The 55,791-nt window shown below is 73.5% G+C and carries 48 protein-coding genes, 4 tRNA genes and 1 pseudogene (1 of these 53 running past the window's edge); 27 read left to right on the forward strand and 26 right to left on the reverse strand.

What is annotated here, in order from left to right; translation table 11 throughout:
• The first annotated feature begins 4 nt into the window (after window positions 1-4).
• The 5 genes from ACIQGZ_RS15235 to ACIQGZ_RS15255 all read left to right on the forward strand — a co-directional run bounded on the left by ACIQGZ_RS15235 (window position 5) and on the right by ACIQGZ_RS15255 (window position 6,779).
• Window positions 5-367, forward strand: a complete 363-nt coding sequence (locus ACIQGZ_RS15235; RefSeq protein WP_402602071.1) for a hypothetical protein — start codon at window positions 5-7, stop codon at window positions 365-367.
• A gap of 80 nt (window positions 368-447) precedes the next feature.
• Window positions 448-1,764, forward strand: a complete 1,317-nt coding sequence (locus ACIQGZ_RS15240; RefSeq protein WP_402602073.1) for a deoxyguanosinetriphosphate triphosphohydrolase — start codon at window positions 448-450, stop codon at window positions 1,762-1,764.
• Window positions 1,765-1,935: 171 nt separating this feature from the next.
• Complete coding sequence (locus tag ACIQGZ_RS15245) at window positions 1,936-3,201, forward strand: NAD(P)/FAD-dependent oxidoreductase (protein WP_402602373.1); 1,266 nt, start codon at window positions 1,936-1,938, stop codon at window positions 3,199-3,201.
• 159 nt (window positions 3,202-3,360) lie between these two features.
• Entirely contained in the window at window positions 3,361-5,277 is a 1,917-nt protein-coding gene (gene dnaG / locus ACIQGZ_RS15250) for a DNA primase (protein ID WP_402602075.1), read from the forward strand.
• 275 nt (window positions 5,278-5,552) lie between these two features.
• Window positions 5,553-6,779 carry an RNA polymerase sigma factor gene (locus ACIQGZ_RS15255; RefSeq protein WP_402602077.1) on the forward strand — a complete coding sequence of 409 codons (1,227 nt, stop codon included), beginning with the start codon at window positions 5,553-5,555 and terminating at the stop codon, window positions 6,777-6,779.
• 19 nt (window positions 6,780-6,798) lie between these two features.
• Here the strand turns inward: ACIQGZ_RS15255 and ACIQGZ_RS15260 are convergent, their stop codons facing one another.
• Complete coding sequence (locus tag ACIQGZ_RS15260; protein ID WP_402602079.1) at window positions 6,799-8,235, reverse strand: FGGY family carbohydrate kinase; 1,437 nt, start codon at window positions 8,233-8,235, stop codon at window positions 6,799-6,801.
• 152 nt (window positions 8,236-8,387) lie between these two features.
• Entirely contained in the window at window positions 8,388-8,681 is a 294-nt protein-coding gene (locus ACIQGZ_RS15265) for a hypothetical protein (protein ID WP_402602080.1), read from the reverse strand.
• Window positions 8,682-9,088: 407 nt separating this feature from the next.
• On the opposite strand from ACIQGZ_RS15265, the gene ACIQGZ_RS15270 reads away from it, so the two are divergent.
• From ACIQGZ_RS15270 to ACIQGZ_RS15285, 4 genes are all read left to right on the forward strand, one after another.
• Window positions 9,089-9,161: transfer RNA gene (locus ACIQGZ_RS15270), tRNA-Asn, on the forward strand.
• A 41-nt stretch (window positions 9,162-9,202) separates the two neighbouring features.
• Window positions 9,203-9,275: transfer RNA gene (locus ACIQGZ_RS15275), tRNA-Asn, on the forward strand.
• 143 nt (window positions 9,276-9,418) lie between these two features.
• A tRNA-Ile gene (locus ACIQGZ_RS15280) sits at window positions 9,419-9,492 on the forward strand.
• A 426-nt stretch (window positions 9,493-9,918) separates the two neighbouring features.
• A complete protein-coding gene (locus ACIQGZ_RS15285; protein WP_402602081.1) occupies window positions 9,919-10,341 on the forward strand; it encodes a CBS domain-containing protein in 423 nt (140 codons plus the stop codon).
• Between the two features lie 126 nt (window positions 10,342-10,467).
• Here ACIQGZ_RS15285 and ACIQGZ_RS15290 read toward each other — a convergent pair whose 3' ends face one another.
• On the reverse strand, window positions 10,468-10,899 hold the full coding sequence (locus ACIQGZ_RS15290; RefSeq protein ID WP_402602083.1) for a MarR family winged helix-turn-helix transcriptional regulator: 432 nt from the start codon (window positions 10,897-10,899) through the stop codon (window positions 10,468-10,470).
• 117 nt (window positions 10,900-11,016) lie between these two features.
• Here ACIQGZ_RS15290 and ACIQGZ_RS15295 point away from each other — a divergent pair, with 117 nt between their 5' ends.
• A complete protein-coding gene (locus ACIQGZ_RS15295) occupies window positions 11,017-12,042 on the forward strand; it encodes an NADP-dependent oxidoreductase (protein ID WP_402602085.1) in 1,026 nt (341 codons plus the stop codon).
• A gap of 404 nt (window positions 12,043-12,446) precedes the next feature.
• Window positions 12,447-12,941, forward strand: coding sequence for a DUF3145 domain-containing protein (locus ACIQGZ_RS15300; RefSeq protein WP_402602087.1), 495 nt, complete (start codon window positions 12,447-12,449; stop codon window positions 12,939-12,941).
• Window positions 12,942-13,048: 107 nt separating this feature from the next.
• On the opposite strand, the gene ACIQGZ_RS15305 is transcribed toward ACIQGZ_RS15300, so the two are convergent.
• From ACIQGZ_RS15305 to ACIQGZ_RS15335, 7 genes are all read right to left on the reverse strand, one after another.
• Window positions 13,049-13,744, reverse strand: coding sequence for a class F sortase (locus ACIQGZ_RS15305; RefSeq protein ID WP_402602089.1), 696 nt, complete (start codon window positions 13,742-13,744; stop codon window positions 13,049-13,051).
• 91 nt (window positions 13,745-13,835) lie between these two features.
• Window positions 13,836-14,468 carry a hypothetical protein gene (locus ACIQGZ_RS15310; protein WP_402602091.1) on the reverse strand — a complete coding sequence of 211 codons (633 nt, stop codon included), beginning with the start codon at window positions 14,466-14,468 and terminating at the stop codon, window positions 13,836-13,838.
• 266 nt (window positions 14,469-14,734) lie between these two features.
• Window positions 14,735-16,003, reverse strand: coding sequence for a beta-ketoacyl-ACP synthase II (gene fabF, locus ACIQGZ_RS15315; RefSeq protein ID WP_402602093.1), 1,269 nt, complete (start codon window positions 16,001-16,003; stop codon window positions 14,735-14,737).
• A gap of 139 nt (window positions 16,004-16,142) precedes the next feature.
• Window positions 16,143-16,385, reverse strand: coding sequence for an acyl carrier protein (locus tag ACIQGZ_RS15320; RefSeq protein WP_402602095.1), 243 nt, complete (start codon window positions 16,383-16,385; stop codon window positions 16,143-16,145).
• A 110-nt stretch (window positions 16,386-16,495) separates the two neighbouring features.
• Window positions 16,496-17,521, reverse strand: coding sequence for a beta-ketoacyl-ACP synthase III (locus ACIQGZ_RS15325; protein ID WP_402602375.1), 1,026 nt, complete (start codon window positions 17,519-17,521; stop codon window positions 16,496-16,498).
• A gap of 17 nt (window positions 17,522-17,538) precedes the next feature.
• Window positions 17,539-18,510 carry an ACP S-malonyltransferase gene (locus ACIQGZ_RS15330; RefSeq protein WP_402602097.1) on the reverse strand — a complete coding sequence of 324 codons (972 nt, stop codon included), beginning with the start codon at window positions 18,508-18,510 and terminating at the stop codon, window positions 17,539-17,541.
• 91 nt (window positions 18,511-18,601) lie between these two features.
• Window positions 18,602-19,741, reverse strand: coding sequence for a PucR family transcriptional regulator (locus ACIQGZ_RS15335; RefSeq protein WP_402602377.1), 1,140 nt, complete (start codon window positions 19,739-19,741; stop codon window positions 18,602-18,604).
• Window positions 19,742-20,118: 377 nt separating this feature from the next.
• Between ACIQGZ_RS15335 and ACIQGZ_RS15340 the strand changes: the two genes are divergently transcribed.
• Window positions 20,119-20,892, forward strand: coding sequence for a pirin family protein (locus ACIQGZ_RS15340; protein WP_402602098.1), 774 nt, complete (start codon window positions 20,119-20,121; stop codon window positions 20,890-20,892).
• A gap of 66 nt (window positions 20,893-20,958) precedes the next feature.
• On the opposite strand, the gene ACIQGZ_RS15345 is transcribed toward ACIQGZ_RS15340, so the two are convergent.
• Window positions 20,959-21,792, reverse strand: coding sequence for a serine hydrolase domain-containing protein (locus ACIQGZ_RS15345; RefSeq protein WP_402602100.1), 834 nt, complete (start codon window positions 21,790-21,792; stop codon window positions 20,959-20,961).
• Window positions 21,793-21,937: 145 nt separating this feature from the next.
• Here ACIQGZ_RS15345 and ACIQGZ_RS15350 point away from each other — a divergent pair, with 145 nt between their 5' ends.
• Together ACIQGZ_RS15350 and ACIQGZ_RS15355 are read left to right on the forward strand one after the other, a co-directional pair.
• Window positions 21,938-22,423, forward strand: a complete 486-nt coding sequence (locus tag ACIQGZ_RS15350; protein WP_402602101.1) for a MerR family transcriptional regulator — start codon at window positions 21,938-21,940, stop codon at window positions 22,421-22,423.
• Window positions 22,420-23,430 carry an aldo/keto reductase gene (locus ACIQGZ_RS15355; RefSeq protein ID WP_402602102.1) on the forward strand — a complete coding sequence of 337 codons (1,011 nt, stop codon included), beginning with the start codon at window positions 22,420-22,422 and terminating at the stop codon, window positions 23,428-23,430. The genes ACIQGZ_RS15350 and ACIQGZ_RS15355 overlap by 4 nt, the downstream gene beginning before the upstream one ends.
• Window positions 23,431-23,456: 26 nt before the next feature.
• On the opposite strand, the gene ACIQGZ_RS15360 is transcribed toward ACIQGZ_RS15355, so the two are convergent.
• From ACIQGZ_RS15360 to ACIQGZ_RS15385, 6 genes are all read right to left on the reverse strand, one after another.
• Window positions 23,457-23,807 carry an MmcQ/YjbR family DNA-binding protein gene (locus ACIQGZ_RS15360; protein ID WP_402602103.1) on the reverse strand — a complete coding sequence of 117 codons (351 nt, stop codon included), beginning with the start codon at window positions 23,805-23,807 and terminating at the stop codon, window positions 23,457-23,459.
• A gap of 82 nt (window positions 23,808-23,889) precedes the next feature.
• A complete protein-coding gene (locus ACIQGZ_RS15365; RefSeq protein ID WP_402602105.1) occupies window positions 23,890-25,116 on the reverse strand; it encodes an acyltransferase in 1,227 nt (408 codons plus the stop codon).
• The gene (locus ACIQGZ_RS15370) at window positions 25,103-26,296 is read right to left on the reverse strand and encodes an alpha/beta hydrolase (protein WP_402602106.1); all 1,194 of its coding nucleotides are present in this window, start codon (window positions 26,294-26,296) and stop codon (window positions 25,103-25,105) included. Before ACIQGZ_RS15370 ends, ACIQGZ_RS15365 begins: the two co-directional genes overlap by 14 nt.
• Window positions 26,297-26,566: 270 nt before the next feature.
• Window positions 26,567-27,244, reverse strand: coding sequence for a response regulator (locus ACIQGZ_RS15375; RefSeq protein ID WP_402602107.1), 678 nt, complete (start codon window positions 27,242-27,244; stop codon window positions 26,567-26,569).
• A gap of 74 nt (window positions 27,245-27,318) precedes the next feature.
• Window positions 27,319-28,836, reverse strand: coding sequence for a sensor histidine kinase (locus ACIQGZ_RS15380; RefSeq protein WP_402602108.1), 1,518 nt, complete (start codon window positions 28,834-28,836; stop codon window positions 27,319-27,321).
• Window positions 28,837-28,927: 91 nt separating this feature from the next.
• A complete protein-coding gene (locus ACIQGZ_RS15385; RefSeq protein ID WP_402602110.1) occupies window positions 28,928-29,644 on the reverse strand; it encodes a TetR/AcrR family transcriptional regulator in 717 nt (238 codons plus the stop codon).
• A 220-nt stretch (window positions 29,645-29,864) separates the two neighbouring features.
• Here ACIQGZ_RS15385 and ACIQGZ_RS15390 point away from each other — a divergent pair, with 220 nt between their 5' ends.
• Entirely contained in the window at window positions 29,865-31,460 is a 1,596-nt protein-coding gene (locus tag ACIQGZ_RS15390) for an MFS transporter (protein ID WP_402602111.1), read from the forward strand.
• A 382-nt stretch (window positions 31,461-31,842) separates the two neighbouring features.
• Here the strand turns inward: ACIQGZ_RS15390 and ACIQGZ_RS15395 are convergent, their stop codons facing one another.
• Both ACIQGZ_RS15395 and aceE read right to left on the reverse strand, forming a co-directional pair.
• Window positions 31,843-33,216 carry a cryptochrome/photolyase family protein gene (locus tag ACIQGZ_RS15395; RefSeq protein ID WP_402602113.1) on the reverse strand — a complete coding sequence of 458 codons (1,374 nt, stop codon included), beginning with the start codon at window positions 33,214-33,216 and terminating at the stop codon, window positions 31,843-31,845.
• A 120-nt stretch (window positions 33,217-33,336) separates the two neighbouring features.
• A complete protein-coding gene (gene aceE, locus ACIQGZ_RS15400) occupies window positions 33,337-36,087 on the reverse strand; it encodes a pyruvate dehydrogenase (acetyl-transferring), homodimeric type (protein WP_402602114.1) in 2,751 nt (916 codons plus the stop codon).
• Window positions 36,088-36,711: 624 nt separating this feature from the next.
• Here aceE and ACIQGZ_RS15405 point away from each other — a divergent pair.
• From ACIQGZ_RS15405 to ACIQGZ_RS15415, 3 genes are all read left to right on the forward strand, one after another.
• Complete coding sequence (locus ACIQGZ_RS15405; protein ID WP_402602115.1) at window positions 36,712-37,152, forward strand: DUF3052 domain-containing protein; 441 nt, start codon at window positions 36,712-36,714, stop codon at window positions 37,150-37,152.
• A 233-nt stretch (window positions 37,153-37,385) separates the two neighbouring features.
• Window positions 37,386-37,844: a peroxiredoxin gene (locus ACIQGZ_RS15410; RefSeq protein ID WP_402602116.1), complete on the forward strand. Its 459-nt coding sequence runs from the start codon at window positions 37,386-37,388 to the stop codon at window positions 37,842-37,844.
• A 181-nt stretch (window positions 37,845-38,025) separates the two neighbouring features.
• Entirely contained in the window at window positions 38,026-38,601 is a 576-nt protein-coding gene (locus ACIQGZ_RS15415) for a TerD family protein (protein ID WP_402602117.1), read from the forward strand.
• 177 nt (window positions 38,602-38,778) lie between these two features.
• Here the strand turns inward: ACIQGZ_RS15415 and ACIQGZ_RS15420 are convergent, their stop codons facing one another.
• A complete protein-coding gene (locus ACIQGZ_RS15420; protein ID WP_402602118.1) occupies window positions 38,779-38,919 on the reverse strand; it encodes a hypothetical protein in 141 nt (46 codons plus the stop codon).
• On the opposite strand from ACIQGZ_RS15420, the gene ACIQGZ_RS15425 reads away from it, so the two are divergent.
• Both ACIQGZ_RS15425 and ACIQGZ_RS15430 read left to right on the forward strand, forming a co-directional pair.
• Window positions 38,918-39,493 (forward strand): TerD family protein, encoded by a 576-nt coding sequence (locus ACIQGZ_RS15425; protein ID WP_402602120.1) that lies wholly within the window; start codon window positions 38,918-38,920, stop codon window positions 39,491-39,493. The genes ACIQGZ_RS15420 and ACIQGZ_RS15425 overlap by 2 nt on opposite strands.
• A gap of 99 nt (window positions 39,494-39,592) precedes the next feature.
• The gene (locus tag ACIQGZ_RS15430) at window positions 39,593-40,741 is read left to right on the forward strand and encodes a DUF475 domain-containing protein (protein ID WP_402602122.1); all 1,149 of its coding nucleotides are present in this window, start codon (window positions 39,593-39,595) and stop codon (window positions 40,739-40,741) included.
• 72 nt (window positions 40,742-40,813) lie between these two features.
• On the opposite strand, the gene ACIQGZ_RS15435 is transcribed toward ACIQGZ_RS15430, so the two are convergent.
• Both ACIQGZ_RS15435 and ACIQGZ_RS15440 read right to left on the reverse strand, forming a co-directional pair.
• Window positions 40,814-41,989 (reverse strand): ROK family transcriptional regulator, encoded by a 1,176-nt coding sequence (locus tag ACIQGZ_RS15435; RefSeq protein WP_402602124.1) that lies wholly within the window; start codon window positions 41,987-41,989, stop codon window positions 40,814-40,816.
• A 118-nt stretch (window positions 41,990-42,107) separates the two neighbouring features.
• A complete protein-coding gene (locus ACIQGZ_RS15440) occupies window positions 42,108-43,175 on the reverse strand; it encodes a DUF2637 domain-containing protein (protein WP_402602125.1) in 1,068 nt (355 codons plus the stop codon).
• Between the two features lie 293 nt (window positions 43,176-43,468).
• Between ACIQGZ_RS15440 and ACIQGZ_RS15445 the strand changes: the two genes are divergently transcribed.
• A complete protein-coding gene (locus tag ACIQGZ_RS15445) occupies window positions 43,469-44,200 on the forward strand; it encodes a Tellurium resistance (protein ID WP_402602379.1) in 732 nt (243 codons plus the stop codon).
• A gap of 43 nt (window positions 44,201-44,243) precedes the next feature.
• On the opposite strand, the gene ACIQGZ_RS15450 is transcribed toward ACIQGZ_RS15445, so the two are convergent.
• The gene (locus tag ACIQGZ_RS15450; protein ID WP_402602126.1) at window positions 44,244-45,128 is read right to left on the reverse strand and encodes a TerD family protein; all 885 of its coding nucleotides are present in this window, start codon (window positions 45,126-45,128) and stop codon (window positions 44,244-44,246) included.
• Between the two features lie 389 nt (window positions 45,129-45,517).
• On the opposite strand from ACIQGZ_RS15450, the gene ACIQGZ_RS15455 reads away from it, so the two are divergent.
• From ACIQGZ_RS15455 to ACIQGZ_RS15465, 3 genes and pseudogenes are all read left to right on the forward strand, one after another.
• Window positions 45,518-46,696, forward strand: a complete 1,179-nt coding sequence (locus ACIQGZ_RS15455) for an HpcH/HpaI aldolase/citrate lyase family protein (protein WP_402602127.1) — start codon at window positions 45,518-45,520, stop codon at window positions 46,694-46,696.
• A 213-nt stretch (window positions 46,697-46,909) separates the two neighbouring features.
• Window positions 46,910-49,611, forward strand: a pseudogene (locus tag ACIQGZ_RS15460) (phosphoribosyltransferase domain-containing protein).
• A 100-nt stretch (window positions 49,612-49,711) separates the two neighbouring features.
• A complete protein-coding gene (locus ACIQGZ_RS15465) occupies window positions 49,712-50,569 on the forward strand; it encodes an HAD family hydrolase (RefSeq protein WP_402602129.1) in 858 nt (285 codons plus the stop codon).
• A gap of 333 nt (window positions 50,570-50,902) precedes the next feature.
• Here ACIQGZ_RS15465 and ACIQGZ_RS15470 read toward each other — a convergent pair whose 3' ends face one another.
• Both ACIQGZ_RS15470 and ACIQGZ_RS15475 read right to left on the reverse strand, forming a co-directional pair.
• Window positions 50,903-51,124: a zinc ribbon domain-containing protein gene (locus tag ACIQGZ_RS15470; protein ID WP_402602131.1), complete on the reverse strand. Its 222-nt coding sequence runs from the start codon at window positions 51,122-51,124 to the stop codon at window positions 50,903-50,905.
• Between the two features lie 95 nt (window positions 51,125-51,219).
• Window positions 51,220-52,674, reverse strand: coding sequence for a hypothetical protein (locus ACIQGZ_RS15475; RefSeq protein ID WP_402602132.1), 1,455 nt, complete (start codon window positions 52,672-52,674; stop codon window positions 51,220-51,222).
• 113 nt (window positions 52,675-52,787) lie between these two features.
• Here ACIQGZ_RS15475 and ACIQGZ_RS15480 point away from each other — a divergent pair.
• Window positions 52,788-52,859, forward strand: a tRNA-Val gene (locus tag ACIQGZ_RS15480).
• A gap of 131 nt (window positions 52,860-52,990) precedes the next feature.
• Here ACIQGZ_RS15480 and ACIQGZ_RS15485 read toward each other — a convergent pair.
• Entirely contained in the window at window positions 52,991-54,271 is a 1,281-nt protein-coding gene (locus tag ACIQGZ_RS15485) for an MFS transporter (RefSeq protein WP_402602134.1), read from the reverse strand.
• A gap of 176 nt (window positions 54,272-54,447) precedes the next feature.
• Between ACIQGZ_RS15485 and ACIQGZ_RS15490 the strand changes: the two genes are divergently transcribed.
• Window positions 54,448-54,717: a hypothetical protein gene (locus tag ACIQGZ_RS15490; RefSeq protein ID WP_402602135.1), complete on the forward strand. Its 270-nt coding sequence runs from the start codon at window positions 54,448-54,450 to the stop codon at window positions 54,715-54,717.
• 373 nt (window positions 54,718-55,090) lie between these two features.
• On the forward strand, window positions 55,091-55,791 hold the 5' portion of the coding sequence (locus tag ACIQGZ_RS15495; RefSeq protein WP_402602136.1) for a dihydroxyacetone kinase subunit DhaK. It continues 298 nt past the right edge of the window; only the first 701 of its 999 coding nucleotides appear in the window; it begins with the start codon at window positions 55,091-55,093; its stop codon lies off the right edge, out of view.

Consider the following 55,791-nt stretch of genomic DNA (forward strand, 5'->3'; position numbering starts at 1 on the left):
GGCGGTGATCGTGGTGAGTGGCGGCGTCCTGGTGCGTGGTCGCGGAGTCCGGGAGGACGGCGGGAGCGCGGCGCCCGTGGTGGAGCAGCCGTGGTGGGAGGTGCCGCAGGCCGCGCCCCGGCCGGCGTCGGGCGGGGGCGTCGAGCAGTTGCTGACCGGGCTGCTGGCCAGTGAGGCCCACACCCGGGTCTGGTCCGAGATGTGCCGCCCGGTACTGTCCGAGGAGGAGATCGAGCAGCGGGTGACCGCCCGGCTGCTGCGAGAGCAGCGGCTGCCCGAGCGGGCGCCGCTGCTGCTGGCGGCCTGGACGGCACCGGCGGCCGACGCCACGGCGGACCACGGCTGCCCCGGCAGGCGCCGCCGCTGAGCCGGCCCGGCCCCGGGTGGGCGTCGAAGCGCGCGGCGCGGCGGCGGTGTGTCGGCGGCCGGGCGTACCGTTGCCGGGATATGGACGACACCGATCAGGCCCCCGACCGACCCGTCGTCAGCGGCCCCGCCGGGTATGAGCCCGCCGCCGAGGCCCGCTGGGTGCCGGAGCCGGACAAGCGCCCCGGCCGGACCGCCTTCCAGCGCGACCGGGCCCGGGTGCTGCACTCCGCCGCGCTGCGACGCCTCGCCGGGACGACGCAGGTGGTGGCGCCGATGCTCAGCGACTTCCCGCGCACCCGGCTCACCCACTCGCTGGAGTGCGCCCAGGTCGGCCGGGAGCTGGGCGCGGCACTGGGCTGCGACCCCGACCTGGTGGAGGCCGCCTGCCTGGCCCATGACCTCGGCCACCCGCCGTTCGGCCACACCGGGGAGGCGGCGCTCGACCGGGCCGCGGCGGCCTGCGGCGGCTTCGAGGGCAATGCCCAGTCGCTGCGCATCCTCACCCGGCTGGAGCCCAAGCGGTTCGCCCCGCCGGAGGAGGCCCCGGTCAGGCTCGCCCCCCGGCCGGGCCGCAGCGTGGGGCTCAACCTCACCCGGGCCGCGCTGGACGCCGCCACCAAGTACCCCTGGGCGCGCGGTGAGCACCCCACCGAGCCGCAGTCGGCCAAGTACGGCGTCTACGCGGAGGACCTGGCCGTCTTCCGCTGGCTGCGGGCCGCGGCGCCGCCCGGCCGCCGCTGCTTCGAGGCCACCGTGATGGACTGGTCCGACGACGTCGCGTACTCGGTCCATGACGTCGAGGACGGCCTGCACGCCGGCCATGTCGCCCCCGCCGCGCTGACCAGCCCCGCCGAGCGGGCCGAGCTGTTCCACGTCGCGGCCCACTACGCACCGGGCACGGCGGCCGAGGAGTTCGCCGAGGCGCTGGACCGGCTCCAGGCCGAGGAGTGGTGGCCCCGGACGTACGACGGGTCGGCCCGCGACCGGGCCCGGCTCAAGGACACCACCAGCCAGCTGATCGGCCGCTTCTGCCTGGCCGCCGAGCGGGCCACCCGCGAGCGCCACGGCCCGGGTCGGCTCACCCGCTACGGCGCCGAGCTGGTGGTCCCGCGCGCCACCCGGCTGGAGTGCGCGGTGCTCAAGGCCGTCGCCGTCCGCTATGTGATGCAGCGCGCCGAGCAGGCCGAGCTGCGCGCCCGGCAGCGGATCGTCATCGCGGAGCTGGCCGAGGCGCTGGTCCGTGACGCGCCGCACGGCCTCGACCCGGTCTTCCGGGCCGTGTTCGAGGAGGCCGAGGACGACCGCGCCCGGCTGCGCGCGGTGGTGGACCAGATCGCCTCGCTCACCGACACCTCCGCACTGGCCCTGCACCGCAGGCTGGTGGCGGAGCGGTGAGGAGCGCGGCCCCACCGGTACGGCGCTCTTCACTTGCACGGGCACATGCGGGACGCTCGACCGCATCGGAGGGCCCCGTCGGGCCGGACTGCCACCCCGCGCGGGACGTAGTCTGGCACTCACGGTGGGTGACCGCACTCCGCCGGCACGGTGGAACAGGAGAGAGCCAACGTGGTGGACAGCGACGAGATCCATGTCATCGTGGGCGCCGGACTCGCCGGGGCCAAGGCCGCCGAGACACTGCGCGCCGAGGGCTTCACCGGGCGGGTGATACTGCTCGGCGACGAGCGCGAGAAGCCGTATGAGCGACCGGGTCTGTCCAAGGGCTTCCTGACCGGAGCCGAGGAGCGGGACGGGCTGCTGGTCCATGACGCCGCCTGGTACGCCGCGCACGAGGTCGAGCTGCACCTCGGCCAGCCGGTGACCGCGCTGGACCGGGCCGCCAAGCAGGTGCGCCTGGGCGACGGCAGCACCCTCCGGTACGAGAAGCTGCTGCTCGCCACCGGCGCCTCGCCGCGCCCGCTCCAGGTGCCCGGCGCCGACCTCGCCGGGGTGCACTACCTGCGCCGACTGCCGCACGCCGAGCGGCTGCGCGCCGTACTGAAGACCCTCGGCCGGGAGAACGGCCGACTGCTGATCGTCGGCGCCGGCTGGACCGGCCTGGAGGTCGCGTCGGCCGCTCGCGGCTACGGCGCCGAGGTGACCGTCGTGGAGCCGCAGCCCACCCCGCTGCACGCGGCGCTCGGCCCCGAGCTGGGCGGCTTCTTCGCCGACCTGCACCGCAGCCACGGCGTGGACCTCCAGCTGGGCACCTCGGTCACCGAAGTGATCGGCCAGGACGGCATGGTGCTGGCCGCGCTCACCGACAGCGGCGAGGAGCTGCCCGCGCACGCCGTGCTGGTCGGCATCGGCGCCGCCCCCGAGATCGCCCTCGCCCGGTCCGCCGGGCTGGCCATCGCACCCCCCGAGGAGGGCGGCGGCATCGCCGTCGACGCCTCGCTGCGCACCTCCGACCCCGATGTCTTCGCCGCCGGTGACGTCGCCTCCGCCGAGCACCCCCTGCTGGGCCGTCGGCTGCGGGTCGAGCACTGGGCCAATGCGCTCAACGGGGGCCCGGCCGCCGCCCGCGCGATGCTGGGCCGACCGGTCAGCTACGACCGGGTGCCGTACTTCTTCAGCGACCAGTACGACCTGGGCATGGAGTACTCCGGCGTGGCCGCGCCGGGGGAGTACAGCCAGGTGGTGATCCGGGGCGACGCGGGCAAGCGGGAGTTCATCGCCTTCTGGCTGGACGAGCGGAGCCGGGTGTTGGCGGGGATGAACGTCAACGTCTGGGACGTCACCGACCCGATCCAGCAGCTGGTGCGCTCCCGCCGACCGGTCGACGTCGAACGGCTGTCCGACCCCACCGTCCCGCTGGAGTCGCTGCTCGGCTGACCGCCCCCACACCGGCCGAGCCCCCCGTCGGCCGAACAGCTACGCCGGCTGGCCGGCTACGGCAGTCAGGCAGCTACGGCAGTCGGGCAGCTACGGCAGTCGGGCAGCCACGGCGGCCGGGCGGCGGGGCGGTCCGGCCGGCGGCCGTAGACTTCCAGCGTGGCAGGCAGGATCAAGGACGAGGACGTGCAGGCGGTGCGCAGCGCGCTGCCCATCGACGCGGTCGTCTCCGACTACGTCCAGCTGGTCAACGGCGGCGGCGCGCAGCTCAAGGGCGTCTGCCCGTTCCACGACGAGAAGTCGGCGTCCTTCTACGTCAACCCCAGCAAGGGCGTGTACCACTGCTTCGGCTGCGGGGTGGGCGGGGACACCCTGGACTTCGTGATGAAGGTCGAGCACCTCACCTTCACCGAGGCCGTCGAGCGGCTCGCCTCCCAGGCCGGGATCACCCTGCGGTACGAGGAGGGCGGCTACACCCCCGGTCGGCAGAAGGGCGAGCGCACCCGGCTGGTCGAGGCGCACAAGGTGGCGGCGGCCTGGTTCAGCGAGCAGCTGGCGAGCCCGGAGGCCGAGATCGGCCGCCGCTTCCTGGCCGAGCGGGGCTTCGACGCGGCCGCCGCCAAGCACTTCGGGGTGGGCTACGCCCCGGCGGGCTGGGAGCACCTGGTGCGCTACCTGCGCGGAAAGGGCTTCGCGGACCGGGAGATCCTCTCCGGCGGCCTGGCCTCGCAGGGGCAGCGCGGCGGCCTGATCGACCGCTTCCGGGGCCGGCTGGTCTGGCCGATCCGGGACATCACCGGCGAGGTCGTCGGCTTCGGCGCCCGGCGGCTGCGCGAGGACGACAACGGCCCCAAGTACCTCAACACCCCCGAGACCGCGATCTACAAGAAGTCGCACGTCCTCTACGGCATCGACCTGGCCAAGAAGGACATCGCCAAGTCCGGCCGCGCCGTGGTGGTCGAGGGCTACACCGATGTGATGGCCTGCCACCTCGCCGGGGTGACCACGGCCGTCGCCACCTGCGGCACCGCCTTCGCCGAGGACCACATCAAGATCATCCGGCGGCTGCTGATGGACACCTCCGCCTACCGGGGCGAGACCGTCTTCACCTTCGACGGCGACGCGGCCGGGCAGAAGGCGGCGCTGCGCGCCTTCGAGGACGACCAGAAGTTCGCCGCCCGTACCTCGATCGCGGTCAGCCCCGGCGGGATGGACCCCTGTGAGCTGCGGTTGGCCGAGGGTGACGCGGCCGTCCGGGCGCTGGTGGACAACCCGGTGCCGCTGTTCGAGTTCGCCATCCGCAGCACCGTGGCCCGGCACCGGGTGGAGACCGCCGAGGGCCGGGCGGCGGCGCTGGAGGAGGCCGCGCCGATCGTCGCCCGGATCAAGGACCGCTCCATCCAGCACCAGTACGCGGTGCAGCTCGGCGGGATGCTGGGCATCCTGGACGAGCAGTTCGTGGTCCGCCGGATCGGCCAGATCGCCCGCTGGCAGCGCGAACACGAGCAGGACCGGGGCGCGGGCGGACCGGCCGCACGCCGTGGCGAGCAGAGCGCTCCGGCGCCCGCGCCGGCCCGCCCGGTCGCGCCCCGGCTCAACCCGCGCGACCCGGCGCAGTTCGTGGAGCGCGAGCTGCTGAAGCTCGCCCTGCAGCACCCGGCGCTGGTCAGCCCGGCCTTCGACAACTTCGGCGAGGACGAGTTCCCCACCGCGCCGTACACCGCCGTCCGCCGCGCCATCACCAAGGCCGGCGGGGCCGCGTACGGCGCCGAGCTGCCCGACTTCGCCGCCCTGGTGCGCGAGGCCGCCCCGGACGACGGCGTCCGCAGCCTGATCACCGAGCTGACGGTGGAGCCCATTCGCACCCGCCGCGCCCCCGACGCGCTCTACGCCGGGGAGTTCCTGGTGAAGCTGCGGCTGCGGGCCGTCGACGCCCGGGTGGGCGAGGTGCGCGCCCACCTCCAGCGGCTGGGGAACCGGGCGGACCCGGCGGAGCTGGGCGCCGTCCAGCAGGAGCTGTGGGCGCTGGAGCAGTACCGCAACAGCCTGAAGACCAGGGGCGCGGCCGCGTTGTGACGCGCCGGGGTGCGCACCGGCCCGGCAAAAAAGCTCCGCACGAGTATCGGTCAAGGCCAGCGGCATACCTCACACTGGAAGCGGTGCCTCATTCATCGCAGCGCGGGACGGCTGCGGACGCCGGCGTCCCGCTCACGGCCTCCCGGGCGGCGGGCGGCGCCGTACCCGCCGCATCGGACCAGCGCGCCCAGATCCCCGGCCATGGGGCACCCGGCCGGGGGACGCCCGGACCCTCAGCGCCCCACGGGCCGCCCTCCGCGCAGGAAGGGAACGATGTGGACCTCGCCGCCCCGACCCGCTCCGGCCACCCGGCCACGCCCGGGGACGACCCCTCGGACGACCCGGCGGGCCCCAGCGAGGACGAGCTGGCCGCTGCCGCCGCGCAGGAGCCGGAGCCGCTGGAGGTACTGGAGGAGCCCCCCGAACCGGCCGACCCGCCCGATGAGCCGGACCAGCCTGATGAGCCGGACCCGCCCGATGAGCCGGACGAACCCGGCGAGCCCGATGAACCCGACGAGCCCGACGAGCCCGACGACGAAGCCGACGAGCCCGGCCCGCGCGCCCGCCCCGGCGAGGACACCGCAGGCCCCTCCGCCGACCTGTTCCGCCAGTACCTGCGGGAGATCGGCCGCATCCCGCTGCTCACCGCCGCCGAGGAGGTCGAGCTGGCCCGCCAGGTCGAAGCCGGCCTCTTCGCCGAGCAGTACCTCGACCACCGCCTGGCCGGCGGCGCCGACGACCGCTACGCCGACGACCTGGACCATCTGGTGGTCCTCGGCCGGATCGCCAAGCGCCGCCTGATCGAGGCCAACCTGCGGCTGGTCGTCTCGGTCGCCAAGCGGTACGTCGGCCGCGGCCTGACCATGCTGGACCTGGTCCAGGAGGGCAATCTCGGCCTGATCCGCGCGGTGGAGAAGTTCGACTACGCCCGTGGCTACAAGTTCTCCACCTACGCCACCTGGTGGATCCGGCAGGCGATGAGCCGCGCCCTGGCCGACCAGGCGCGCACCATCCGGGTCCCGGTGCACATGGTGGAGCTGATCAACCGCGTGGTCCGGGTGCAGCGCGGGCTGCTCCAGCAGCGCGGCGAGGAGCCCAGCGTGGCCGATGTCGCCCGGGTGCTGGAGCTGCCCGAGGAGCGGGTCACCGAGGTGCTGCGGCTCGCCCAGGAACCGGTCTCGCTGCACACCCCGGTCGGCGGCGAGGACGAGGTGGCCCTGGGCGACCTGATCGAGGACGCCGACGCTGCCTCCCCGGTCGAGTCGGCCGCGTTCATCCTGCTGCGCGAGCATCTGGACGCGGTGCTCTCCACCCTGGGCGAGCGCGAACGCAAGGTCGTACAGCTGCGCTACGGCCTGGCGGACGGCCGCCCGCGCACCCTGGAGGAGATCGGCCGGATGTTCGGGGTGACCCGGGAGCGCATCCGGCAGATCGAGTCCAAGACCCTCCGCAAGCTCCGCGAGCACGCCCTTGCCGACCAGCTGCGCGGCTACCTCGACTGACCCGGTCGGCCCGGGGCGGTCAGTAGCGGCTCTCCGGGTGCATCTGCTCCCGTACCGCCGCGTACTGCTGCCGCACCGCCTGCCCGAAGGCGATGTCCTCCCCGGGCTCCACCAGCACCGCGTCCGGCAACTCCCACCGGGGCGGCTCGGCGGTGCCCGCCAGCGCCCAGGCGGCCTGCCGCGCACCGCCGCGCGCCGCGTAGTCGCCCGGCGGCGGGATCACCACCGGCGCGCCGAACACCAGCGGGGCGATGTGCTGCACGGCCGCGAGCCGGCCGGCCGCGCCGACCAGGAAGACCCGGCGCACCGCGACCCCGCGCCCGCGCAGCACATCCAGCGCGTCCGCGATGCCGCAGAGCATGCCCTCCACGGCGGCGCGGGCCACATGCTCGCGCCGCATCGACTCCGCCCGCAGCCCGGCCAGGGTGCCTGCGGCGTGCGGCAGGTGCGGGGTGCGCTCGCCCTCCAGGTACGGGAGCAGCACCAGCCCGTACGAGCCCGGCGAGGACTGGAGGGCCAGCTCGCTCAGCCCCTCCAGGTCGACGCCCAGCAGTGCCGCCGCCGAGCGCAGCACCTGGGCGGCGTTGAGCGTGCCGACCAGCGGCAGCTGGTGGCCGGTGGCGTCGGCGAAGCAGGAGATCATCCCGCCGGCGTCCACCAGCGGCTCGTCATGGACGGCGAAGACGGTGCCGGTGCTGCCCAGCGAGACCACCGCGTCCCCGGGGCCGACCCCCAGCCCCAGCGCGGCGGCCATGGTGTCGCCGGTACCGGCCGAGATCAGCAGGCCCTCGGGCGTCTCCCCGGCGGGCTCGGCCGGCCCCAGCACATCGGGCAGCCGCACCTCGTGGCCCAGCGCCAGCTCCACCAGGTCCGGCCGGTACTGGCCGGTGACCGGCGACCAGTAGCCGGTGCCGGAGGCGTCGCCCCGGTCGGTGGTGCGCCGCTTGGGGTGGCCCAGCAACTGCCAGACCAGCCAGTCGTGCGGCAGCAGCACCTCGGCCACCCGCTTCGCCGAGCCGGGCTCGAACTCCGCGAGCCAGCGCAGCTTGGCGACCGTGTACGCGCCGGACGGCACGGCGCCGACGGCCTGCGCCCAGGCCGCCGGACCACCGAGGGCGTCCACCAGCGCGGCGGCGGCGCCGGACGCCCGGGGATCGTTCCACAGCAGGGCGGGGCGGACCAGCACCCCGCCGGCGTCCAGGCCGACCAGGCCGTGCTGCTGGGCGGAGACCCCGATGGCGCGGACGCCCTCCAGGGTGCCGCCGGTCGCGGCCGAGCCGAGCGAGTGCAGCCACGCCTGCGGGTCGATCTCGGTGACCCGGGCGGGCTCCTCGGCGCCGGTGGCGGGCACCGGGTGCGGGGCACGGTTGTCCCGCAGCACGGCGCCGGTGTCGGCGTCGCAGGCGACGATCTTGGTGTACTGGGACGAGCAGTCAATGCCGGCGACGATGGCCATGGTCGAGATCATGCCCCACCGGCGGGGCGGGCGCGCTGCCGGACCCCGCAAGCTTTGCCCATCTGGTATCGGGCCCGATCCGGCCGGGCGGTCGGCTGCGCCGTCCGGGGGCGCGCGGACGGGCCGCCGGCGGCGTCGGTGCGGCGGGGGAGTCAGGGCCGGTCGGTGCCCCAGCCGTCCTCCCCGGCGGCCTTCCGGTGCAGGTAGGGGACCCGGTCGGCGACGGCCGGCGGCAGCTTGTCCCCGACCTTGCCCGCCACCGTGTCGGCGGCCCGCCCGGCGACGGCGCCGGCGGTCTGCCTGGCCTGCCGGGCGACGTCCTGCACCTTGGGGTTCTGCGCCACTCCGCGTGCCGACTTGGTCAGCTGCTCGTACCGCTCCCGCCCGGCCCGGGTGCCCAGCACATAGCCGGCGGCGAGTCCCGCGACGAACGTCAGTTTCCGCATCCTCGGCTCCACTTCCGCGCGGTCCGCCCGCGCTCCGTCAGGCCCGCTGTGCGACGGTGCCCGTACTCGTCGGCTCGCCTCTACCCGGCGGGCCCGATCGCGAACCGCCGGGCGCGGGAGCCGGGGCGGCGGCCTTCTCCAGCATCCCGGCGTCCGGACCGTGCCGCGCGCCGGACGCGCCGGTCGGGTCAGGGGCGGGCCGGTCCGGGGGCGCGGGGGCCCGGGTCGCGGGCCTCGGGGTCCCGGGTCTCTGGATCTCTGGGTCTCTGGGTCTCCGGATCTCCGGGTCTCGGATCGGATTGTCTCGGATCGGATTGGCGGAGCACCCCCCTACGTGCGCTAATGTATGACCCGCAGCGAGCGCCGACGCCCCGGGAGACCGGGCCCCGCCGGTGCCGCGCCAGCAATCCCGCCTAGCTCAATTGGCAGAGCAGCCGGCTGTTAACCGGCAGGTTATTGGTTCGAGTCCAATGGCGGGAGCTGAGCAGGGTGTCCCTGCTCCACGGTGCCGTGCGCACCGGTCCCGCCTAGCTCAATTGGCAGAGCAGCCGGCTGTTAACCGGCAGGTTATTGGTTCGAGTCCAATGGCGGGAGCAGCGAAAACGAGGGCCCTCCGGTGATCCGGAGGGCCTTCTTCGCGCATATGCCCCCCGGCGCGCGAGAGGGGCGGCTGAACAGCTATGCTGCGGCAGGCGGTCCGTCGAGGGCCGTTCGTGCCGGGGGAGGTTGGCCGGTACGGGGCGGTAGCTCAGCCGGTTAGAGCAGGGGACTCATAATCCCTGGGTCGTGGGTTCGAGTCCCACCCGCCCCACCGTGTGAACCCGTGGGCGCGGCTCACCTGGCGCAACAGTAGAGCAGCGGCGCCACGACCGCGCCCACCACGCCGGGAACTTCACCCGGATGGGGACATCCCCCGGGGCTTGCAGCGCGGCGCGACCGACGCCCCCGCCTCCCGGAGCCGTAGGGCGAGCTGCACTCCGGCACCGCGCCGGGGACGCGGGGAACTGCGCGAACACCTCGGGCCGAGCCCGCCGCCCCCTGCGGCCCCGGGTGGCCGCCCGGGTGATCACCTGAAGCAGCAGCGGCCGGCGGCGGTTCACCCGTTCGGCCTACAGCGCTGGCCTGGCGGCCCGGCGGCGCCGACGATGGTGGGGTGTCCCGCGACGATGCCGACCGGGGGTTCCCACCGGCCCCCACCCCGGGGCCTGCCACCGGGCGGGCGTCGCAAGGAGGACTCATGACCACTGCCCGAGACATCATGCACACGGGCGCCCGGTACATCCCCAAGACCGAGACGCTCGACCGCGCCGCGCAGATGATGCGCGACCACGAGGTGGGAGCGCTGCCCGTGGCCGACACGGACGACCGGATGTGCGGCATCATCACCGACCGCGACATCGTGGTGAAGGCCATCGCGCACGGCCAGGACCCCTCGCAGGTCACCGTGGGCGAGATCTGCGAGGGCACGCCCCGCTGGATCTCGGCCGACGCCGACATCCAGGACGTGCTGGAGGAGATGGGCAGCCGGAAGATCCGCCGGCTCCCGGTGATCGACGAGAACAAGCGCCTGGTCGGCATGATCAGCGAGGCCGATGTGGCGCGGCACCTCTCCGAGGGCCAGATCGCCACCTTCGTGGAGCAGATCTACGTCACCAGCTGACCCCGGCCGGCCCGGTTGACCCGAGCCCGGTCGGGAGATCCACGGTGGAGAAGGCCCACGGTGGAGAAGGCCCACGGTCGAGAAGGCCCACGGCAGAAGCAGACACGACGCGGCGTCCGGGCGCTCTCAGGCCCGGACGCCGTCCAGCATCCGCCGCAGCAGGTCGCGCAGCAGGGCCCGCTCCTCCTCGCCGAGCGCGGCCAGCGGCTCCCGGGCGAAGTCGAGCGATTCGCGCAGTTCCTCGGAGGCGGTGCGACCGGCCTCGGTGACGGCGACCAGCTTGACCCGGCGGTCCTGGGGGTCTGCCTCGCGGGTGACCAGGCCGCGTGCCTCCAGCCGGTCGACGATGCCGGTGATGTTGGAGGGTTCGCAGCTCATCGTCTGGGCGATCCGGCGCATCGGCAGCGGTCCACGCCGCAGCAGCGCCAGCACCTTGGCCTGGGCACCGGTGAGCGAGCGGGCGGCGGCGGCCTCGTCGTACTCCTTGTGGAACACCGAGACGAGCCGGGCCATGAGGTCCACGACTTCGAGGGTGAGCGGGTCGGACGGTTGCGACATGCACCCCACTCTAGCTGAACATTTGACAACATGAACCTTTCATCCACATGGTTGCTTCAGGTGCTCGACCTTTGAGGTCGCGGCACATTCGTCCCAGGCAGAAGGGAACGCAGAGACATGGCGGATCAGGCACTGCCCACCAGCGGCCGCGAGTGGCACTTGGTGGCCCGTCCCGACGGCCGGCCCACCCCGGAGCAGTTCGCGCTGCGCGAGGCGCCCGTGCCGCAGCTCCGGCCCGGCCGGCTCCTGGTGCGCAACGCGTACCTGTCAGTCGACCCCTACATGCGCGGCCGGATGAACGACGTCAAGTCGTACACGCCGCCCTTCCGGCTCGACGAACCACTGGACGGCGGCGCCGTCGGCCGGGTGGTGGCCTCCGAGGCGGCGGGGTTCGCGCCCGGCGACGCGGTGCTGCACGGGCTCGGTTGGCGCGAGTACGCCGTGCTGGACGCGGAGCGCGCCGTCAAGGTGGACGCCGACGCGGCGCCGCTCTCGTACTTCCTCGGCGTGCTGGGGATGCCCGGTCTGACGGCCTACGCCGGGCTGCTGGAGGTGGCGTCCTTCAAGGAGGGCGACGCGGTCTTCGTCTCCGGCGCGGCGGGCGCGGTCGGCAGCGTGGTCGGCCAGATCGCCCGGCTCAAGGGCGCCTCCCGGGTGGTCGGCAGTGCCGGTTCGGCGGCGAAGGTGGCCCGGCTGGTGGAGCGGTACGGCTTCGACGCCGCCTTCAACTACAAGGACGGACCGGTCACCGAGCAGCTGGCCAAGGCCGCCCCCGACGGCATCGACGTCTACTTCGACAATGTCGGCGGCGACCACCTGGAGGCCGCCATCCAGTCGCTGCGGACGCACGGCCGGGTCGCGATCTGCGGCGCCATCGGGCAGTACAACGACACCGAGGGGCCCTGCGCACCGCGCAACCTGAGCCTGGTGATCGGCAAGCGGCTGCGCCTCCAGGGCATGCTGGTGCCCGATCACGCGGCACTCCAGGAGCAGTTCACCGCCGAGGTGTCCGGCTGGCTGCGCGACGGTCGGCTGCACTACGACGAGACCGTGGTGGACGGGATCGAGCACACCGTGGACGCCTTCCTCGGCATGCTGCGCGGCGCCAACACCGGCAAGATGGTGGTCCGCCTCGCCGACTAGCGGCCCCGCTGCGGCCCCGGCCGCGTGCTCCCCGTACCGGCCCGGTGCCGGGCCCGGGGAGGCGCGCGGCCGGGGCCGCACCCCGGCTCGGCAGGCGGAATCCGGCCGTGTGCGACAGACCGTCACCCACGGCGCGCCGCCCCGCGATAACGTTTCTCCGAACGGCGGCGCTGGTCCCGACGAGTGGTGACGGTCGATGGGGTATCGCTGAAATCTGATCACTTGGGGTGAAAATCTGTCCGGTTTGATGGATTTAGTGATCGGATAGCGTTTACCGAAAGTCACGTCGGGTAGTGGTGCAGTAGTGGCAGTTGGTGCAGAATGACGGTGCGGGACTGGAATCTCGGGCAATGGGCACGAGGCCGCTGGGGAAGGCGACCCTCGTCCACAGCCTGGAGGTCCCGGTGACGACACGTGGAGTCCTGTACGTCCACTCCGCGCCGCGCGCGCTGTGCCCGCATGTCGAGTGGGCCGTCGCGGGCGTGCTCGGCGTGCGCGTCAACCTTGATTGGATCCGCCAGCCGGCCGCCCCCGGCACCTGGCGGGCCGAGTTCTCCTGGCAGGGGGAGCCCGGTACGGCCTCGCAGCTGGCCTCGGCCCTGCGCGGCTGGCACCTGCTCCGCTTCGAGGTGACCGCGGAGCCCTGCGCCACCGCCGAGGGGGAGCGCTACAGCAGCACTCCGGAGCTCGGCATCTTCCATGCCGTCACCGGCATCCACGGGGACATCCTCATCCCCGAGGACCGGCTGCGCGCCGCCATGGCCCGCGCCCGCAGCGGCGAGGCCGACCTGGAGGCCGAGATCTCCCGGCTGCTCGGCAAGCCCTGGGACGACGAGCTGGAGCCCTTCCGCTACGCCGGTGAGGGCGCCCCCGTCCGCTGGCTGCACCAGGTGGTCTGACCCGCCCCCACCGCCCCCCGTCCCGGACGGCCGCTGCGCCGCCTCCGACGTCCTCCGTCGGGTACGGCGCAGCGGCGTATCCGGTCCCGGTGGGCCGGGGGAGCGGGTCAGGGGCGGCGGAAGGAGTCCAGATGGGCGAAGACGACCACATTGGCGGTGTAGTCGCGGTGCTTGTGGTCGTACGCGCCGCCGCAGGTGATCACCCGCAGCTGGGCGGTGGGCCCGTCCCCGTACACCCGCTGGTCCGGGAAGGACTTCTTGGCGAAGACCTCGACCGAGTCCACCAGGAAGGTCGCGGTGCTGCCGTCGGCGCGGACGACCTCGATCTTGTTCTTCTTCTTCAGCGCCCCCAGCCCCCAGAAGACGGCGGGTCCGCGCTTGGTGTCCACATGCCCGAGCACCAGCGCGGTGCCGATCTCGCCCGGGGTGGCCCCGTCGCCGTACCAGCCGACCAGGTTGCTGTCGTTGGACGGCGGGGGCTGAAGTACGCCGTCCTTGTCGAGCGCCAGCCTGGTGAACGGGGCGTTCACGCCGATCTGGGGGATGGTCAGCCGGACCGGGTCCGAGGCCGGCAGTGAGGGCCCGGACGAGGCGGAGGCGGCGGGCCGCGACGCCGGCGGCGCGGGGGCCGGGGCGGCGGCCACCGGGGTGGGCGGGGCGCCGGAGCCGTCCAGCGAGCTGTGGATCATGAAGAGGCCGAGCAGTACGGCGGCGCCGGCCAGCCGGAGCCGGCCGGCGCCCCCGTCACGGTTCCGTACGGTCCGGGACGGGGGCCCACCCCGCCTCGTTTTCCTGAAGCCCATGCCCGCGGAGTGCCTTTCTGGGAGCGGCGCCGTGGCCACCGCCGCAGAACGGCGGTGGCCACGGCGGGTCGGTCAGCGGTGCTCGGGCACGTCAGATGGCCCGGCCGGAGGAGTTGCGGCGGCGCAGGCTGTAGGCGCCGACGCCCACGCCGCCCGCCAGCAGGGCACCGCCCGCGGCCATGCCGCCGGTGGACGCCATGCCGCCACCGCCGGTGTGGACGCCGCCGTGCGGCTTCTTGTGCTTGCGCTCCTCGGTCTTGCCCTTCTCGTGGTGCTCGGTCTTGCCCTTCTCGTGGCAGTGGCAGTTGCCGCGGCCCTTGCCCTCGTCGTAGCCGCCGCCCCAGTCCTCCTCGTCGTAGCTGCTGCCCTTGCTCCAGTCGCCCTCGTCGCGGCTGCCGCCCTTGCCCCAGTCCTTGCCCTCGTCGTGGCCGCCGCCCTTGCCCCAGTCCTTGCCCTCGTCGCGGCCGCCGTCCTTCCCCCAGTCCTTGCCCTCGCCCCGGCCGAAGTCCTTGCCGTCGCCCTTACCGTCGCCTCGGCCGAAGTCCTTGCCGTTGTCCTTGCCCCAGTCGTCCCCTCCCTGGCCCCAGTCCTTGCCGTCGCCCTTGCCCAGCAGGGAGGACCCCGCCCCGCTGGGCTGCCAGGTGTCCGCGTGGGCGGAAGGGGCGACAAGGGCGAGAGCGGCGACGCTGAGTGCGGCGCCGGCGACGAACGTGCGTGCACGCATGACGATGACCTTCCAGCGCCTCTACGATCGGTGACAGGAAGTCAACTCAGGGAAATCGTGGAGACACCACGATCACCGTCGGTCACCGAAGGCGGCGGCGCCAGCCGACAGTCCCAATCGGGTGAGATGATGATCCTTTCGGCTCAATCGACTGCCCCTCAGCTGCTTCGAACAGCGGTGTTCGACCAGGTCACGGCGGGTGTCGGCAGACGCGGAAAGGTCCCGCCCGGAGCACCGGGCGGGACCTTCCTGACGGGTTTTCGGTGTCAGTCCCGGCGCAGGGCCAGGACCACATTGTGGCCCCCGAAGCCGAAGGAGTTGTTGAGCGCCGCGATCGGGCCCTCCGGCAGCTTCCGGGGCTCGCCGCGCACGATGTCCGCGTCCACCTCGTCGTCCAGGTTGTCGACGTTGATCGTCGGCGGGGCGATGCGGTGGTAGAGCGCGAGCACGGTGCTGACGGTCTCGATACCGCCGGCGCCGCCGAGCAGGTGGCCGGTCATCGACTTGGTCGCGGAGACCGCGATGTGGTCCAGGTGCTCGCCGAGCACCTTGCGCAGCGCCTTGACCTCGGCGATGTCGCCCTGCGGGGTGGAGGTGGCGTGGGCGTTGACATGCACCACGTCCGCCCGGTCCAGGTCGGTGTGGTCGAAGAGGTTCGCCACCGCGGCGGCGACACCGCGGCCGGTGGGCTCCGGCTGGGCGATGTGGTGGCTGTCGGCGGACAGCCCCTGGCCGACCGCCTCGCAGTAGACCCGGGCGCCACGGGCCGCCGCGTGCTCCGCCGACTCCAGGACGACCACGCCGGCGCCCTCGCCCAGTACGAAGCCGTCACGGGCCTTGTCGTACGGACGCGACGCGTGCTGCGGCTCGTCGTTGTTCTTGGACATCGCCATCATGTTGGCGAACGCCGCGATCGGCAGCGGGTGGATGGCCGCCTCGGTACCGCCGGCCACCACGATGTCGGCGCGCCCGGTACGGATCATCTCGATGGCGTAGCCGATGGCCTCGGCGCCGGAGGCGCAGGCGCTCACCGGGGTGTGCACGCCGGCGCGGGCGCCGATCTCCAGGCCCACATTGGCGGCCGGGCCGTTCGGCATCAGCATCGGCACGGTGTGCGGGGAGACGCGGCGGACGCCCTTCTCCTTGAGCACGTCGTACTGGTCGAGCAGGGTGGTGACCCCGCCGATGCCGGAGGCGACCACGGCGCCTAGGCGGTCGGGGTCGACGGCGGAGGCCGCGTCCGTCGCGGGGACCTCGAAGCCCGCGTCGGCCCAGGCCTCCCGGGCGGCGATCAGCGCGAACTGCGCCGACCGGTCCAGCTTGCGGGCCAGCGGGCGCGGCAGGACCTCACCGGGCTCGACGGCTGCCCGTGCGGCGATCCGCACGGGCAGCTCGGCGGCCCACTCCTCCTTGAGGGGAACCACGCCGGAGCGGCCGGCGAGGAGTGCTTCCCAGGTCGATGCGGCATCGCTGCCCAGCGGCGTGAAGGCGCCGATACCCGTGACGACCACGGTGGTGCGGTTGTCAGTAGTCACTGGTCTCTCTCTCCCACGTGTTAAGCGTGCGAGGCGGCGCTGGTGCCGTTGGGACGGCGGCATGCGCGACGGCCTGACGTGAACTCAGGTGCCCCGAGGTTCGGTGGTGCGGACGGCGGACCGTCCTGGGTGCTGGGTGTCAGCTGTTGGCGAGGATGTACGAGACGGCGTCGCCCACGGTCTTGAGGTTCTTGACCTCGTCGTCCGGGATCTTCACGTCGAAGCGCTCCTCGGCGGCGACGACGACCTCCACCATGGACAGCGAGTCGACGTCCAGGTCGTCGGTGAAGGACTTGTCCAGCTCGACGTCCTCGGTCGGGATGCCGGCGATCTCGTTGACGATCTCGGCGAGACCTTCCAGGACCTCGGACTTGGTAGCCATTGCGGCACTCCTATCGGGATGTGTGTTCATCTGAACTGCTCCGTCCCCCGCGGGCGCGGGACACGGTGGCCAAGGGGCGTGCCCGCACGGGTGCGGGCACCGGTCTTGACTTACGGGAGGGTAACGACTGCGGCTGCGTAGACGAGACCCGCCCCGAAACCGATGACCAGGGCCAGGTCACCGCTCTTGGCCTCGCCGGAGGCGAGCATCCGCTCCATGGCCAGGGGGATGGACGCCGCCGAGGTGTTGCCGGTCTCGGCGATGTCGCGGGCCACGGGCACGGACGAGGGCAGCTTCAGAGCCTTGATCATCGCATCCGTGATGCGCATGTTGGCCTGGTGGGGGATGAACGCGCCGAGCTGGTCGGCGCTGACACCGGCCGCGTCCAGCGCCTGCTGGGCGACCTTGGCCATCTCCCAGACCGCCCAGCGGAAGACCGACTGGCCCTCCATGCGCAGCGCGGGCCACTTCTGCTCGGAGCCCACGCCGTTGACCGCGTCCTCCTTGCCGAAGGCGGTGTCCCACGCCTGGGTCTGCGAGATGACGTCCGCCTGCGCGCCGTCCGAGCCCCAGACCACCTTGCCGATGCCCGGCTCCCTGGACGGGCCGACGACCACGGCGCCCGCGCCGTCGCCGAAGATGAAGGCGGTGGAGCGGTCGGACACATCGGTGAGGTCGCTGAGCCGCTCCACGCCGATCACCACCACGTACTCGGCGCTGCCGGTGCGGACCATGCCGTCGGCCAGGTTCAGGCCGTAGCCGAAGCCGGCGCAGGCGGCGGAGATGTCGAAGGCGGCGGCGGAGCCGCAGCCCAGCCGGTGCGAGATCTCGGTGGCGATGGCCGGGGTCTGCTTGAGGTGCGAGACGGTGGAGACCACCACCGCGCCGACCTGCTCAGGGGTGATGCCCGCCTGGGCGATGGCCTTGCCGGCGGCCTGCACCGACATCTCGGAGACGCTCTCCTCCGGGCCCGCCCAGCGGCGCTCGGTGATACCGCTGCGGGTGCGGATCCACTCGTCGGAGGAGTCGATCCACTGGAGCACCTCCTCGTTGGGGATCACCCGGACGGGACGGTAGCCGCCCACGCCGTAGATCCGCGAGAAGTCCGCGCCCCGGCTAGGCCGGATCCGCGCCACCTCGCCGGTGGTCTCTGTCATGCGTTCACACCTTCCGTGGCGGGCAGCCGGATGGGCTCGCCGTGCTTGGCGACCAGCTCGCGGGCCTTGTCCAGGTCGGCGGGGGTCTTCAGGGCGAGGGTCTCGACGCCCTTGAGGTTGCGCTTGACCAAGTTGGTGAGGGTGCCGGCCGGCGGCACCTCGATGACGCAGGTGGCGCCCAGCTCGCGCAGCGTCTCCATGCACAGGTCCCAGCGGACCGGGTTGGAGACCTGGGAGACCAGGCGGCTCAGCACCTCGGCGCCGGAGTCCACCACCCCGCCGTCCCGGTTGGACACATATGCGACACGCGGGTCACCGACCGGCATCCCGGGGGCCAGCCTGCCCAGCGCCGCGACGCCGGGAGCCATGTGGTGGGTGTGGAAGGCACCCGCCACGCTCAGCGCCACCAGCCGGGCGGCGGCGGGCGGGTCGGCCTTGAGCGCCGCCAGCTGCTCCAGCGTGCCGGCGGCCACGAGCTGGCCGCCGCCGTTGTTGTTCGCGGCGGTGAGGCCGTGCTCGGCGAGCTTGGCGGCCACCTCGTCCGGGTCGCCGCCGAGCAGCACCGACATCCCCGTCTCGGTGACGGCGGCGGCGTCGGCCATGGCCAGGCCGCGCTGCCGTACGAAGGCCATCGCGGACTCGTCGGACAGCACACCGGCGACGGCGGCGGTGGTGATCTCGCCCACGCTGTGGCCGGCGACCGCGCCGACCGGACCGTAGCCGTCGGCCGGCGCCACGTCGGCCAGCAGCGCGCGGACGGCGACCAGTCCGGCGGCGACCAGCAGCGGCTGCGCCACCGCGGTGTCCTTGATCTCCTCGGCGGACGCCTCGGTGCCGTAGTGCACCAGATCGAGTCCGGCCACGGCGGACCACCAGTGCAGCCGGTCGGCCACACCGTCCACCTCGAGCCAGGGGGCGAGGAAACCGGGCGTCTGGGCGCCCTGTCCGGGAGCGACGAGTACGAGCACGGAATCAACCTTCTCTTGCCGGGCGCTCCGGCACGGGTAGACGGCGGTTACCAAGAAACTACACGCGGTTTGTGGGGTCCCTACAGCAGGTTCACCGCTGCGTGCGGGGCGCGTCGAGACGGCCCAGGGCAAGGGCGATCCGCAGGGTGAACGCCGAGCGTACGTCGGAGGGCGTGTACCCCGTGACGTCAGTCACACGTCGCAGCCGGTAGCGGACGGTGTTGGGGTGGACGAAGAGCATCCGGGCCGCCCCCTCCAGCGAGGACGCCTGCTCCAGGTAGACCGAGAGCGTCTCCAGCAGCGCGGAGCCGGCCTCCTCCAGCGGGATGTAGATCTCCTCCACCAGCTGCTGGCGCGCGGCCTGATCCCCCGCCAGCGCCCGCTCCGGCAGCAGATCGTCGGCCAGCACCGGCCGGGGGGCGTCCGGCCAGGCCCCGCAGGAACGCAGCGCACCCGACGCGGCCTGCGCGGACCGGGTGGCGGAGAGCAGATCCCCGACGGTGGGGCCGACCACCACCGGGCCGGGGGCGAACTGACCGATCAGCGCCCGAGCGGCGTGCATCGGGTCCATGCTGCCGCCGACCACCACCACCAGCCGGCTGCCCAGCACCCCGGTGAGGACATGCAGCCTGGCCCGCCGGGCGGCCCGCCGGATCGCCTCCACCACCAGCTCGCTGTCACCGTCCGGCGCGTTGCCCATCACCACCATCACCTGGGCGGGTGAACCCCAGCCGAGCGCCGCCGCCCGGGACAGCACCCCCTCGTCGGCGTCCCCGGAGAGCAGCGCGTTGACCACCAGCGCCTCCAGCCGGGCGTCCCAGGCGCCGCGCGCCTCCGCCGCCTGCGCGTACACCTGCGCGGTGGCGAACGCCAGCTCCCGGGCGTACACCAGCACGGCCTCCCGCAGCCCCGCCTCGTCGCCCGGCGCCGCGACCTCGTCGATGGCCTCCTCGACGACCTCGATGCTGATCCGGATCATCTCCACGGTCTGCCGGAGCGTGACCGCCCGGGTCAGCTCGCGCGGCGCGGTGCCGAACACATCGGTGCTCATCGCCTGCGGCTTGTCCGGGTGGCGGAACCACTCGGTGAAGGCGGCGATGCCCGCCTGCGCCACCAGGCCGATCCAGGACCGGTGCTCCGGCGGCATCCGGCGGTACCAGGAGAGCGTCTCGTCCATCCGCTGGATGGCGTTGGTGGCGAGCCGGCCGGACGCCTTCTCCAGCCTCCGCAGGGTGGCGGCGTGCCGCTCCGCAGCGAGTTTGCGCTCCGACGCGGTGCCGCGCGGCGTCGCGCCGCCGCTGGGCTCCGGGGAGTCGGCGCCGCGGGTCCCGGCGGCTCGGGGCTTCGGGGCAGGCGTCACTGCCTTCTTCGCTGCGTTCTTCGCTGAGGGGACTGGCACAGCACTAGCGTGCCTCACGCACGGTGGTGGTCGTGCACGCGGGCCCGCCCACGGGCGGTGGCGGCCCTCACATCCTGCTGCCGACGGGGCACGTCGGGGCACATCGGGGGGTACGTCGGCGGCGTGCGCCGGCGCGGGCGGCGCGGAAGCCCGGCGCCCGGCCCGGTATCTTCCCCGGTGGCCCGCCGCCCATCCGATCGGAGCCAGCCGTGACCGACCAGCACCGCCCCCGCGCCGAGGTGCGCCGCGCGGCCGAACGCTACCGCTCCACCCCGGAACCGGGCATCGAGACCCGCCACGCCTTCTCGTTCTCCGGCCACTACGACCCCCGCAACACCCACTTCGGCGCGCTGCTCGCCTGCAATGAGGAGCTGCTCGCCCCCGGCGCCGGCTTCGAACGGCACCGGCACCGCGACACCGAGATCCTCACCTGGGTCGTCGAGGGCGCGCTGGCGCACCGCGACGACCATGGGCACGCGGGCGTGGTACGCCCCGGCATGGTCCAGTACCTGGGGGCCGGCAGCGGCGTCGCGCACACCGAGCGCAACCTCGGCGGCGCGGCGGAGCCGGTGCGGTTCGTGCAGATGTGGCTCCAGCCCGACCGGTTCGACGCCGAACCCGCGTACGGGCTGGCCCGGCCCCGGCCCGGAGCGGACGGGCGGACCCTGCTGGCCTCCGGGATGGCGCGTGACGCGGGCGGCGAGGCGCTGCCGCTGCGCCGCCGCGACGCCGCGCTGCACCACGTCACGGCCGGGCCCTGGCAGCCGCTCCCCGACCTGCCGGACGCCCCGCTGCGCCATCTGCACCTGCTGCGCGGCTCGCTCGGCTTCCGTACCGCCGCCGGCCCGCACGGCACCGGCCGCGACCTGCGGCCCGGCGACAGCGCCCGCGTCACCGGCCCGGCGCTGGTCGCGCCGACGGCGGGGGAGGACGGGGTGGAGCTGCTGCTCTGGGAGATGTACTCGGGGCTGTTGCTGGGCTGATGCCGTACGGACGGACAGCGGGGCGGGCGGGCATCGGGACGGCCGGGCGGCGCCGGGCCGGTCCGGTCAGTCGGCCAGCTCCGCCAGGACCGCGTCGGTGAAGGGCGGCCAGGCGTCGGCGGCCCAGGGGCCGAAGTCGCGGTCGGTCAGGCAGACGCAGGCCGCGCCCGCCACCGGGTCGACCCACAGGAAGGTGCCGGACTGGCCGAAGTGGCCGAAGGTCCCCGGGGAGCTGGCGGCGCCGGTCCAGTGCGGCGCCTTGCCGCCCCGGAGCTCGAAGCCGAGCCCCCAGTCGTTGGGCCGCTGATGGCCGAAGCCCGGCAGCACCCCGCTCAGCCCCGGCCAGGCCACCACCCGGGTCGCCGCCTCCACCGTGGAGGGGTGCAGCAGCCGGGGGGCCTGGAGTTCGGCGGCGAAGCGCGCCAGGTCGGCGGCGGTCGACACGCCGCCCGCCCCGGCCGGTGCCCGGTGGCCGGGGTCGATCCGGGTCGCCGCCATGCCGAGCGGCTGGAACACCGCCTCGGCCGCGTACTGCCCGAACGGGATGCCGGACGCCTGCTCCAGGGTCTGCGCCAGCACGTCGAACCCGGCGTTGGAGTACAGCCGGCGCGTCCCCGGCGCGGCCATCGTCCGGTGCTCGTCGAAGGCCAGCCCCGAGGTGTGCGCCAGCAGGTGGCGTACCGTCGACCCCGGCGGACCCGCCGGGTCGTCCAGCTCGAAGACGCCCTCCTCCACCGCCACCAGCGCGGCGTACGAGCTGAGCAGCTTGGTCACCGAGGCGAGCGGGAACTCCCGCTGCTGCGGCCCGTGCGCCCCCAGCACCGCCCCGTCCCGACCCCGCACCACCACGGCCGCCGCCGTCGGCACCGGCCACTGCTCGATCACCCGCAGACTCTCCATGGGCCCGACTCTACGGGCCACTCCATCGGCCGTTCCCCGGCGGGCCGCCTCCCGGCCGGGTGCCGATCGTGTTTGCCTGGAGTGCACTCCAAGTCGCTAGCGTCGAAGACGTCGTACGGAACGGCCGCATCGCAGGGGGTACGCCATGACCGTCGCCAGACCGCTCACCCGACCCGTCGTGCTCGGCCCGGTCGCCGCGGTGGCGACCTGCGCGTCGGGCCCGGACACCGCCGGGCCCGACGACACGCCCCGCCACACCATCGGCGAGGTCGCCGCCCGCAGCGGGCTGACCGCGTACACGCTGCGCTGGTACGAGCGGATAGGGCTGCTGGAGCGGATCGACCGCTCCTACTCCGGCCAGCGCCGCTACAGCGACAAGGACCTGCACTGGCTCGCCTTCCTCGGCAAGCTGCGGCTGACCGGTATGTCGGTCGCGGACATGGTGCGCTACGCGGAACTGGTCCGGGAGGGCGAGCACACCTTCGGCGAGCGCCATGGACTGCTGCACGCCCACCGCGAAGAGGTCCGCCAGCGCATCGCGGACCTGCAGACCACCCTCGCCGTCCTCGACTACAAGATCAGCATGTATGCGGATGCCGCCCCGGCGGCGCAAGGAGAGCGCAGCGCATGAGTACGAGCCTTCCCACCACCGCCCTCGGCACCGACGGCCCGGTCGTCGGCGTGCAGGGCCTCGGCTGCATGGGCATGAGCGAGTTCTACGGCCCCACCGACACCGCCGAGTCGCTCGCCACCCTGGAGCACGCCCTGGAACTGGGCGTCACCCTCTACGACACCGCCGACATCTACGGCGCCGGGCACAACGAGGAGCTGATCGGCCCCTTCATCCGCGCCAACCGCGACCGGGTGGTGCTCGCCACCAAGTTCGCCATCGAGCGGCGCGCCGACGACCCCGCCTACCGGGGGATCAACAACCACCCCGACTACATCCGCCGCGCCGTCGACGCCTCGCTGCGCCGGCTGGGCGTGGACGTGATCGACCTCTACTACATGCACCGCCGCGACCCCGCCGTGCCGCTCGCCGACTCGGTCGGCACCATGGCGGAGCTGGTCCGGGCCGGGAAGGTCCGCCACCTGGGCCTGTCCGAGGTGACCGGCGCCGAACTGCGGGAGGCCCACGCGGTGCACCCGATCGCGGCCGTCCAGTCGGAGTGGTCGCTGTTCTCCCGGGACGTGGAGCGCTCCGCCGTCCCGGCGGCGGCCGAACTCGGTGTCGCCTTCGTGCCCTACTCCCCGCTCGGCCGGGGCTTCCTCACCGGCGCGTTCAGCTCGGCCGACCAGCTGAGCCAGGACGACGTCCGGCAGCACCAGCCCCGCTTCAGCGGGGAGAACGCCAAGGCCAACGCCGACCTGGTCGTCCCCGTCCAGCAGATCGCGGCCGCGCGCGGAGTCACCGCGGCGCAGGTGGCGCTGGCCTGGGTGCAGCAGCGGGCCGAGGTGCACCGGCTGACCGTGGTGCCGATCCCCGGCACCCGCAAGCGCAGCCGGCTGGAGGAGAACGTCGCCGCCGCGACGCTGCGCCTGACCGCCGACGAGCTGGCCCGGCTGGAGCCGATCGCGGCCCAGGTGGCCGGGGACCGCTACGCCGACATGACCTTCACCTCCGTCACCCGCGAGTAGCCCTGGCCGGGCGCGGGCGGCGCCGCTCACCCGGGGCCGCCCGCGTCGAACTCCCGGACCAGCCGCCCGGGGGCCGTACGCCGCCAGGCATCGGTGAGCAGGTCGCGCAGCTCACCCGGGTCGACGCCGTCCAGCGCCACCTGGACCCAGCCGAAGCGGCCCACATAGGGCGCCACCGAGAAGACCCCCGGCTCGGCCGCCACCAGCGCGGTCTGCTCCTCCCGGGACGCCTTCACCGACGCCTCGCCGCTCTCCGGCCGGCCGATGGCGAAGATCTTCTCCCCGACGCGGAGGGTCACCGCCGTGCCCCAGGTCACCCGCTCGGCGGCCCGGGGCAGGGCAAGGCCCATGGCCCTGAACTCGTCGAAACTCACCATGGCGTCAGGCTAGAGGCGGGGTGTGACAGTGAGGCGTAACAGTGAGGCGCGACAGCGAGGCGGGGTACGACAACGGCCCTGCTCACAGCACCGCCAGGGCGTACAGCGCGAACCCGCCCGCCAGCGCCCCCGCAGCCACCCGGGCGCCGCGCGGCACACCGGTCCACGGTGCCTCGAAGCGCCGGGTGAACCGCCCGATGCCGACCAGCACGACGGCGAACAGCGGCAGCCAGCACAGCCGGGCCAGCACCCAGCCCAGCGAGTCCGGCGCACCGGTGAGACCCGGCACCGAGCGCAGGGCGGAGCCCGGCACCGCCACGGCCAGCATCGCGGTCTGGTGCCAGCAGAAGATCGTCATCGCCGAGAGGTTCACCGCCACCACCGGCGCCCAGAGCGCCGGCCGCCGCAGCCGGCGGCCCAGCCGGTCCCGCAGCAGCACCGCCGCGCCGCACTGCACCGAGGCCAGCGCCAGCACCAGCAGGGACGGCGGGTGGGAGTTGGTGCGCTCCACCCCGGGGACGCCCACCATGCTCGCCGGGTAGTGGAACACCACCAGCAGCACCGCGAACAGCACCGCCCCGCCCGCCAGCAGCAGCCGGGCACCGCGCCGCCCCAGCCGCCCCTCGCCCCAGGAGACGCCCAGCTGGTAGGCGAACAGCCAGCCGGGCAGCAGGTTCACCAGCCCGACCCAGGACGGCACCGAACCGGCCCACGGCCCGTAGCGCAGCAGGTCGACCACGGCCACGGCGGCGATCAGCGGGGCGGCCGCCCAGCCGCCCAGTCGGCGCGCGGCCCGCACGCAGTACGGGGTGAGCGCGGTCACCCCGGCGTAGACGCCGACGAACCAGAGCGGCTGGACGACCAGCACCGCGCCGGTGCGCAGCGTGCCGGACGGCACACCGGCCACGGCCAGCAGCGGCAGCAGCAGCGCCCAGACGGCGGTGACGCCCAGCACCGGCCGGCCGAGCCGGGCCAGTCGGCCGCGCAGCCAGTCGCCGGTGCCGGTACCCCGGGCGGCGGCGCGGCGCAGCGACAGCACCGAGGCGTGGCCGCCGACCAGGAAGAAGATCCCCAGCAGTTGGAGCACCCAGCTGACCGGGGCGAAGAAGCCGAGCGAGCCGAGCGGGCTGGCGTTGTGCAGCGCCCCGTCGGAGGACCGGGTGAACGCGCCGAGCAGCCAGTGGCCGGTGGGCACGGCGAGCAGGGCGAGGGCGCGCAGGCCGTCCAGCGCGCGGTCGCGGTGGGCGGGGGTGCGGGCGTCGACGTGCTGCGCGGCGCGGCGCAGCGGGCCGAGGTCAGACAAGGTCATGGCGGCACTCCTGGTCGGTGGCGGCGCAGTTGACGGCGGGGTAGTCGCCGAGGGCGATCTCGGCGAAGTTGGCGAGCGAGTCGGTGCCCGGCGCGAAGTAGCCGGTGTGGCCGTGGGCGCGGTCGGCGGCGACCACCCGGGCGCCGAAGGCCGGAGCGGCGGGGTCGGCGCCGTGGCCCAGGCCGGCGAAGGAGAGGTGCGGGACGCGCCGGATCCAGTCCGAGGCGTCCCGCGCCGCCCAGATCCGGACGGCGGTGCCCAGCCCGGCGGCGTGGTCGGCGTGCATCCCGGGCGAGCCGAGGACGACCAGGTCGGACGCCTCGCCCGGGTCGAGGCCCGGCGCGGCGATGCCGCACAGCACCGAGCCGTAGCTGTGGCAGAAGACGGCGGGCGGCGGCGCCGCCGGGGTGGTGCCGGCGGCCAGTCCGGCCAGGAACCGCTCCAGCCGGGGGGCGCCGGCTCGGGCCAGCCTGGCGGTGGCGGCGTCGACGCCCAGGCCGACCGGGGTGGTGTAGCCGACCCAGGCGACGGTGGCGGTCGGGGTGCCGGGCGCCGCCTGCGCCATCCGCTGCCGCAGCGCCTGCGCCATGCCGGCGGGGGTGCCGTACGGGTCGCGCTGCCGGTCGTACGAGGCCAGGTCGATGTCCGAGCCCGGCACCACGACCGCGACCCGGCTCGCCGCCGCCAGGTCCCCGTAGACCTCGGCGACCTGGCCGCGCCCCCGGGGGTCGAACGCCAGGATCTGCCGGCCCGGCCGCAGCAGCGCCGCGTACCGGGCGGCGCGGTCCCGGGCGGCGGCGTGGTCCTGGGCGGTGAGCGCGGGGTCGGCGGCCCGGTCCAGCTCACGCCGCCGCTCGTCGGCCAGGGCGAGGGCGTTGGCGGTGTAGCGCAGGGCGATCGGCGCGCCGTCCAGGTTGCCGACCACCAGCGGGTGGCGGGCGGCCAGGGTGCGCTGCTCGGCGTCCGTCAGAGCTCCGAAGTACGCGGCGACGGCGGCCGGGGCGGCGGTCGCCGGGTCGGGCGGGCGGCTGCCGGAGGTGCGGTCGTGCAGCCAGGCGGCGGTGCCGGGCGGTGGGCCGGTCACCGGGGTCTGCTCCGAGGCGGTGGCCCAGCCGGCCGTCCCGGTGACGGCGGCCGAGGCCAGTACGGCGGCGATCAGGGCGCGCTTGAGGCGGAGCATGCGGCGGTCGTCTCCCTCGTCCGGTCGGAGCCGGGGCCGCGGTAGGTCCGGCGGCCGGCGGAGGGAAACCTAGGAAGGCGATGGGTGGTGGGGCGTCACACCGGGGAGCCAACCCGGCGGTGATACCGGAGTACGGGAGGATCTAGGGGACGCCGATTCCCTCGCTGTGCAGTGGATGTGATGGTTCGTCGGACATGACTGTCCGTCGGGCATGACCGGGCGGCCCCGCGCCGCTGGGCGGTGGGGGCCTCGACGGATGTGCGGGCTGGGTCAGGCCGCGCCGGGGGTGACCAGGCCCGACTCATACGCGAACACCACGGCCTGGGCGCGGTCGCGCAGGTCCAGCTTGGCCAGGATGCGCCCGATGTGGGTCTTCACGGTCTGCTCGGCCAGCACCAGTGCGTCGGCGATCTCGGCGTTGGACAGGCCGCGCGCGATGTGCTCCAGCACCTCCGTCTCACGGGGCGTCAGCGCGTTCAGCCGCAGGCTGGGATTGCGGCGCGGGGCGGGGCGCTGCCGGGCGAAGTCCTCGATCAGGCGGCGGGTGACGGACGGTGCCAGCAGTGCCTCACCGGCCGCGACGACCCGGACCGCCGCGATCAGGTCGGCGGGCGGCGCGTCCTTCAGCAGGAAGCCACTGGCCCCGGCACGCAGCGCCTCGTACACATAGTCGTCCACATCGAAGGTGGTGAGCATCAGCACCCGGGGGCGGTGCACGACGCCGGGCGGCGGGGAGAGCAGCCGCCGGGCGGCCTCCAGACCGTCCATCTCGGGCATCCGGACGTCCATCAGCACCACGTCCGGGTGGGTGCGCCCGCTGACCTCGATGGCCTGCCGGCCGTCCGGTGCCTCGCCCACCACGTCGATGTCGGGCTGGGCGGCCAGCAGGGCCGCGAAGCCGGCGCGCACCATGGCCTGGTCGTCGGCGATGATCACCCGAATGGTCATGGGGCGGGAACCTGCTCTCTGCCGGGCGCTGCGCCAGGCGTTCGGTCGGTCTCTCGGTCTGGGGCGGGGGCGCGCTACCGGTCGTCGGTGACCGGCTGCTCCTCGGCAGGCGGACCGGCGGTCGGGGTGCCGTGTGCGGGGGCGGCGGCCTTCGGGGCGCCGGTCGTCGGGGTGTCGGTCGTCGGGGTGCCGGTCATTGGGGTGTCGGCGGTCGGGGTCTCGGCTTTCCGGGTTTCGGTGCCCGGGGCCGCCAGCGGCAGCACCGCGGCCACCCGGAAGCCCCCGTCCGGCAGCGGGCCGACGTCCAGTCTGCCGCCGAGCAGTCGCAGCCGCTCCCGCATGCCCAGCAGCCCCTGGCCCGTTCCGTCCGCCGCCGGTTCGAGCGGTGGGCTGCTGCGCGGCGGGGCGCCGTTGACCACCGTGATGCGCAGGGCGCCCCCGCCGGCGACCGTGCCCGAACCGGTGGCGGAGACCCAGGTATGCGCGCCGGGCGCGTGGCGTATCACATTCGCCAGGGCCTCCTGCACGATCCGGTACGCCGACAGGTCCACCGCCTGCGGCAGCGGCCCGAGCGCCCGTACCGAGTCGGCCACCGACAGCTCGGCCGGCACCCCGGCCCGGCCGACCGCCTCCACCAGCTGCGGCAGCCGGTCCAGACCGGGCTGCGGGGCCCGCTCCCCCCGGGTGTCCTCGCTGCGCAGCACCCCCAGCAGCCGCCGCATCTCGGAGAGCGACTCACGGGCGGCCACCCCGATGGAGGCGAACTCCTCCCGGGCCGCGTCCGACAGGCCGTCGATCCGGTAGGGCGCGCTGTCCGCCTGCACCGTGATCACCGACATGTGGTGCGCCACCACGTCGTGCAGCTCGCGGGCGATCCGGGCGCGCTCCTCCAGCAGGGTGCGGCGGCCCCGCTCGGCCTCGCTGATGTGCTCCTGCTCGGTCAGCCGGCGCTGCGCCTCGGCGCGCTCGCGCAGGGCACCGCCGAGCAGGAGCACCGCCCCGCTGAGGGTGAAGGCGATCACGCTCATCCCGGTGCCGGTCCGCGTCGGCACCACCAGGTCGACGCCGAACCCGGCCGCCCCGGTGGCCAGCCAGACCGCCACCAGGGTGCTGCGTCTCTCGCGCAGCGCCAGGGCGAGCATCAGGAAGAGGTAGCCGACGACGGCCGGTGGCGTCCATGGCCAGGGCGCGCCGTGGTCGGTGGTGGTGAGCACGGCCAGTGCGGTGAGCAGGTTGGCCGTGGCGGTGATCACCCAGCCGGCCCGTGGCCGGCTGATGGCGAGCAGCAGCGGCACCGTCTGGGCGGTGGCGAGCCCCCCGGCGATCCCGCTGTTCAACCCGTAGTCGCGGGCCAGCAGCACGGTGGTGGACGGCAGCAGCGAGGAGATCAGCGTGACGGCGACCAGGTAGGGGAGCAACCGCAGCCAGCGCCGCCGGGCATCGGCCAGCAGCGGCCGGTGGTCCGCTGCGGGGCCGATGAGCGTGCGCATCAGAGCGCGCGGATACGGCGGTACGGGCACGGTGGTTCCTCGGTGGGCTGGGGCAGTGGGGCGTCTCCGAACCGTATGGGTGCGGCGGTCCGCAGGCGTCATACCGCAGGACCGACCTCACCGTAGTACCGGGGTACGACAACGGCCCCGGTATCTGCCCCCGGCCAGGGCCATCCCGGGCCGGGCCTGCGGCTCAGCGGCCGGTGCGCCAGTCGCCGGCCAGTGCCGGGCCGAGCATGTCCAGGTGGCGGTCGATCACGGTGACCATGCCGTCGGGCCCCACGTCTCCGGCCGGCAGACCGGACACCCCCCAGGCCTCGTGGGCGGCGCGCAGCACGGCGGCGAAGGCGGCGGCCAGCACGCGCGGCCGCAGGTCGGTGGCCGGGTCGACGCCCTCCCGCTCGGCGATGATCGAGGCGACCAGGTGCTCCTGTTCGAAGAGTTGCCGCAGATGGGCGGCGAGCAGGGTGGGGGTCGACTCGATCAGCTGAATGAGCTCCAGTGTGGCGGTGGCCGAGATCGGCTCCCCGTCCTCGGTGTTGAGGCGCTGCCAGGTCTCGCGGATGGCGGCCCGCAGCGCCTCCAACGGGCTTTCGGCGGCGGGCCGACTGCGCAGGCACTGGATGAAGTACTCCTCCGCACCGGCCAGGATGGCCAGCGCGACCTCCTCCTTGTTGGCGAAGTAGCGGAAGAAGGTGCGCTGGGAGACGTCCACGGCGGCGGTGATCTCGTCGACCGTGGTGCGGCCGTAGCCCTGGTGCAGGAAGAGGTCGAGTGCGGCGTTGACCAGGTCGTTCCGGGTGCGCTGCTTCTTGCGCTGCCGCAGTCCGGCCATGGGGTCGCAGGCGACGGTGATGCGGCAGCGCGGCGTGGCGGACGGGGACGTCGGACTCGCGACGTACTGGGCCAAGGTGCCACCTCCGACGGCTGTGCTCCCGCAACGATACCGGGGCGGAAGATGTCAGTAGTCGCCATGGGGCAGCATTTGTCAAATGTCAGAGGCTGCCATAATGTTCCGGCGGGTGGCGCCCGCCGGACCGCGAGCCCGTGGGGACGGGCGGCCGGGGGCGCCACCGTTCGAAATGCCGCACACATCCCTGTGCAGCACATCCCCGTCCGGGAGGGACGCGATGAGCCAGACCGCTGCCAAGACGACCGAGGGAGTGGGCGAGGCGATACCGCCGGCCGGCGCCGGCAGATGGCGGGGCCACCCGTGGCTGACCCTGGTCACGGTGGCGGTCGGCGTGATGATGGTCGCCCTCGACGGCACCATCGTGGCCATCGCCAACCCCGCCATCCAGCACGATCTCGGCGCCTCGCTCGCCAACATCCAGTGGGTCACCAACGGCTACCTGCTGGCGCTCGCGGTCTTCCTGATCACCGCCGGGAAGATCGGTGACCGGTTCGGCCACCGCCGTACCTTCCTGGTCGGCGCGGTCGGCTTCGCCGCCTCCTCGGCGGCGATCGGCTTCGCCGGCAGCATCCAGCTGATCATCCTCTTCCGGGTGCTCCAGGGCCTCTTCGGCGCCCTGCTCCAGCCCGCCGCGCTCGGTCTGCTGCGCGGCGCCTTCCCCGCCGAGCGGCTCAACATGGCGATCGGCATCTGGGGCGGCGTCATCGGTGCCTCCACGGCGGCGGGGCCGATCGTGGGCGGCCTGCTGGTGGAGCACGTCAGCTGGGAGTCGGTCTTCTTCATCAACATCCCGGTCGGCCTGGTCGCGCTGCTGCTCGGCCTGTGGATCCTGCGGGACGTACGCTCGGAGAAGTCCGCCAAGTCCTTCGACATCCCCGGCATCGTGCTGCTCTCCGGCGCCATGTTCCTGCTGGTCTGGGGCATCATCAAGGCTCCTGAGTGGGGCTGGGGCGACACCCGTACGCTGGTCTTCGTCGGCGGCGCGCTGGTGGCCGGTGTGGCGTTCGCCTTCTGGCAGACCCGGGCCGCCGAGCCGCTGATCCCGCTGAGCCTCTTCCGCTCGGTGTCGCTGTCGGCGGGCGCCCTGCTGATGGTGCTGATGGCCTTCTCGTTCTTCGGCGCCGTCTTCTTCGTGACCTTCTACCTCCAGAACGTCCATGGGATGTCGCCCGTCGACAGCGGCGTCCACCTGTTGCCGATGACCGCGATGATGATCGTCGGATCGCCGATCGCCGGCGCGCTGATGGCCAAGATCGGCCCGCGTATCCCGATCGTGGCGGGCATGCTCTTCACCGCCGTCGCGATGACCGGGATGTCCACCCTGAGCGCCGACTCCGGCGGGATCATGTCGCTCTGGTTCGTGCTGATGGGCCTCGGCCTCAGCCCGGTCATGGTCGGCGCCACCGAGGTCATCGTCGGCAACGCGCCGCTGGAGCTCTCCGGCGTCGCCGGTGGCCTCCAGCAGGCCGCGATGCAGGTCGGCGGCAGCCTGGGCACCGCCGTGCTGGGCGCGCTGATGGCCGCCAAGGTGGACGACGTGCTGCCGGGCAAGTGGGCCGCCGCCAAGCTGCCGCCGGTCACCGGCGAGAAGTACGAGGCGCTCAAGCAGGCCGTCCAGGTGGGAGTGGCTCCGGTGGAGAAGGGCACCCCCGCACCGGTCGCGCACGCCATCACCCAGGTCAGCCATGACGCCTTCGTGAGCGGGATGTCGCTCGCCTTCGTGGTCTCCGCCGTGGTCGCCGTGATCGCCGCGGGTCTGGGCCTGCTGACCAAGCGGGGCAGCGCGGACACCGGACCGGCCGTCCACATCTGACCTGTAGCGCAGCACTGCGGAGCCGCCCCTCGGGGCTGTCCTCCGGGGCCGGTCCGACCTCCACCGATGGAGGCCGGACCGGCCCTCGCGTATGCGGTCGGACACTCGTACGAGTGATCTGCACCGAAAAGCCTGGCGTGCCGGCCGGGCCACCGGCGAACCTGATCCCGGACCGGCGCCCACCAGGGCGCCGACTCGGGGGAGGATGAGTCCGTTGCACCGTACTGCCGCCATGCCCGCGCCCGGGGCGCTGCCCACCGCGCTGCTCGCCGCGCTGCTCGCCGCGCTGCTCGCCGCTCTGCTCGCCGCTCTGCTCGCCGCTCTGCTCACTGCTCTGCTCACTGCTCTGCTCACTGCTGTGACCGAGCCCGGTCGGGCCCGGTCAGCCGTCCAGCCCCCGGGCCCGCCGGAAGCGCCGCACCGCCGCGTCGAGGTCCACGATCGGCTCGGGGTAGTCCAGCCCGGCGCGCTGCCCGGCCGGCAGCAGCCAGGGCCGGTGCACCGCACCGCCCGCCACCCCGGCCAGCTCCGGCACCCAGCGGCGGACGAAGTCGCCCGCCGGGTCGAACCGCCTCGCCTGGGCGAGTGGGTTGAGCACCCGGTTGGGGCGGGTGTCGGTGCCGGTGCCCGCCACCCACTGCCAGTTCAGCTGGTTGTTCGCCACGTCCCCGTCCACCAGCAGCGCCAGGAAGTGGGCCGCGCCCTCCCGCCAGTCCAGGTACAGCGTCTTGGTGAGGAAGCTCGCGGTCAGCAGCCGCGCCCGGTTGTGCATCCAGCCCTCCGCCGCGAGCTGCCGCATCCCGGCGTCCACCAGCGGATAGCCGGTGCGGCCCGCCCGCCAGGCAGCCGCCTGGCCCGGGTCCTGCCGCCAGCTGTCGTGCCGGGGTCGGTAGTCGGCCCGTCCACTCGCCGGACGGGCGGCCAGCACCTGGTAGTGGAAGTCCCGCCAGGCCAGCTGCCGGACGAAAGCCTCCGCACCGGGCCCGCCGGCCCGCTCGGCACCGTGCACCGCCTCCAGCGCCGACAGGCAGCCGAAGTGCAGAAACGGCGACAACCGGGAGGTGGCATCACCGAAGAGGTCGTCGTGCCGCTCCGCGTAGCCGTCCACCGGCCCGGACAGCCACTGACCCCAGCGCCGCCGGGCCTCCTCCTCGCCGCCGCGCGGCACCCCCGGGGAGACCTCCCCCGGCGCGGACCGGACCAGCAGCTCCCGGGCGGCGGCCACCGGCAGCCCGGTCGCCTCCCGGGGCACCGGCACCCGTCGGGGCGCCGCCAGCGGGTCGCGGTGCCCGGCCTGCCACCGGCGCAGGTAGGGGGTGAAGACGGCGAAGTGGTCCCGGCCGCCCGGGGTGACCTCGCCGGGCGCCACCACGGTCAGCACCGCGTCATGCACCCGCAACCGGTCGCCCAGCGCGGTGCGCAGCCGGTCCTCGCGGCGCTGGGCGAAGGCGCTCACCCCGGCGGCGATGTGCACCGAGGCCGCCCCCAGCCGCTCCGCCAGCGTCACCGCCTCGGCGACCGCGTCACCGTGCCGCAGCACCAGCCGGCCGCCTCGCGCCCGCAGGCCCGCGTCCAGCGCCTCCAGGCAGTCACCGAGGAAGGCCACCCGGTTGGGTACCGCGAAGCCCGTCCGGTGCAGTTCCGTGTCGAGCACGAAGAGCGGCACGACCTCGTCGGCCGAGGCGAGCGCGGTATGCAGCACGGGGTTGTCGTGCAGCCGAAGATCCTGGGTGAAGAGCGCAATGGAGGTGGCCATGCCCCAGGGCTATGCCGCAGATCCCCCTACCGCCCGCACGACACGCCGCAGGGGCCGGCCCCCTGGACGGGAGTCCGGCCCCTGCGATCGGGTCAGGCGCTGTGGATCAGGCGTCGCGGATCAGGCGTCGCCGCCGGCCGCACCCGGGTGGGCCGCGGCCACGTCCAGCAGCTGGTAGCGGTCGATGGCCGCCTTCAGCACACTGCGGTCGACCTTGCCCTCATGGGCCAGCTCGGTCAGCACCCCGACCACCACCGACTGGGCGTCGATGTGGAAGAAGCGCCGCGCCGCACCACGGGTGTCGGCGAAGCCGAAGCCGTCCGCGCCCAGCGACTGCCAGGTGCCCGGCACCCAGCGGGAGATCTGGTCCGGCACGGCCCGCATCCAGTCGGACACCGCCACGAACGGGCCCTGGGCACCGGTGAGCTTCCGCGTCACATACGGGACGAGCTGCTCCTCCTCCGGGTGCAGCAGGTTGTGCCGCTCGCACTCCACCGCCTCGCGGCGCAGCTCGTTCCAGGAGGTCGCGGACCAGACGTCGGCCTTGACGTTCCACTCCTCGGCGAGGATGCGCTGCGCCTCCAGGGCCCAGGGCACCGCCACACCGGAGGCGAGGATCTGCGCCGGGATCTGGCCGGCCTCGCCCACCTTGTAGCGGTACAGGCCCTTGAGGATGCCGTCCACGTCCACGTCGGCCGGCTCGGCCGGCATCTGGATCGGCTCGTTGTAGACGGTGAGGTAGTAGAAGACGTCCTCGCCCTGCGGGTGCTCGGCGCTGACGCCGTACATCCGCCGGATGCCGTCCTGCACGATGTGCGCGATCTCGAAGCCGTACGCCGGGTCGTAGGCGACGACCGCCGGGTTGCTGGAGGCCAGCAGCTGGGAGTGGCCGTCCGCGTGCTGGAGGCCCTCACCGGTCAGCGTGGTGCGGCCGGCGGTGGCGCCCAGCACGAAGCCGCGCGACAGCTGGTCGGCCATCTGCCAGAACTGGTCGCCGGTCCGCTGGAAGCCGAACATCGAGTAGAAGACGTACACCGGGATCAGCGGCTCGCCGTGCGTGGCGTAGGAGGAGCCCGCCGCGATCAGCGAGGCCGTACAGCCCGCCTCCGAGATGCCGTCGTGCAGCATCTGGCCGGTCTCGGACTCCTTGTACGCCAGCAGCAGCTCGCGGTCGACCGACTCATAGGTCTGGCCGAGCGGGTTGTAGATCTTCGCCGACGGGAACAGCGAGTCCATGCCGAAGGTGCGGTACTCGTCCGGCGCGATCGGCACGAAGCGGTTGCCGATGCCCTTGTCCCGCATCAGGTCCTTGAGCAGCCGGACGAAGGCCATCGTGGTGGCGATCGACTGGTTGCCGGAGCCCTTCTTCAGCGCCCGGTAGGTGTCGTCACCCGGGAGCTGGAGCTTGGTCGGCCGCACCTTGCGGGTCGGTACATAGCCGCCCAGCTCCTTGCGGCGGTCGTGCATGTACTGGATCTCCTCCGAGTCCCGGCCCGGGTGGTAGTACGGCGGCAGGCCGGACTCCAGCTCCTTGTCCGAGATCGGGAGGTGCAGCCGGTCGCGGAAGCGCTTGAGGTCCTCGACCGTCAGCTTCTTCATCTGGTGGGTGGCGTTGCGGCCCTCGAAGTTCGGGCCCAGCGTCCAGCCCTTGACCGTCTGCGCCAGGATCACCGTCGGCTGGCCCTTGTGCTCACGGGCGGCCTTGAAGGCGGCGTAGACCTTGCGGTGGTCGTGACCGCCACGGCCCAGGTGCTGGATCTGCTGGTCGGTCATCGACTCGACCATCTTGCGCAGCCGCACGTCGTCGCCGAAGAAGTGGTCCCGGATGTAGGCGCCGGTCTCGGTCGCGTACGTCTGGAACTGGCCGTCCGGCGTGGTGTTCAGCTTGTTGACCAGGACGCCGTCGACGTCCTGGGCCAGCAGCGGGTCCCAGGTGCGGTCCCAGATGAGCTTGATCACATTCCAGCCGGCGCCCCGGAAGACCGACTCCAGCTCCTGGATGATCTTGCCATTGCCGCGCACCGGGCCGTCGAGGCGCTGCAGGTTGCAGTTGACCACGAAGGTCAGGTTGTCCAGGCCCTCGCGCGAGGCCAGGGTCAGCTGGCCCAGCGACTCCGGCTCGTCCATCTCGCCGTCGCCGAGGAAGGCGTACACATGCGAGTCGCTGGTGTCCTTGATGCCGCGCGCGGTCAGGTAGCGGTTCATCCGCGCCTGGAAGATCGCGCCGAGCGGGCCGAGGCCCATGGAGACGGTCGGGAACTCCCAGAAGTCCGGCATCGACCGAGGGTGCGGATAGCTGGACAGGCCGTACGGAGCCTTGGACTTCTCCTGCCGGAACGAGTCCAGCTGCTGCTCGGACAGCCGGTCGAGCAGGAACGCGCGCGCGTAGATACCGGGAGAGGCGTGACCCTGGAAGAAGATCTGGTCGCCGGAGGCGCCCTCTGCGTCCTTGCCCCGGAAGAAGTAGTTGAAGCCCACGTCGTAGAGCGACGCGGAGGAGGCGAAGGTGGCGATGTGCCCGCCCACGCCGATGCCCGGTCGCTGCGCCCGGGAGACCATCACGGCCGCGTTCCAACGGGTCGCGTTGAGGACCTTGCGCTCGATCTCCTCGTTGCCGGGGAAGAACGGCTCGTTCTTGGTCGCGATGGTGTTGATGTAGTCCGTGCTGCGCATTTCGGGCACGGCGACACGCTTTTCGCGGGCGCGCTCGATCAGCCGCAGCATCAGGTAGCGGGCACGCTCACGGCCGCGCTCGTCGATGGCCGCGTCAAGCGACTCCAGCCATTCCGCGGTCTCCTCTGGATCGAAGTCCGGGACCTGGCTGGGAAGGCCGCCAATGATGATCGGGTTGCGATCGGATCCGGAAGCCACGCTGTTCCTTCACTGTCGGTCGTAACTGAGGTGGTGTCGCGCCGCCTCCATCGTGTACCGCGCTCGGAGATCCGTCATCTCTACCGATGGGTAACCGGCATGGCCGGTCAGGACAGGCCGGTCAGGCGTCGAAAAGCGCCGGGCACCCGCAGGAGTGGGCGGCGCTGCCCGCTCCCCGGCGCCCGCACCGCCTCGATGCCGGTTGTTACGACGAGGTGGCCCGACCTGTGCCGGTTAGGGCGGGGTGAGGGCCAACAAAAGACTCTACGCCGCACCGCGCGGTGTCTTCGAACGGTGCCCGGATATCGGGCATCGGCCGGAGCCGGAATCGAACCCCGGGGAGCGCGCGATCCCATGGCCACCGGCGTGCGTGCGGCCGGTGTACACCGGGTAGGTGGGGCGACAACCGGACGGTGAACGGCCGGCCGCGGCCCGGCCCGCCACGCCCGGGTGTACCGGGACGAAACATCCCGAAAGCCGCCGCAATCGGCGGCGCGGCTTGCTGCGACACGTCAACGTTTGGGCGGGATCGGGCATCGGGTACTTGCGCTAACCGCCCCGCCCGTGTGGACTACGGCCACAAGCCCGGCATCGACGCCGGGCCGGATACAGGAGGTCATTCCCGTGAGCGCGACCGCGGACCCCGCGGAGGACAGGTCCAACCCGGCATTCCGGTTGGGCTTCGAGCCTGGACAGGTGGTCCAGGAGCTCGGGTACGACGACGACTGCGACCAGGAGCTCCGCGACGGCATCGAGAGCCTCACCGGCACCGATCTCGTCGACGAGGAGTACGACGACGTCGCCGACGCCGTGCTGCTGTGGTTCCGCGAGGAGGACGGGGATCTCACCGATGCCCTGGTCGACGCGCAGGAGTACCTCGCGGACGGCGGCCTGGTGTGGCTGCTGACCCCGAAGACCGGCCGTGACGGCCATGTCGAGGCCAGCGACATCGCCGACGCCGCCCGTACCGCAGGGCTCTCGCAGACCAGCTCGGTCACCGTGGCCAAGGACTGGGCGGGCACCCGCCTGGCCACCCCGAAGACCGCCCGCCCGGCCAAGCGCTGAGCGAGCCCCGATCAGCAGGCCGGACCCCGGCCGTACGGCAGGCCCCGCCGGAGGCAGCACTCCGGCGGGGCCTGTCCCTGTCCGCCGCCGGCGCACCCGCCCGGCCGTGCGTTCACCCAGGGCGAACGCACCTTCGCGGGTGCCACCCGGCCCGCCGGGCCCCGCCCTCCGGATGCAAGGATGTGACCAGCCGCACCGCACGGGCGGCGCAGTCGAGCAGGAGGGTCGCACCCATGGCGATCGAGGTCGGCAGCCAGGCTCCGGACTTCGAGCTGAAGAACCAGCACGGCGAGCTGGTGAAGCTCTCGGACTTCCACGGCGTGAAGAACGTCGTCCTGGTCTTCTTCCCGTTCGCGTTCACCGGTGTCTGCACCGGTGAGCTCTGCGCGATCGAGAAGGAACTGCCCCGGCTGCAGAACGACGACGTGCAGATCCTCGCGGTCTCCAATGACTCGCCGTTCACCCAGCGGGTGTTCGCCGAGCGCGAGGGCCTGGAGTACCCGCTGCTCTCCGACTTCTGGCCGCACGGCGCGGTCTCCACCGCGTACGGCGTGTTCGACGACACCAAGGGCTGCGCGGTGCGCGGCACCTTCGTGATCGACAAGGAGGGCGTCGTCCGCTGGTCCGTCGTCAACGGGCTGCCCGACGCGCGGGACGAGCAGGAGTACCTCAAGGTGCTCGGCTCGCTCTGAGTCCGGCCGTGGCGGCACCCGGCGAACACGGGTGCGCCTGCCCCCGGCACGGGGAACCCGGCACTACGATCGGGCCGTTGAACGAAGAGAAAACCCCTGGTCGGCTGTTTTCGCATCTCCCGACCCGGGCAGACCGCACCGCGGGGGCACACCGAAGTGCTCCCCGACCATTGGAGGACTCGTGGGTGTCAGCCTCAGCAAGGGTGGCAACGTCTCGCTGACCAAGGAGGCGCCCGGCCTGACCGCTGTCATCGTCGGCCTCGGTTGGGACGCTCGTACCACCACCGGCACCGACTTCGACCTGGACGCCAGCGCACTGCTGACCAACGAGTCCGGCAAGGTCACCTCGGACGGCAACTTCGTCTTCTTCAACAACCTGAAGAGCCCGGACGGCTCGGTCGAGCACACCGGCGACAACATCACCGGTGAGGGCGAGGGTGACGACGAGCAGATCAAGGTGAACCTGGCCGCCGTCCCGGCCGACGTCACCAAGATCGTGTTCCCGGTCTCGATCTACGACGCGGAGAACCGCCAGCAGAACTTCGGCCAGGTCCGCAACGCCTACATCCGCGTGGTGAACCAGGCGGGCGAGGCGGAGATCGCCCGCTACGACCTGTCCGAGGACGCCTCGACCGAGACCGCCATGGTCTTCGGCGAGCTCTACCGCAACGGCGCCGAGTGGAAGTTCCGGGCCATCGGCCAGGGCTACGCCTCGGGCCTGCGCGGCATCGCCCAGGACTTCGGCGTCAACGTCTGAGTCCGGCGCCACCAGGGTCACGACGGCGCCACCAGGGTCACGACGGGGCCGCCGGGAACCGGTCGGCGCAGGCACACCGCCTGCTGCCGCCGGAGCCCCGGCGGCCCCGCCCCCGTACCCGGGGGCAGCACGGGCCCGCACCGGAAGTTCGGCCGGGAGTTTCAGAGTTCAGCAAGTTCAGCGGTGCCGGGGGCAGACGTACCGGCCGGCGGGGGCGTAGACATAGGTCGTGCTCCGCGCGGCGACGGTACGGAAACCCCGGACCGGTGTCCGGAAGACCCCGCCGCCGAGCGGGGGAAGTGGGAGGAAGAAGACCATGGGCGTCACGCTCGCCAAGGGGGGGAACGTCTCCCTCACCAAGGCCGCACCCAACCTCACGCAGGTCCAGATCGGCCTGGGCTGGGATGCGCGCTCGACCACCGGCGCTCCGTTCGACCTGGACGCCAGCGCGCTGCTGTGCGCCAACGGCCGGGTGCTCGGTGACGAGTACTTCGTCTTCTACAACAACCTCAGGAGCCCCGAGGGTTCCGTGGAGCACCAGGGCGACAACCTCACCGGCGAGGGGGAGGGCGACGACGAGGTCGTCGTCGTCAACCTCGACCTGGTGCCGCAGCAGGTCGACAAGGTCGTCTTCCCGGTGTCGATCTACGAGGCCGAGGCGCGGATGCAGAGCTTCGGCCACGTCCGCAACGCCTACATCCGGGTGGTCAACCTGGCGGACGGCGGCGAGCTGGCCCGCTACGACCTCACCGAGGACGCCTCCAACGAGACGGCGATGATCTTCGGCGAGCTGTACCGGTACCAGGGGGAGTGGAAGTTCCGCGCGGTCGGTCAGGGGTACGCCTCGGGCCTGCGCGGGATCGCCCTGGACTTCGGAGTCAACGTCCAGTAAACGCGGCGGGCAGTGCGGGGGATGCCTATCGGACAGTGACGGGTCGCCGTCCCCTTCAGGCGCTGGCGCTCACCACCGACGAAAGGTATTCGACCTCCCGTGTTCCTCCGCACTTTCGGATGGTCCTTCGCCATCACGGTTGCCGGACTCATCGCCGCAGGGCTCCTCTGGGGCCCCACCGGGTTCGGCGTCGTGGCCATCCTGTCCGTCCTGGAGATCTCGTTGTCGTTCGACAACGCGGTCGTCAACGCCTCGGTGCTCAAGCGGATGAGCGCCTTCTGGCAGAAGATCTTCCTCACCGTGGGCGTGCTGATCGCCGTCTTCGGCATGCGGCTGGTCTTCCCGCTGCTGGTGGTGGGGCTCACCGCGCACATCGGTCCCGGCACCGTGATCGATCTGGCGCTCCACTCGGGCAAGACGTACAACGGGCTCACCTACGGCCAGCACCTCAACGAAGCCCACCCGGCCATCGCGGCCTTCGGTGGCATGTTCCTGCTGATGATCTTCCTTGACTTCATCTTCGAGGACAAGGACTACCAGTGGCTGCGCTGGATCGAACGGCCGCTGGCGAAGATCGGCAAGCTGGACCAGCTCTCGGCGCTGGTCGCCATGGTGGTGCTGGCGCTGTCGGCGAACTTCTTCGGCAACGGCCACGCCGAGACCGTCCTGCTGTCCGGCCTGCTCGGCCTGGTCACCTACCTCGCGGTCAACGGCCTGGCCAATGTCTTCGAGAGCAGCATCGAGGAGGACGAGGACGCCGAGGAGTCCGACGACGCCGAGGGGGAGAAGGCCGCGGCCCCTGCGGCGGCCGGCAAGGGCAACAAGGCAGTGGTCGGGCTGGTCGGCAAGGCCGCCCTCTTCCTCTTCCTCTACCTGGAGGTCCTGGACGCGTCCTTCTCCTTCGACGGTGTGGTCGGCGCCTTCGCGATCAGCAACGACATCTTCCAGATCGCGCTGGGCCTCGGCATCGGCGCCATGTACATCCGGTCGCTGACCGTGTACCTGGTCCGCAAGGGCACCTTGGACGACTACGTCTACCTGGAGCACGGCGCGCACTACGCGATCGGTGCGCTGGCGATCATCCTGATGGTCTCCATCAAGCACGAGATCCCGGAGATCGTCACCGGCCTGATCGGCGTCGCCTTCATCCTCGCCGCGCTGGCTTCCTCGATCGTGCGGAACCGCCGGCTGGAGGGGTCCGAGGCGGCACCGTCGGAACCGGAGAGCGTCACCGGCAGCAAGGTCTGACACCGGCCCCGGGGCAGCCCCCCGAGCGCCGGAGGCCGACCGCAGGCTGAACGCCGCAGCGCCCCGCCGTCCTCACCGGACGGCGGGGCGTCGGTGTCCCGGTGCGTCGAAGCGGCGGCCGAGTATCTGCTCCAGGGCGGCCCGCACCCCCACCGACACCGCGCCGGTGAGCACCGCCGCGTTGCCCAGCGCGGAGACCGCCACCCGCGGCGGGTACGGCAGCCGCCCGGCCAGCCGGCGGGCGACCCGCTCCAGCAGCAGGTCCCCGTTGAGCCCGATCCCGCCGCCGAGCACCACCAGCTCGACGTCCACCACCGAGGCCACCGGCACCACATACGCGGCGATCCGCCGCGCCTCCTCGCTGACCACCGCCAGCGCGGCCCGGTCACCGGCCCTGGCCCGGTCGAACAGCGCCTCCGGGGTGAGCCCGCCGGGCTCGGCCGGCAGCAGCTCGCAGGCGTGGCGCAGCAGGGCGGGGGCGCACGGGTCGTCCGGGTGGTAGCCGTCCGGGAAGGCGAGGTCCAGCTCGCCCGCCGCCCCGGCGAAGCCCCGGTGCAGCTCGCCGCGGAGCACCAGCCCGGCGCCGACCCCGGTGCCCACCGACAGGAAGCAGAAGTCGGAGACGTCCCGGCCGACCCCGCGCCACTGCTCGCCCAGCGCGGCCAGGTGGATGTCGTTCTCGGCGGTGACCGGCAGGCCGAGCGCCTCCTCGAAGGCCCGCTGCACGGGGAAGCCGTCCAGCGCCGGTATGTTGGCGGCCTGCCAGACCCGCCCCTCCCGCCGGTCCACCACGCCGGGCAGCCCCACCACCGCGTGCTGGAGCAGCCCCCGGTCGACCCCGGCTTCGGCGGTCAGCTCGTCCGCGATCCGCGCCGCCGCCCGCACCATGCCGGCCGCGTCCAGCCCGGCCGCCGCGATGTCGCGCCGCAGCCGCATCCCGCCCGCCAGGTCGGCCAGCACCGCCCGCAGCCGCCGGGCGCCGACGTCCAGCGCCAGCACATAGGCGGCCTCCGGCTGCGGGGCGAAGAACACCGCGCCATAGGTCGGCCCCAGCTCCTCGCGCACCGTCTCGGTGACCAGCGCCATGTCCAGCAGGTCCTGGAGCAGTGCGGAGACGGTGGGCTTGGAGATCCCGGTCCGCCGGGCAACCTCCGCGCGCGAGATCGGCGCCCCGGCGCGGATCACGTCGAGGACCGCCCGGAGGTTGATCTCCCTGAGCGTGGTCGAGGTCGCTGGCCGGGCGTTCATGCGCACCACTCTAAGGGTCGGGCACTGCCCGGCGGCAGCTTGTCCGAGCCACCACGACGACGGCCGGGCCGCGCTTGGCACGCGCGGCCCGGCCGTCGGTGCGAGGGTGCCGTACGGGTCAGCCCAGGGTCTGCTCGATGGCCCGGAGCTTGCGCTCCAGGGAGTCCAGCCGAGGCATCGCCAGGGTGTCGTCGTCAGCGGTCAGATCGATGGTCCGGCTGGTCGGCAGGGCGGTCGACCTGCTGCCGGCGGCGACCGCGCGCCGCCCGCTCATCGCGGCCGGCTCCAGGGCCGCCGCACCGGTGGTGGCGTCGTCGGGTTCTGGGGCAGGCTCCGTAACGGGCTGCTCGCCGGCCGCCGTCAGCGCCGGGACCTGCCGACCGCCGCGCCGCCCGGTCCAGACCCGGCCCTGCCGGGCGATGGCCTTGAGCTCGGCGCGCTCGCGCCGGTCGGCGGCCCGAGCGCGGACCTTGGTGTCCAGCTTCTGCTGCCGGTCGTCGCGGACCTCCTCGACCGCCTCGTCCAGGCTGCGGACGCCCTCCAGCAGCATCAGCGACCAGGCCGCGTAGGTCTCGCGGGGGGCGCGCAGCCAGCGGACCATCCGGATCTGCGGCAGCGGGCGCGGCACCAGGCCCTGCTCGCGCAGGGCGGCCTTGCGGGTCTGCTTCAGCGCCCGGTCGAACAGGATCGCCGCCGAGATGGACATGCCGGAGAAGAACTGCGGAGCGCCGTCGTGGCCGCCACCGCGCGGGGCGTGCACCCAGTTGAACCAGGCGGAGGCGAAGGCGAAGAGCCAGACCAGCAGCCGGGAGCCGAGCGCCGCGTCGCCGTGGCTGGCCTCGCGCACCGCCAGCACCGAGCAGAACATCGCGGCGCCGTCCAGCCCGAACGGGACCAGGTACTCCCAGCCGCCGGACAGGTTGAGGTTCTCCCGGCCGAAACCGACCAGGCCGTGGAAGGAGAGCGCGGCCGCCACTGCGGCACAGCAGAAGAGCAGGACGTACGAGGCGATGCCGTACACCATCTCCTTGCGGCGGCGGCGCTCCTCGCTGCGCTCCCAGGAGTCCTGGTTCGGCGACTCGCCGGGTGTCCGCTTGGTGCGGAGCATGGCGAGCAGGATCACCGTGAAGAGCAGCGCGGCGCCGCCCACGACGGCCCAGACCATCTGTATGGAGGAGAGAGTCATTGCGGAGTGAGCCTCGGCTTTCGGGCCGTGGAACGGGCGTTGGGGGCAAGTGCTCTGACGTCGAGTCGTGCCACGTGTGACGGGCGAGACACCTGTGCGGCACGACGATATCGCGTCAGGAGCTGTGCATAGTAAGCGGAGTGTCCGGCCAGGACGAGGCGGTCCGGCGTTTTCCGGACGAGTACGGAAAACTGGTGCTCGCGACGGACCCGGGAGGGTAACCCCTGGGTGACGGAACAGCGCTGCTCCGTCGTCAGTTTCTGATCGGGCATGTGTACGTGGGGGTGGCATCGTTGACTTCGCTGTGGGACTACCTGCGGCGGTCGCGGCAGGTCGTGGAGGCGGGCGGCCTGCACAAGGTGACGCTGACCAAGGCGACCCCCGTGGTCTCGCTGACCGAGCAGGGCGCGGTCACCGGGCATCTCCAGATCAATCTGCACTGGACGATGCGCGAGGCGGACGTGGCGGGGGCGGGGCGTGGCGGGCTGCTGCGCCAGGCGCTGTTCCGGCCGGCCGCGCCGCAGAGCGCCGGGCGGGCGATGGTCAACGTCGACCTCGACCTGGCCTGCATGTACGAGCTGGCGGACGGCAGCCGCGGGGTGGTCCAGCCGCTGGGGAACCTGCTGGGGGACCTGCAGCGGCCGCCGTTCATCAAGCTCAGCGGGGATGACCGGTACGGCGCGCCGTCCGGCGAGACGATGTACGTCAATCTCGACAAGCGGGACCAGTTCAAGCGGTTACTGATCTTCGTCTACATCTACGACGGCACTCCGGCCTTCGACCGCACCCATGCCGTGGTGACGCTCTTCCCGTATGTCGGGCCACGGATCGAGGTGTCGCTGGACGAACGCGCCCCCCAGGCGCGCTCCTGCGCCGTCGTCATGATCGAGAACAACGGCGGCAATCTGACGGTGCGCCGCGAGGTGCGCTACGTCTACGGCTTCCAGTCGGAGCTGGACCGGCTGTACGGCTTCGGCATGCAGTGGCAGCGGGGGTACAAGACGCCGCAGGGCACGCCGGACTGACGGCGCGCCGCCGCACGGGCGGTGCCGGGCGGCGGTCGGCGGCTCAGCGTGGCTGGAACTGCGGCCCTTGTGGCGGCAGCGCGAAGCCGGCCGGGCCGTCGGGCTGCCGGGGGTCGCCGTACCGCTGGGGCGCGGTGGCCGGGACCGGGGGCGCGGTCGGCGGTGCGGGCGGGGCCTGCGGCGGCAGCGGCGGATAGCCGGGGGCGGGCGCGGCGGTGGGCTGCGGGTGGCCGTAGCCGGGCTGCGGCGCCGGGGTCGGCCGGGGGTCCGGGGCCGGTTCGGGCGCGGACGGTTCGGGGGCGGCCGGTTCTGGGGCGGGCTGTTCGGGGGCGCGCGGAGTCGCGGGGGCCGGGACCGAGGCGGCCGGGAGCGCGTCGGCGGGCTCCTCCTCGTCCACCGTGATCCCGAAGTCGACCGCGAGCCCGGCCAGTCCGGAGGCGTACCCCTGGCCGATGGCGCGGAACTTCCACCCGTCGCCGCGCCGGTACAGCTCCGCGCAGAGCAGGGCGGTCTCGTCCCCGGCGTCGGTGATGTCAAAGCTGGCCAGCGGCTCGCCGCCGTCCGGGGTCCGGGCGTCGTACAGCAGCACCCGCAGCTCGGAGAGCGCCCCGAACGGGCCGTCCTCGGCGGAGCCGGCCACCACCACCCGCTCGACGTCCGGCGGGAGTTTGGCCAGATCGACCTCCACGGTGTCCGCGATCGTCTCGCCGGCCCGCTGCTTCGCCCGGTGCCGTACCAGCCCGGACGGGTGCCGTGGCTGGTTGTAGAAGACGAAGTCCGCGTCCGAGCGGACGTTGCCGTCGCCGCCCAGCAGCAGCGCGGAGGCGTCCACGTCGGGTGCGCCGGCGCCGACGTTCCAGCGCAGCACGGCGCGGACCGCGGCGGCGGACAGCGGGATGTTTGAGCCCTTCACCATGACCTGCGTCATGGCGCACCATCCTGCCGGTTCGGGCGCCTTTCGGACAACGCGCGGGCGGTGCCGGGCGGGCGCGGACCCCTGCGGAGCCCCGGGCGAAGCGGAGGATAATCTTCCGAGAAATCAGCACAATGAGTCTGTCCATCGGACCGGCGGTACGTACGATTGTCGGCCAATGGGTCTCGGGTCTGCGGTGCAGGCCGCGGACCGGCCAATGGGGGGCGCGCGACCGACCGTCGCGCCGGGCACCAGGAGTCCGCTCCGGCGTGCACCACCCCTCCCCGGTCCGCCCGGGAGCCGCCGCCGCTGCCGCGCCGCCCCCGGCCCGGTACCGGCGCAGACACGCAGGCACCACCAGCCCGCCGCCGCACAGCGGGCCCGGACCACCACGGGGAGAGCACATGCGCCACTTCGGGCACCTGGACGACGGCGTCCGGCAGCGGCTCTTCCACCGGCAGCCGGAGCCCTTCACCCGGGACGGCGACCCCGCCGCCCTGTCCACCGTGCTCGGCGCCACCCTCTACAGCCCCGCCACCCGCCCCAGCCTGCTGGCGGACATCCACAAGCAGACCGCGCGCGGTGTGGTCTCCATGGTGCTCTGTCTGGAGGACGCCATCGACGACCGGGACGTCCCGGCCGGCGAGGCCAACCTGGTGGCCCGGCTCACCGAACTCGCCGCCCGCACCCCGGACCCGGACGCCGACCCGCTGCTGTTCATACGGGTCCGCACCCCCGAGCAGATCGGTGACCTGGCCCGCAGACTCGGCCCGGCGCTCCCGGTGCTCTCCGGCTTCGTACTGCCGAAGTTCACCGAGGAGTCCGGCACCCCCTTCCTGGAGGCGCTCACCGCCGCCGAGGCCGCCTCCGGGCAGCGCCTCTTCGCCATGCCGGTGCTGGAGTCGCCCGAGCTGGCCCATCTGGAGTCCCGCCGCGAGGTGCTGTTCGGCGTCTCCCGGGTGCTGGAGAAGTACCGGGACCGCGTCCTGGCCGTCCGGCTCGGCGTCACCGACCTGTGCTCCGCTTACGGCCTGCGCCGCTCCCCGGACCTCACCGCCTATGACGTCGCCCTGGTCGCCTCGGTGATCGGGGACGTGGTCAATGTGCTGGGCCGCGCCGACGGCACCGGCTTCACCGTCACCGGCCCGGTGTGGGAGTACTTCCCCGTGCAGGAGCGGATGTTCAAGCCGCAGCTGCGCCGCTCGCCGTTCGCCCAGGCCGACCCGACCGGCGAGTCCGTCCGCCGCCAGCTGATCGAGCGCGACCTCGACGGCCTGATCCGGGAGATCGAGCTGGACCGGGCCAACGGGCTGCTCGGCAAGACCTGCATCCACCCCAGCCATGTCCCCGCCGTGCACGCGCTGTCCGTCGTCACCCATGAGGAGTACTCGGACGCCGGCGACATCCTGCACCGCGACCGGTCCGGCGGCGGAGTGCTGCGGTCCGCGTACACCAACAAGATGAACGAGGTGAAGCCGCACCGCGCCTGGGCCGAGCGGATCATGCTGCGCGCCGCCGCCTTCGGCGTCGCCCGCGAGGAGGTCACCTTCGCCGAGCTGCTCGCCGCCTGCCTGCGCGCCTGACCCGGCCCCGGCGCCTCGCGACCGCGCTCGAAACCTCCCGGTTGCGGGGGAATGCCCGCCTGTGGATCGGCCCGGTGTCACGGGGGCCCACCGCCAGGACGTACCTTCGTACTGGCATTCCATCCCCGGAGTGCTGTGTGAAACCGGCCGCCGTACGAAACCGGCCGCCGTACCCCAACCGGCCGCCGCGCCCTCGGACAGAGAGCAGAGACCTTGACGCACCAGGACTGGACCGGTCAGTGGGTGGCGGACCGCCTCGGCGTGCGCCTGGACGGCGACCCGGCGCTGCACGGCCTGCTCGGCCTCGCGCTGCGCCGCAACCCCCGGCGCGCCCACCTGCTGGTCTCCAACGTCCTGGGCAAGCACGTCCCGCAGCTGCCCGCCGTGGTGCACGGCGCCGGGGTCGCGCTCGGCGTACGGGTCCGCGAACTGCTCGGCCCCGACGAGGCCGTCCGGGCCGTCGTCCTCGGCTACGCCGAGACCGCCACCGGGCTCGGCCACAGCGTCGCGGACGGCCTGGGCAGCGCGCCGTATCTGCACTCCACCCGCCGCCCGGTGGCCGGCGCCGCCCCGGCGGGCGGCTTCGAGGAGGAGCACTCGCACGCCACCTCCCACCTGCTGCTCCCGGCCGATCCGCAGCTGCTGGCCGGCGGCGGCCCGCTGGTGCTGGTGGACGACGAGTTCACCACCGGCCGGACGGTGCTCAACACCGTCCGCGCCCTGCACGCCGCATACCCCCGCGAGCGCTATGTGATCGTCTCGCTGGTCGACATGCGCGACGCCGAGCAGCGCGGCCGACTCGCCAAGGCCGCCGCCGACCTCGGCGCCCGCCTCGACCTGGTCGCCACCGCCACCGGCACCGTCCGGCTGCCGCCCGATGTGCTGCCCCGCGCCCAGGCGCTGATCGAGGCCCAGGACCGCGCGACGGCCGCCACCACCTCGCCGGCCCCGGCCTGCGGTGAGCCGACCCGGGTGGAGCTGGGCTGGCCCGCCGGCCTGCCGGACGGCGGCCGGCACGGCTTCACCCCCGCCCACCGCAGCCGCCTGGCGGCCGCCCTGCCCGCGCTGGGCGACCGCCTCGCCGCCGCCCTCACCGGCCGGCCGCGCCGGGTGCTGGTGCTCGGCTGCGAGGAGCTGATCTACGTACCGCTGCGCCTGGCCGAAGCCCTCGGGAACAGCCTGGGCGCCGCCAGTGAGGTGCGGTTCTCCACCACCACCCGGTCACCGGTCCTGGCCGTCGACGACCCCGGCTACGCCATCCGCACCCGGCTGGCCTTCCCCGCCCACGACGACCCGCACGACGGGCCCGGCGAGCGCTACGCGTACAACGTCGCGCCCGGCGCCGACCCCGCGCGCCGCTTCGACGCCGTGGTGCTCGTCGTCGACCACCCCGCCGACACCCCCGCCCTCCACCAGCCCGGACACGGGCTGCTCGCTCTGCTGCGACAGGTCACCGACCAGGTGGTGCTGGCCGTGGTTCCCTCGTACTCGCCCCACCGGGCACCTGCGGAAGGAACCAATCCGCCGGCGCAGAGCGTTTGAATCCACGGCGGCCCACCCCAGCAACGGACGAGCCGGCAACGGACAAGCCGGCAACGCCCGGCCCGGCAGCGACACGCGTACGGGCCCACCGAGCACCCGGCCACCCGCCCGAACCATTCGGCGCATCACCGAAGGCGAGCATGACGACGATGGCGAGCCCCGCAGCCCCGGTCCTTCCCGACAGCGCGGGAGTGCTCCCGGAGCCCCTGCACGGGCCGGGATTCTCCTCCTACGCCGCAGACGAGGTCTCCTGGCTGCTCACCGACCTCTCCGACGTGCCGCTGGAGGCGCCCACCGAGGAGCGCGAGGAGGCCATCCAGAGCGGCGGCGCCCACTACGCCGAGATGCTGCCGATCGAGTACCAGCCGAGCCCCGAGTACCAGGAGCTGTTCCACCAGGCACTGCGCGCCTCCGCCGCCCGGATCGCCCAGGCCGTCGGCACCGTCACCGAGACCCTGCTCGCCGAGCGCGGCACCCGCACCGAGAGCGGCGGCGTCGTCCTGGCCTCGCTCGCACGGGCCGGCACCCCCGTCGGCGTCCTGATGCGCCGCTGGGCCGCGTACGCCCACGGCCTCGACCTGCCGCACTACGCCGTCTCCATCGTCCGGGGCCGGGGCATCGACACCGTCGCGCTGCGCTACCTCGCCGCCCACCACGACCCGCTCGACGTGGTCTTCCTGGACGGCTGGACGGGCAAGGGCGCCATCACCCGCGAGCTGCACGACGCCCTCGACGGCACCGGCTTCGACCCCGAGCTGGCCGTCCTGGCGGACCCCGGCCGGTGCGTCGGCACCTACGGCACCCGCGAGGACTTCCTGATCCCCTCGGCCTGCCTCAACTCCACCGTCTCCGGCCTGGTCTCCCGCACCGTGCTGCGCGCCGACCTGATCGGCCCGGACGACTTCCACGGCGCCAAGTACTACCGCGACCTCGCCTCCGCCGACGTCTCCGGCGCCTTCCTGGACGTGATCAGCGACCACTTCCCGGCGGTGCGCGACGCGGCCGTCCGGGGCGCCGCCGCCCTGGTCGACGCGGACCCGGCCGACCGCGCGCCCACCTGGGAGGGCTGGGCCGCCGTGGAGCGGATCAGCGCCGAGTACGGCATCGACAGCGTCAACCTGGTCAAACCCGGCGTCGGCGAGACCACCCGGGTCCTGCTGCGCCGGGTGCCCTGGCGCATCCTCGCCCGCCGTGGCGCCGGGGCCGACCTCGACCACGTCCGGCTGCTCGCCGCCCAGCGCGGCGTCCATGTCGAGGAGGTCGACGACCTGCCGTACTCCTGCGTCGGCCTCATCCATCCCCGGTACACGCGCGGCGCCACCGGCGAGGACGGCACCGCGGCCACCGCCCCCACCCCCGTAGGTGACGCCTGATGACCCGCCCCACCGCCCGCGCCCGCCACATCGAGCCGCAGCGGGGGGCGCCCCCCGGGCCCCCTGCCGGTGTCCGCCCGACCCCGGCAGGTGACGCCCGGTGACCGCCCCCGCCACCCGCTTCCTGGTCGCCAGCGACCTCGACCGCACCCTGATCTACTCCCCGCGCGCCCTCGCGCTCGGCGTGCCCGACGAGGAGGCCCCCCGGCTGCTCGCCGTGGAGGTGCACAACGGCAGGCCGCTCTCCTTCATGACCGAGCAGGCCGCCGAGCTGCTGGTCGAGCTGATCCGCTCCTGTGTCTTCGTACCGGCCACCACCCGCACCCGCGCCCAGTACCAGCGCGTCAACCTCCCCGGCCCCCGCCCGGACTGGGTCCCCCGCTATGCGATCTGCGCCAACGGCGGCCATCTGCTGGTCGACGGCGCCGTCGACCACGACTGGCACGCCGACGTACGCGGCCGCCTGGCCGACTCGTGCGCGCCGCTGGAGGAGATCGTCCACCACCTCGCGATCAGCGCCGACCCGGAGTGGACCCTCAAGCGCCGCGTTGCCGAGGACCTCTTCGCCTACCTGGTCGTGGAGCGCGACCAGCTCCCGCCCGGCTGGCTGGGCGAGCTGACCGCCTGGGCCGCCGACCGCAGCTGGACCGTCTCCCTCCAGGGCCGCAAGGTCTACGCCGTGCCCGAGCCGCTCACCAAGAGCGCCGCCCTCGCGGAGGTGGAGCGCCGCACCGGGGCGTCCACCGTGCTCAGCGCGGGCGACTCGCTGCTCGACGCGGAACTCCTGCTGGCCGCCGAGGCCGGCTACCGCCCCGGCCACGGCGAACTCGCGGACACCGGCTGGACCGGCCCCGGCGTCACCGCGCTCCAGGAGGTGGGTGCCGCAGCGGGCGAGGAGATCGTCCGCCGGCTGCTGGCCCGGGTCCGCGAGGGCGAGCTCACCCGGGTGGGGTCCTGACCCCGCCGGCCTGGCCGTCGCCCTCGCCCGTGCCGGCCCGGTCGGTGACGCCGCCGGGGCACGGCTGACGGACGTACTCGGCTTCCCCGCCGAGTGCCGCGCGCGGACACCACCCGGGGCCGACTGGCGGTACGTCAGCCCCGCAGGCGGCGCCGACCACGGAGGACCCGCCCCGGCCGCTACCGGACCACCGACCGGGGCGGCGCGGCCGACCGGAGCGCCGGTCAGGACGTCACGGCCTGCCCGCTGGACGGGATCGTCCGCCCGGCGCGGCACCGCGTGCGGCTGCCGGTGGCCGGCTGAACGGGCCGATCCTGGCCGGCCCGGGAGCGGCTACCCGCAGCAGCCGCCACCGCAGCAACCCCCGCCGCCACCGGCGGCGGGAGCGGCCGGAGCCGCGCCGGAGGAGGCGCCGGTGACGGCGACGGTGGAGAGCAGCTTCACCGTGTCCTGGTGGCCCTGCGGGCAGGTCGCCGGGGCGTTGGCCTGGGACATGGGGCGGCGGAGTTCGAAGGTGGCGCCGCAGGAACGGCACCGGAAGTCGTAGCGAGGCATGGGCTCAGCGTACCCAGCAGCCCCCACACCGTCAGTACGGCCACCGTTCAGTACGGCCACAGTTCAGTACGGCACCGATCCGCCCGCCGGGACGGTCAGTGCCCCGACCCCCGGTCCTCCCGGATCTGCTGCACCACCTGGGCCGCCGTGTCCCGTACCCCCGTGGTCTCCCGCAGGAAGTGCCAGTAGTCCGGATGCCGCCCGGTCAGCCCCGCCACCGCCCGGTCCAGTCGGCCCACCGCCGCGTCCAGCGGTCCCGCGTGGCGCGGGTCCGGCGCCGAGCGGCCCGCCATGGCCAGCCGCTGCGCGTCCCGCAGCGCGAACCGGGTCCGCTCGATCTCCGCCTTGGGGTCCCGCTCCACCTCGGTGAGCCGGCGCAGCCGGTCCGCGACCTCGGCCACCGCGCCGTCGGCGGTGTTCAGCAGCGCCCGCGCGGTGGCCAGCGCGGCGGTGGCGTCCGCCCATCGCTGCTCGTCCCGGGCGGCCGTCGCCTCGCCCAGCCTGGTGCGGGCCGACCCGACCGACTCCGCCGTCTGCCGCGGGACCCGCTGGAGGTCCTGCCAGCACTCCGAGCTGAACCGGCGCCGCAGCTCGGACAGGGTCGGCTCCACCCCGGCGGCCTTGGTCTCCAGCGCCTGCGCCCTGGTCCGCAGGCTGACCACCCGGCGGTCGATCTCCCGGGCGCGCTCCGGCAGCTGCTCGGCCTCGCCGCGCACCGCCTCGGCCTGCCGCAGCACCTCGCCGGCCCGTTGCAGGGTCCGCTCGACCCCGTGGCGTCCCGCGCCCTCGTTGAGCAGGGTCAGCTCTGGGGCCAGCGCCGCCAGCCGCCGGGCCGGCTCGTCGGCCCGCAGCCCCGCCTCCCGTACCGCGTCCAGCGCGGCCGTCGCGCCCAGCAGCGCCCGCTTGGCCCGCTCCACGGCCGGCGCCACCTGGGCCAGCTGCGTCTCGGCGCGGGCCAGCAGCGGCTCCAGCGAGCGGTGGTACTTCTCCAGGTCGTCCTTGACACTCTGCAACTGCTGCCGGGACTGCTCCAGATCCCGCCGGGCCCGGGAGGCCGCGCCGGTCTCCAGGCCGTCGGCGTCCAGGTCATGGGCGTCCAGGGCGGCGATGTACGCGCTGGAGACCTCGTCCACCCGCTGCGACAGCGCGGTGAACTCCCCGACCAGCCGCCGGGCCCCCGGCGAGTCGTCCACGGCCTTGACGGTCTCCACCGAGATCCCCACCTCGCGCTGGGTGGAGTCCAGCTCGTAGAACGCCTGGGCGGCGGCGTCCTTCGCGGCCTGGGCGTCGGCCCGCATGTTCTCGTTCCGCCGCCACCACGAGCGGGTCCCACCGCCGGTGTACGACCCGGGCGCGGCGGCCACGGCCACCACGGCGAGCGCCAGCAGCGCGGGCAGCGGCACGACCAGCTCGGCCAGCACGGACCTGCGGCGCACTGCCGTGATTCCCGCCGTCACATCGCACTCCAAGCTCGCCCACGCCCGGCGCCCCGCCCGTACGGCAGTGCGACCATCGGCCCGCTGATCCGCACCCATTGTCACCGATCTCATCCTCCCACCCCCAACCCCCCATGACACCGCCCCCCAGCCGCCGACCACTCCGCGGACCGGGTACTCTTGCCTTTCGCCGTGTACGTGCCGTTCCTCGGAGCCCACGTCCGCGCGGGCGCATAGCTCAGTGGTAGAGCACTGCTCTTACAAAGCAGGGGTCGGCGGTTCGAAACCGTCTGCGCCCACCCCACGCACAACGAAGGCCCAGCTCGGCGGTGACACACCGCAGACGCTGGGCCTTGATCGTTCCCCCGCCCGGACGCGGGCCCGTGCCGGATCAGAGGGCCGGGTCAGGGGGCCGGGTCAGGGGGCCGGGTCAGGGGGCCGGGGTGAGGGGGGTGTCGTGGGGTGGGGTGGCGTAGGCCTGGGTGACGGTGGGGCGGTCGAAGACGTGCCAGGTGGCGGCCGAGACGAGGACGGCGACCACGAAGCCCACCCAGTAGGGGGCCGTCAGGCCGAAGCTGTTCGCCAGTACGCCGCCGAGCAGGGCGCCGAAGCAGTTGCCGCCGGCCGCGATGAAGAGGATGGTGCTGCCGACCCGGCCGAGCATGTCCGGCGGGGTCAGCCGCTGGCGCAGCGAACTGGCCACGATGCCCCACAGCGCGCCGTGCACACCGAAGGCGAACAGCGCGAAGCCGATGACGTACGGGCTGCGCGAGGTGGCCAGGGCCAGGTGCATGGCCGCCTCGATCACCAGGCCGATCCGGATCATCCAGGTCGCGGTCACCCACCCGACCAGCCGGTCGCCGACGACGGAGCCGAGGACGCCGCCCAGGGCCATGCTGGTGAACAGCAGGCCGTAGCCGACCGAGCCCAGGTGCAGCCGCTCCTTGGCCAGCAGGACGAGCACCGCCGTCGCGGCGGTGAGCGTGACGTTCAGCAGGCCGATCAGCACCGCCATGGTCCGCAGCAGCCGCTGGCGCACCAGCCAGCGGAACCCCTCGGCCATCTCCGCCCGGACCGAGGGCGCCCGCCGGGGCGGCCCGGCCGCCGAGTCCGCCCGTGGCGCCGCCCGGTACACCCCGGCGACCAGGCCGATGAGCACGGCGCTCACCGCGTACGTACCCGCGTTGACGAAGAACGGGATGCTCGCCGCCGCCACGAACAGGAAGCCGCCGAGCGGACCCGCGAGCATCTGCTGCATCAGCGTGGTGCCGCCGAGCAGCCAGCCGTTGGCCCGCTCCAGCCGGGCGCGCGGCACCACGGCCGGGATCATCGCCTGGCTAGCCGAGCGGAAGACGACTTCGCCCGTGTTGACGACGAACAGCACGGCGTAGAGCAGCGCGACGCTGACCGTGTCGGTCAGGAGCGCCACGGCCAGGCCGCCCATCGCGGCGACCCGCACCCAGTCGACCACGATCATCAGCCGCCGCCGGTCCACCCGGTCGACCAGCACGCCGCCGGGCAGTGCGAACAGCAGCCAGGGCAGCCAGGCGACGCCGGACGCGGCGGAGACGATCAGGGGGTTGCCGGTACGGGAGGCGACGAGCAGCGGGGTGGCGACGACGGCCAGGCCGCTGCCCAGGGCCGAGGTGGTGCTCGCCGCCCACAGCTTGGCGAACCGCCCGCCGAGTGCCTCCGTACCGCTCTGTGCCATGGCGGTCGAACCTAGCAGAGGGTGTTCGACGGCAGCTCGGTATTTTCGGCGGCCCCGACCGGACCGCCGCTGTCCGCCAGGTTGCCCAAGGCCGGGTGTTGCCGCGCCGCCGCCCGGACCGGCGCCGGTATTCTGCCGCTCCCGCCGGACCGTCCGCCGTACCCCAGGAGCAGCGCATGACCGCCAAGCAGACCGCCCAGGACGCCGTCCACGCCATTCTCGGGGACACCGCCCGCGCCGAGATCCAGGAGTTCCCCGGCGGAAACCTGTCCCTGACGATCCATTCCGGTGCCCACTCCGCGACGATCGACGGCCACCCGGACACCGGCTGGGGCTGGACCGTCGACCCGGGCGAGGACGACGGCTTCACCGGGCACGAGGAGACCGCGCCCACCCTGGAGGACGCGCTGTGCGCCGTCCGGGACGCGGTGGCGCGCGGGCAGTGAACCGGCCGCTGCCGTGTGCCAGGGCAGGACCCGCCGTGCCGTGGCCGGGGTCACCGGGGTGGAGCAGTGCGCGGGCGGCCCGGGGGCGCCGCCGGGGTGCGGGGGGCTGCCGGGTACGGCGCGGGGGAAACGCCGTGCGCGTGTCCGTACCGGGCCGAGCGGATGGGCCGGGGTACGTCATGCGGGACCCGGTGTGACAAGTGAGTCGTACGGGTGAACGGATGGGCGCCGAGTTGACGGGGGACCGGGGCCGCAGCGGGCCCGCCGGGGGCCGGTGCGGGGTTGCCAGCGCGGCCGGACGGCCTGAGGATGGGCGGACGAGAGGTCCGGATGCGCGGGGCCCTGCGGCCACCGAACCACCTCAGGAGGCTCCATGGCCCGGTACTTCGCGAACGCACCCGAGACGCTGGTGCCCGACGCCCTGGCCGGGTTCGCCAGGGCCCATCCCGACCTGGTCGACCACCAGGTCGAGCACGGGTTCGTCCGTGCCCGCCACAGCTCGCCGGCCCGCAGGGTCGCCCTGCTCTCCGGCGGCGGCTCGGGACACGAACCCATGCACATCGGTTTCGTCGGCGCGGGCATGCTCGACGCCGCCTGCCCCGGCCGTGTCTTCGCCTCCCCGCACAACCGGCAGATCTACGAAGCCTCGTGCGCGGTGGCCCGCGAAGAGGGGGTGCTGCACATCGTGAAGAACTACACCGGTGACCGGATCAACTTCGGCATCGCGGCGGAGCGCCTCGCCCACCGGGGCATACCCTGCGCCCGGGTGCTGGTGGACGACGACGTCGCCTCCGATTCGGACGACATCGCGGCCGGGCGCCGGGGCACCGCCGCGACCGTACTGATCGAGAAGATCCTCGGCGCCGCCGCCGACTCCGGGCGGGGTCTGGCCGACCTCGCCTCGCTGGGCGCCTCGCTCGCGTCCCGCAGCCGCAGCATCGCCGTCGCCTCGGCCGCGCACACCGCCCCCACCACCGGCCTGCCGGCCTTCGAGGTGGGCCCGGACCTGATCGAGTTCGGGGTCGGCATCCACGGCGAGCGGGCCGACCACTCACTGCGGCAGGAACCGCTGCG

The sequence above is a fragment of the Streptomyces sp. NPDC092296 genome, assembly GCF_044755465.1.
In the GTDB taxonomy this organism is placed as follows: domain Bacteria; phylum Actinomycetota; class Actinomycetes; order Streptomycetales; family Streptomycetaceae; genus Peterkaempfera.

Excerpts from the sequence above, each read along its gene's own strand:
- ACIQGZ_RS15470 (WP_402602131.1), bottom strand. The coding sequence starts at position 51,124 with ATGCCTCGCTACGACTTCCGGTGCCGTTCCTGCGGCGCCACCTTCGAA.
- ACIQGZ_RS15440 (WP_402602125.1), bottom strand. The coding sequence starts at position 43,175 with ATGACTCTCTCCTCCATACAGATGGTCTGGGCCGTCGTGGGCGGCGCC.
- ACIQGZ_RS15375 (WP_402602107.1), bottom strand. The coding sequence starts at position 27,244 with ATGACCATTCGGGTGATCATCGCCGACGACCAGGCCATGGTGCGCGCC.
- ACIQGZ_RS15425 (WP_402602120.1), top strand. The coding sequence starts at position 38,918 with ATGGGCGTCACGCTCGCCAAGGGGGGGAACGTCTCCCTCACCAAGGCC.
- ACIQGZ_RS15285 (WP_402602081.1), top strand. The coding sequence starts at position 9,919 with ATGACCACTGCCCGAGACATCATGCACACGGGCGCCCGGTACATCCCC.
- ACIQGZ_RS15485 (WP_402602134.1), bottom strand. The coding sequence starts at position 54,271 with ATGGCACAGAGCGGTACGGAGGCACTCGGCGGGCGGTTCGCCAAGCTG.
- ACIQGZ_RS15410 (WP_402602116.1), top strand. The coding sequence starts at position 37,386 with ATGGCGATCGAGGTCGGCAGCCAGGCTCCGGACTTCGAGCTGAAGAAC.
- ACIQGZ_RS15450 (WP_402602126.1), bottom strand. The coding sequence starts at position 45,128 with ATGACGCAGGTCATGGTGAAGGGCTCAAACATCCCGCTGTCCGCCGCC.
- ACIQGZ_RS15350 (WP_402602101.1), top strand. The coding sequence starts at position 21,938 with ATGACCGTCGCCAGACCGCTCACCCGACCCGTCGTGCTCGGCCCGGTC.
- ACIQGZ_RS15390 (WP_402602111.1), top strand. The coding sequence starts at position 29,865 with ATGAGCCAGACCGCTGCCAAGACGACCGAGGGAGTGGGCGAGGCGATA.
- ACIQGZ_RS15435 (WP_402602124.1), bottom strand. The coding sequence starts at position 41,989 with ATGAACGCCCGGCCAGCGACCTCGACCACGCTCAGGGAGATCAACCTC.
- ACIQGZ_RS15305 (WP_402602089.1), bottom strand. The coding sequence starts at position 13,744 with ATGGGCTTCAGGAAAACGAGGCGGGGTGGGCCCCCGTCCCGGACCGTA.
- ACIQGZ_RS15370 (WP_402602106.1), bottom strand. The coding sequence starts at position 26,296 with ATGCTCCGCCTCAAGCGCGCCCTGATCGCCGCCGTACTGGCCTCGGCC.
- ACIQGZ_RS15295 (WP_402602085.1), top strand. The coding sequence starts at position 11,017 with ATGGCGGATCAGGCACTGCCCACCAGCGGCCGCGAGTGGCACTTGGTG.
- ACIQGZ_RS15490 (WP_402602135.1), top strand. The coding sequence starts at position 54,448 with ATGACCGCCAAGCAGACCGCCCAGGACGCCGTCCACGCCATTCTCGGG.
- ACIQGZ_RS15310 (WP_402602091.1), bottom strand. The coding sequence starts at position 14,468 with ATGCGTGCACGCACGTTCGTCGCCGGCGCCGCACTCAGCGTCGCCGCT.
- ACIQGZ_RS15260 (WP_402602079.1), bottom strand. The coding sequence starts at position 8,235 with ATGGCCATCGTCGCCGGCATTGACTGCTCGTCCCAGTACACCAAGATC.
- ACIQGZ_RS15345 (WP_402602100.1), bottom strand. The coding sequence starts at position 21,792 with ATGGAGAGTCTGCGGGTGATCGAGCAGTGGCCGGTGCCGACGGCGGCG.
- ACIQGZ_RS15360 (WP_402602103.1), bottom strand. The coding sequence starts at position 23,807 with ATGGTGAGTTTCGACGAGTTCAGGGCCATGGGCCTTGCCCTGCCCCGG.
- ACIQGZ_RS15475 (WP_402602132.1), bottom strand. The coding sequence starts at position 52,674 with ATGAGATCGGTGACAATGGGTGCGGATCAGCGGGCCGATGGTCGCACT.
- ACIQGZ_RS15240 (WP_402602073.1), top strand. The coding sequence starts at position 448 with ATGGACGACACCGATCAGGCCCCCGACCGACCCGTCGTCAGCGGCCCC.
- ACIQGZ_RS15355 (WP_402602102.1), top strand. The coding sequence starts at position 22,420 with ATGAGTACGAGCCTTCCCACCACCGCCCTCGGCACCGACGGCCCGGTC.
- ACIQGZ_RS15290 (WP_402602083.1), bottom strand. The coding sequence starts at position 10,899 with ATGTCGCAACCGTCCGACCCGCTCACCCTCGAAGTCGTGGACCTCATG.
- ACIQGZ_RS15395 (WP_402602113.1), bottom strand. The coding sequence starts at position 33,216 with ATGGCCACCTCCATTGCGCTCTTCACCCAGGATCTTCGGCTGCACGAC.
- ACIQGZ_RS15420 (WP_402602118.1), bottom strand. The coding sequence starts at position 38,919 with ATGGTCTTCTTCCTCCCACTTCCCCCGCTCGGCGGCGGGGTCTTCCGG.
- ACIQGZ_RS15380 (WP_402602108.1), bottom strand. The coding sequence starts at position 28,836 with ATGACGCCTGCGGACCGCCGCACCCATACGGTTCGGAGACGCCCCACT.
- ACIQGZ_RS15455 (WP_402602127.1), top strand. The coding sequence starts at position 45,518 with ATGCGCCACTTCGGGCACCTGGACGACGGCGTCCGGCAGCGGCTCTTC.
- ACIQGZ_RS15265 (WP_402602080.1), bottom strand. The coding sequence starts at position 8,681 with ATGCGGAAACTGACGTTCGTCGCGGGACTCGCCGCCGGCTATGTGCTG.
- ACIQGZ_RS15365 (WP_402602105.1), bottom strand. The coding sequence starts at position 25,116 with ATGACCTTGTCTGACCTCGGCCCGCTGCGCCGCGCCGCGCAGCACGTC.
- ACIQGZ_RS15320 (WP_402602095.1), bottom strand. The coding sequence starts at position 16,385 with ATGGCTACCAAGTCCGAGGTCCTGGAAGGTCTCGCCGAGATCGTCAAC.